Below are 57,671 nucleotides of genomic sequence, written 5' to 3' on the forward strand. Positions count from 1 at the left end.
AATTCATAATTCATAATTCATAATTCATAATTCATAATTCATAATTCATAATTCATAATTCATAATTCATAATTCATAATTCATAATTCATAATTATCAGCATATTCTGGGAAGTTGTTCGCCGGGGAGCATGTTTACGACTCGTTTGCCACCGATTTTGCTGTGGAGGATTACCTGGCCGGGATGGTCGGGTACGATGGTACCGATGCAGGCGGCCAAGCTGGTTTTGGATTGGGTGGAAAGCAAGGTTACCAGGGCGTCTGCAATGTGGGGGGAAACGATGGCGAGGAATACGCCTTCGTTAGCCACATACAAAGGGTCCAGGCCCAGTAGCTCACAGGCACCTTGTACCTGGTCATCTACTGGGATGCTGCTTTCCTGCAGCACTATGCCCATTCTACTGTCTTTCGCTATTTCATTCAGTACGCTGGCCACACCGCCACGGGTGGGGTCGCGCAGCAGGTGGATGTCGTTGCCAAAGGTGTCCAGCAATAAGGCCACTATATCATGGAGGGGTGTAGTATCGCTTACAATTTGTGTTTCAAATTCCAACCCTTCCCGCACACTGAGAATGGCCATGCCATGAGCTGCGATCTGGTGGCTGACGATGATCTTATCGCCTGCTTTGATGTTGCTTAGTTTAATATCCGCCTTTGGATGCAGTGTGCCGATGCCACTGGTGTTAATAAAGAGCTGGTCGCCTTTCCCTTTTTCCACCACCTTCGTATCGCCGGTAATGATGGATACGCCTGCATTGTCTGCGGCTGCTTTAATGCTGCATAATATTTCCCAGAACTGGGTCATGGGCAGGCCTTCTTCTATGATGAAGGATAAGGACAAATATTTTGGTAGGGCCCCGCACATACTTAGGTCGTTTACGGTGCCGTTTACCGCCAGTTCGCCAATGTTGCCACCGGGGAAAAATATGGGATGGATAACGTAGCTGTCGGTGCTGAAGGCCAATTTTCCTTCCAGGGAAAATATTGCGCCGTCGTGCTTTTCGTTTAATAAGGGGTTAGCCAGCAGGTTAAATACCCCGCTTTCTAACAGGCGGTTGGTGAGGGTGCCGCCACTGCCATGCCCTAAGGTAATGATGTCGAAATCCAGTTTCGGCATAGGGCAGGAAAGCTGCATGTTTATTTTTCCGGGTGCAGACATAGTAGATCGTTTCTATTTGTGGGGGCGGTGTTGAAACCCTGGAGGCTCACACCGCTACGCGGTTTTCGGCTTGTGAAAAATGATAATAAGCGGCGCAGGCCCCTTCACTACTTACCATGGGCGCGCCCAGCGGGAAGGTGGGCGTACACTTTTTGCCAAACTGTGGGCATTCATACGGCTTTTTAATGCCACGTAATACCTGGCCTGCTATACACTCCTTACTTTCTGTTACTGGGGGGATGGCGATGTCGAATTTTTTGTTGGCATCATACAGGGCCAGGTCTGCCCGCACTTCCAGGCCGCTGAGGGGAATGTTGCCAATGCCCCGCCACTCCCGGTTGGCTACTTCAAATACCTGTTGCATGACTTGCTGGGCCGCTGTGTTGCCGGTTTCCTGTACAAACCGGCTGTATTGGTTTTCTAATTTGTAGGCACCTCTTTCCAGTTGCCGTACCAGCATCACAATGCCCTGCAACAGATCTACCGGCTCAAAACCGGTAACTACAATGGGCATTTTGTATTTGGCGACGATAGGATAGTATTCTGTTAATCCCATGATGGTGCATACATGTCCTGCACCCAGGAAACCCTGCACAATATTGCTATCATCGCCGGCAATGGCTTCCATGGCAGGGGGCACCAGTACATGGGAAGTAAGGATGGAATAATTCCTCAACCCTTCGCGCTGGGCATGCAGCACAGAAAGCGCATTGGCGGGTGCCGTAGTCTCGAAGCCCACGGCAAAGAACACTACTTCCCGGTCGGGATTTTCTTTGGCCAGCTTCACGGCCTCTAAGGGAGAATATAAAATGCGCACATCGGCCCCTGCTGCCTTAGCTTCCAGCAGGCTATGGGTGCTGCCTGGCACCCGCAGCATGTCGCCAAAGGAACAGAGTATTACCCGTTGGGTAGTGGCCAGGTAGATGGCTTTGTCGATCAGGTGCAAAGGCGTTACACACACCGGGCAACCGGGGCCATGTACCATATTTATTTTGTCGGGCATTAAGGATAATAACCCGTTTTTTACTAAGCTATGCGTTTGCCCACCACAAATTTCCATGATGTTCCAGGGGCGGGTAACGGTTTTTTTTAGCTCTTCTAAATACTGCGCTACGATGTCCGCATCTCTGTACTCACTTAAATATTTCATCTGCTTGCATTTTTTACTTCAGGAAGAAGAAAGCTGTTTTTTTGCTGCATCTACCGGCTACCCACTTATACCTGGGTATGATCAATCAGTTCGTCTATTTCACCAATCTCTTTGAGGTATTCAAAAGACTTGGCCGCTTCTTCAGCGTCTACCAGGCTAATGGCCACGCCCACGTGTACAAGCACATAGTCGCCCTCTTTAGCAGCAGGCAGCATTTCCAAACTGGCCTCTTTGACGACGCCGCCAAAAGACACTTTCGCCATACGCACTTTGCCTTCGTACCGCAGCTCTATGGATTGTATCTTTCCGGGAATTGCTAAACACATTTTTTTTTAATTATGAATTTTTAATTATGAATTATGAATTATGAATTATGAATTATGAATTATGAATTATGAATTATGAATTATGAATTATGAATTATGTTTTTGTTAGGAATGTTTGAATGATGAGTTGACCGAAGGATATGTTTTCGTCGTTGGGCGGTAGTTTTTGGTGGAGGTATAGATGGTATGATGTGTTGTTGTTGTTGTTATTTGTGTAGTAGTAGTTGTTGTTGTTATTTGTGTAGTTGTTGTTGTTGTTTGTGTTATTGTTATTATTATTGATAAAGGTTTTTAGGAGGTCTATTAGTAAGCCGTTTTGGAAGACACCGCCGCTAAGGGCGATGTGGGAGGTGCCGGCTTTTTGGGCGATGGTTTGTATCATGTTGAGGAGGGTGAGGTGAAATTTGAGGGCTATTTTTCCCTTTCCCACAGGGCTTTGCAGGTCTTTTATAATTTGGACTAGCATAGGCGCTACGGAAATGGTGTTGTTTTGCGGATGAATATGGATGGGGTAGTATTCTTGAAAGAAAGGATGCTGCTGCCAGTAGGCTGTTGCTGCTTGTTCTAATTGCAGGGCGGCCTCGCCTTCATAAGTCTGACGGGTGGCCAGACCTAGCAGGGCCGCAACGGCGTCGAACAAGCGACCCATGGATGAATGATGGATGGAAGTAGGGGTATGGGTAGGAGTATAGGTCTGAGTATGGTGTAAGGTCTTTTGGTAATAAGTCCATTCCTGGGCGGTGAATTGTTGTTGCAGGCTGTCTGCTAACAGACCTTTGCAGGACGCCAAAGCAGATAACCTGGGTTCTTTGGCCATCTTGTCGCCCCAGGGGTTAGGTGTGTATGCCAGGTGGGCGGTTCTTTCGATGTGGTGGTGGTGATAGGTGAAGAATTCACCTCCCCATATCTGGCCATCATCGCCCAAACCACTGCCATCCCAGATAACACCCAATATTTTTTCCTGGCTGTCCAGTAAATTATTTTCTGCCAGTACAGCGGCAAAATGCGCCTGGTGGTGCTGTACACTGTGCAGGGAGGCCTGGTAGGTCATGGCTTGCTGTTTAGCATACCCGGTGCTGAAGTAGGCCGGGTGATGATCATGCACATAGCTGCCAGGCTTTGCTTGGAGCAGGTGTAATATTTTGCTGGCTACTGCCTGATAGGTTTGCTGGGTGTCATATTCATCGGTGTTGCCCAGGTATTGACTCACGTATATGCCGCCCTGGTGCGCCACGGCTACGCTGCTTTTCAGGAGTGCTCCGGTGGCAAATACAGTTGGCTGCGTAGCATAATCCGGAAAGTGTACCGGCGATAGTCCCCGCCCGCTGCGCAAGATAATGCGGGTTTGCGTAATGGTGGAGAACTGTATCACGCTATCGTCTTGCGGCATCCATATATCGCGGTTGTGCAGCAAGAGCAGGTCTGCCAGGGCAGGCAGTTCCTGTAACGCTTTTTCGTTGTCATATATCAGGCTGTCGCCGCTGATGTTGGCACTGGTGGCCACCACGGGGGCGTCGAAGCTCGTGAGTATTAATTCCAGTAAAGGCGCATAGGGCAGCATCACGCCCACCCTTTGCAGGGCAGGGGCTACTTCCTGCCATGCCAGACTGCTAGCAGTGTTTTTCCTGCGCAGTAATACGATGGGTGCAGCAGCACTTTGCAGGGCATCCTGCTCTTTCGGACTTATTTCGTACTCCTGCACTACCTGTTGTATGGATGGATACATGACGGCAAAGGGTTTGGTAGGCCGGTGTTTTTTTTGCCGTAAGGTTTGGATGCTTTGTTGGTTAGCAGCGTCGCATAGTAGTAAGAAACCGCCGATGCCTTTTACTGCAATAATTTTCCCGGCTTGCAAGGCCCCGGTTACCAACGGGATTATGGCCGCAGTATCGCTGCTAATAACTTGCTGTTGCTGGTCGTATAACTGTAAGGTGATGCCGCAAACAGGGCAGGAGTTGGTTTGTGCATAAAAGCGCACGTCACCTGCATCCTTATATTCCGCCTGGCATTGGGGGCAGGGCGGGAAAGAGTGCATGGCCGTGTTGGCCCGGTCAAAGGGTAATGACTGTAACAGGGAGTAACGCGGACCGCAATCGGTGCAGGTAATGAAAGGATAGTGATAACGGCGGTTGCTCCTATCGTGCATGGCGGCTTTGCATCGCGCACACAGCGCAAAGTCTGGCGCAATAGCGGGCTGCCCCGCAGCGGTGTCTTGGCTGCTGGCTATGATTTCAAAAGCGGTATAAGCGGTGAATGTTTTTTGCCGGATGGTATGGGTTTGTATCCTGGCCTGTGGCGGTGCCTGTTGCAGCAGGTGGTGGTAAAATTGGGCAACCTGCGCGTCACTTCCGTTTATTTCTATCCATACACCGCTATTATCATTCCGCACAAAACCAGTTAATCCCATTGCTTGTGCCACCTTATACACAAAAGGCCGGAATCCCACTCCCTGCACTATTCCCGTAAGGTGAATGGCAACGGTGGATATTAAAGGAGCTTCCTGCTTACTGCGTGTTATGGTTTGCGCTTTTATCATGTGCTTTTAAGTCAGTGTATGGCTGTTGATGGATGCAACCCTTGTTATGGGTAAAAAAGTGTTCGCACGGCTGTTGTAAAACTGCCTGGCCTACGACAGTGCTTTGGCTACGGTATGCTGCTTTTTCTCCCTCACTTTTGCTTTCAGCCATTCACACCATTGGTCAATACCCTCTCCATGGAGGCTGCTAATGGTGATCACCTCCAGGTGGGGGTTAATATCCTTTGCATCCTGTGTTACGGCAGCTACAGAAAAGGGAACGTAAGGCAGCAAGTCTGCTTTGCTTACCAGCATCAACTCACTGGTCAGGAACATGCGGGGATATTTCTTGGGCTTGTCATCGCCCTCCGTGCTGGAAATGATGGTAATGCGGTAGTCTTCTCCCAGGTCAAAGGCCGCCGGGCATACCAGGTTGCCTACGTTTTCGATGAACAGCACGTCTAGCCCCTGGTACGATATATGATCGAGTGCCTGCAAGATCATTTGCGCTTCAATATGGCACATGCCGCCGGTTACGATCTGCAAACAATCTACCCCTGCTTCCCGGATACGGATGGCATCCCGCTCCGTTTCCGGATCACCTACTAACACGGCCATTTTTAAGGTCTCCTTTAACCGCTTGCCAGTTTCCTGCAACAAGGTGGTTTTGCCACTACCCGGCGATGAACAGATATTCACCACCAATATTTCATGCGGCGCCAAACGATCGCGGATAGCTTTCGCCACGAAATCGTTCGCCTTCAATAAATTCAGGGAAAGATGCTCACTCTGCACAGTCCCTACGGGAGCTTGGTTACTTTTGGGCGACATGTTTTTTAATTATGAATTATGAATTATGAATTATGAATTATGAATTTATTTTTATTAGGAATTATTGATGTTAGGTGGCGAATTCTACTTTGCTGATGAGAAGTTCTTCGCCCTGGATGACGTGGCTGCAGGGACGGCCACAGGTTTTGCAGATGAATTTATATTGCTCTACGCTTGATATGGCATCGCAGATGTCGCATTTTATTTGGATGGGTAATACTTCGACGTGCAGGTGGGTGTTGGCGTATTTGGGTTCGTCCTGTTGAACGGCTTCAAATGCGCTCTGCATTAGTAAGGGCTGCACGTTGGATAGTATGCCAACGGTCAGGTAAATACCCCGTATATCATCCATCTTGCCAGGAAATTCATCTTCCAGCGTGTTGAATATGTTTCTTACTAAGGAGATCTCGTGCACGTGTTTTAATTATGAATTATGAATTATGAATTATGAATTATGAATTATGAATTATGAATTATGAATTATGAATTATGAATTATGTTATGTTAGGAATTTTTTTTGTTATGATGGTTTTTTGATGTTTTTTTTGGTGGTGAGGATGATGCTTTTGATGATTTTTATAATTTCTTCGGCGTCGTTTTTGATGGAGGTGTGTTCGTTTTTTTTAAGATATTTAGTGGCATGTAGTAGGTCTAGCCAGTAAATGGTTTCGCTGATTTCTTTTTGGGCAACGCCCAGTTTATGGATGAAGTCCATTTTGCTTTCTGCATGGATGGCCTCCCTTACATTGGCCCCTACAGATGTGCCACATCTCAGTAATTGCTTACTCAACACAAATTCTTTCTTCTCCGTCCCTAAAAATTGATAAAGCTTTACCACCCTTACCGCAAACGAAAAGGTTTTCTCTAAAATAATATTGTCCTTTCTCTCCTCCATCAAAAAATTATTTATAATTCATAATTCATAATTCATAATTCATAATTCATAATTCATAATTCATAATTCATAATTCATAATTCATAATTCATAATTCATAATTAAATTAAGTTGTGAAAGATGAACGGCTGCGGTGCTTTTTAGTTCTTCGCTTACGGGGAGGCCTTTTACTTCCTGGGCTTTTTGTAGCATATCGTTGAAGAGGTCTTCGTCGAAATCTTTTTCACTATTCAGGTGCCAGGCTGCTTCCAGGTAGTTGAGCAGGGTGATGGCGCGTTCTGACGGGTGGATGCCGGCGTGGCGAACGTCCAGGGCCTCCCGGTACCAGGCGAGTGCTTTGTCGAAATTGTCGGTGCGTATGGCTGCCGGGTATTTGGTGTAAGCGTTTCCCTGGTTGTTGCAGATCATGCCATATTCGTAGGGAAAATCTTTTTTAGTGTAATACTGCAAGGCCTCGTTGAATGAAGATACCGATACGGCGGCCCATACGCTTTTCTTTTTCAGTTCGTCGGGTATTTCGGAATAGATAACGCCCAACTGGTGGTGGATATCGGCAAATATGCTGGGGGCCTCGTCCCGGGTGAATACCTTCAGGGCATCCTGGCAGGCTTTCATGGCCTGGCGGTAGAATTGTGGATGGCCGTGCTGTCCCCAGGTGTATAGTAATTTGGCTTGCTGAAACTGTGCCTGTGCCATGAGTACGGGAAGTTCTTCCTGGTTAAATATATTGATAGCCCGTTGAATATAACCCAGGGCTTCGGAATAGCTGTTGCTGATCGTGGCGATATAGGAAGCGTCTGTAAGTACGAAAGCAGCATCTACCTGGCGGTGATGAGCTTCGTAATATTGCAGGCATTCCCACAGGTCGTTTTTCAGGGCGGTGAGCAGGGCGTCATCGTAGGGAGAGGTCAGTTGCTTCATCTCGCTATGGCAGGCCAGGTACTTCATGGCGATGGCTGCTTCCGGTGAAAGCGCTGTATTGCCTACAAAAGGTGCCAGCACCTGCGATGCCTGGGAAAACAAAAGGTTGTCGTTCAGAAAGGTCGCATATTGTTTGGCGGTGCAGGCCAGCCGGTCAGACAGTACCGTACTTTGGATGGCTTTTTCATAGGCCTTGCGGATGGTATCGAAGGGTGCGTCGGGGCTTACGTAATGCAGGGCCAGGGCAGCGTTGTGCAGGGCCGTATGAGCATCGTTTCCGGCACCGGCAATGTGCAATACATCTTCTTCCGGGATAGCCATGCCGTTTTGCAGGGCATAGCCCAGCTCCACGATGGGCAGCCACTGTGGGTAGCCGGAAAAGTAGAAAGCAGATTTTTCGAAATTGCCGAGTTGGAAGAAAATTAAACCAAGTAAAGTTTTATTGTTAAAAGGCAACTGCGGTGGAAATAACACCGGTAATTTGTCGGGATGCCATTGTGGTGCCGTGAAAATATGTTGGTCTTCCACCACGATGTTTGCCGTGCTAGCTTCCGTTGTCTGAAGATGTACTAATTCTTCCAAACGGTATTCCTGGGTGATGATTTGATGGATCGCTTCCTTATTTCCGGGGGTTGTATAAAGCCCAATTCTTTCCATATCATTCAAAATAAATGTTCAGAATATGCATTGCTTCGTCGGCAAAATAGGTGAGTGGCCGGTTTGTTTCGGCGATGGCATGGTCAATAATAAATTCGCGGATATTCACAGCTTTGTCGCCGAGCAGGTTTTTGTCTTTTAATATTTCACGCTTCGCTTTGTGGAATGATTTGAACATGTCGTCAGAATCTTTTGCCATTACCAGCGTGCCATTTTGCTCGTAATAAATCATCTGTACATAGGATTCGTTATTAAATAATCCTAAAGCAATTTCCTTATCAATAACAATGTGTGAGTTAAGTAGTTTGACCACGATCTTTTAGTATATATGATAGGTTATACCAGGCAAACAGGCAGGATCGCTATAAAATTAATAGGTAACGATGCCTAATTCTTCCTGCATGATCAGTTGCACTACTTTATCGCCCGCTTCCTTTACGGTGTCGCTGAGTGTTATTTCGAGTTTTGTATCATCTACTGCGATCAAATATACCTGTATATCATCTGGGTATTCTTGTTGCAGGAGTTTTTTAGCATAGCTCAATGCCTGGTCCCATTTAAGGCTATGCAGAAATACCATCGGATCGTCTATAATTGCGGCTTCCAGCTCCGCAGCGGGTACTTTAAATAGCGTGCCCGCTGGTTCGCCGGTATTTACTACCGCATCTATGAGAATAATTCGCTGATGTCCTTTTAGCTTAAACAACACTTCAAAGGCGCCCGTTCCCATATCAAACACACTGATGTGGGAATGGTCTTTTAATTGGCGTTGCAGTTGTTCCACCACATAGATCCCCACTCCATCATCACTCCGGCAAGGATTTCCAAACCCCATCACCGCCACCCGCTTCTCTACAAGAACCTCATTCATCATGATTAATTATCTACAGTTTAAACTTTGCCAACTCCTTTCCTGATTTCTCATCATGTGCATGCACGGTGCATACCAGGCAGCTATCGAATGAGCGGGCTACCATGCCTACTTCTACCGGGTCGTTGCTGTCTTCGATTTCGGTGCCTTCCAGGGCTGCCTCGATGGGGCCAGACTGGCCGGAATCGTCGTTGGGGCCTACATTCCAGGTAGTGGGGGCAATAACCTGGTAATTCTTTATGACACCGTCTTTAATTTCAATCCAGTGGGCCAATGCGCCACGGGCGGCTTCGGTAGCACCAAACCCAATGCCGTCTTTTTCTTCTGGTTTGATATAAAATTCATCATCCAGGCGTATCTGTCCCAGCCATTCGTGGATATAATTAAATAAGCGGGGTGCTTCGTGTACCCGTGCCAGTGTGCGGGTAAATACGCTGGGCCCAAACTTTTGCATGATGTCGCCAAACAGTGGGTCGTGAATCTGGTGATCCAGGTTGGCCGGATTGGCGGCCATGATCATCCTGGCCAGCGGCCCTGCTTCTGCGGAGTGCCCTTGGTAACGGGGTGCTTTAGACCAGCTATATTTATCGTCGAAATTGGTATGTGCCAGGTTTTGCGATGGAACCGGCGTAGGCAAAGGTTCCTTCCAGGGGTGAGCCGCGGCGGTATCTTCAAACCAGGTATGTTTCACATGTTCCATAATATCGAGGTGATTGAACGCGTGATACAGCTTACCGTCGAAGAAGCCACTGGGGCTTATCAGGGCTTGATTTCTGCCATCTACCGTAGGGTGATTGTAGCGGTCTTTATGCAGGTAAGTTCCATAGGCAATATACTTACCGCAGCCCTGGCCAAATTTATCCAACCCAAATTCCAGGCTGGCGCGGATAAACAATCCCAGGTCGCTATTGAACTGCGATTCATTTTCATTTACCCAGGCCATCAGATCGTCCCAGGATTTTATTTGCTGATAGCGTTCAATGGAGCAACCCAGCCAGGTAGTTTCCAGCCAGTCGTTGCGGAATTGGTTCATAATGGCGTAGGCGCGGGTAATGTCTTTCAGGGTAGGGGCGCTCATCACACCGCCGGGTACCATATAGCTGCTGTGGGGCCATTGTCCGCCGAAGAGCGCATATACTTCCACTGGTCTGCCGCTGGCGGTAACGCCCGATTGGAAGGAGGTACCTACATAAGCGGCAAAGCGGCGTACCACTTCATCGTATAATTTCTTGTTGGCAAATTTCTTATTGGCCATATCCGTAGCGAAGATGGCGTAAAACCAGCGGGGAATACTTTGTATGGTTTCACAAGCCTGGCCCAGTGCCCGGAGCAGCAGGGCGTTGGGGGGGAGGGTGGTACCCCAGGCGGTGTCCAGCGCTGAAGAGGCGCAATACAGGTGGGAGCCTCCGCAGATGCCGCAGATGCGGGGCGTTACGATCAGCCCTGCCTGTGGGTCTTTGCCCTGCATGATGCGTTCAAAACCACGGAACATAGATGCCTGGGTATGTGCCCGGGTTACTACGCCGTTTTCCATATATACCTTCACGTCCAGGTCTCCTTCCACACGACCTACCGGCGAAATATTCAGTTCTTTTATTGTAGCCATTACATTATTTTTTTGTTGGAGAGTAATTATTTGCTTGCTTCCGTCACTGCGGTATTTTTAGGCCATGCCTTTTCCATACCAGCCTTAATAAAATAACCCAGGGTAGATTCCCCGGCGGGTGCTTCCTTGGGAATGAATCCCAGGTATTTCATGGTTTTAAATACGCTTCCTTTTTTCAGATCATGGTGGGGGAAACCGGGTTCTGTGCAGCCCAGGCAGGGATGGTTTACCCTGGTTTTGCTGGAGGTTCTGTTCCACAATATCCGGTTGCAACTAGCTCTCGTCATTGGTCCACGGCAGCCTACTTCGTAGAATAGGCAACCGCCACGTTTTCCGAACCCACCATTTACCTTCTGGGCGAAGTTGGTAACGTTAGGACAGCCCGTTTGCACGAAGTCGGTAAAGAATGTTTTAGGCCGGTGAAATTCATCGATCAGCACATCGCCAATCCTGCCAGTAGCTACGGCCACCAGTATCTGCGATATCCAGTCGGGATGCGCAGGGCAGCCAGGGATATTGATCACCGGCAAGCCGCCTTTGGATACATAAGTAGGACCCAGGAAACCGCCTTTCTGTTTTTTATGAAACTGCATGCCGGTACTTTCGCTGGGGTTGGGCGCTACTGCCGGAATGCCGCCATAGGTAGCGCAATCGCCGATGGCTACTACGTAACCGGCTACGGCAGCCAGTTCTCTTACCCAGTCTTTCATCGGGCGTTCGCAGAAGTAGTTCATGGTGCCCGTTTTATTCGGGCCTTCAATAATAGAACCCTCATACACGAGAATGTCCATCTGTACTTTACCATTTACAATGTCGTGCAGCAGTTGCTCTACCTGTGTACCGATTTCCAGGCCAATGGAGGGATGCCATAAAATGTTAATGCCGAAGTCCACAATCAGTTCTACGACTGTGGGTTCTTCGGCATTGAGGAACGACATGGTATTGCCGCTACAGGCACCACCTTGCAACCATAATACATTTGCCATAAACAGTTTATTTAGTTGAGTAAGGATAAATCAAAAACGTGGGTCATACGAATGTAAAAAACAATTTCGGGAATTAGAAATTTTTTTCTAAAAACTAGAAACTGTTTACTAGTTGGGATTAGGGAACTGGTATCAGGTTTTTTTATCCTGCTGGTGATAAAGACTATATAAGTATAAAAGGCGCGGGAGTTAATGAGGTAATTGTTCACTCCTAAAACTGCGAAAGTTTATCTTATTTTTCCGCATTCAGTTTCTAAGGGCCTGATATTTACATAGGAAGACGTGGCTGTGCTTTTATGGCCCGTCTTTATTTTAACACTGGCATAATCAGGTTGGTAAATTCTTCTATTCCCTTCGGTGTGAAGTAAGGGAACAATAAAGCCCATAAGGCCTTTTTAAATAAATTTTCCTGTACCGGCAGGCCTTGCAGCAGTTGCTGCGGTATCCAGAAATTGATGGATAGGAATAAAGATTGCGCCAGTATTTCATGTTCTTTAGGATATGACTCTGGCTTTATAATATTTCGCTGTAAGTTATATTTTATTCTCTTTTTCAGTTGAAGTAAAATCTTCTTATTGAGCAGGGCCCATTCTTTCTTAATATCCGGATAGGTACGTTCTATTTCCCAGATGTTATTGATATAGAAAATATTTTCATTCAAAAAGGAAAACAGGTCGGAGAATTGCTTGTCGAAGTCAGACAGGTCGGGGTATACCAAATAGGTGGATAGTATTTCGGACAGTCCATTTAGCAGGCAATCATATACGGCTACTACAATGGCTTCTTTGTTTTTATAATGGTAGGCCAGGTTGCCTACGCTGATACCCACTTCGTCTGCGATATGTTGCAACCGTACGTTGGCAATACCGTATTCGAAGAACAGCCGCTCGGACGTTTTGATGATTTTCAGTTTAGTTGGCGTCATCTCAGCTAAGGTTAATATTGATCGATTGCGCGTTTAAGTACATGGTACCCCTTTGATCTTTGGCGGCCAGTCTTCGCATGTAGTGGGCGGTGAGCGCTGCTTTTTTGAGGCTGGAAAAATTGGTGATGCTCCGTTTTATCAATTTGAGTGGTTGCAGGTGATGTGCAAACACCAGAAATATGTTCCAGGCGCCATGTCGCCGCTCTATATTTTCAATCACTACCGTGTCCTGCAACCAGAAGTCATCCAGTATAAAATCGGCGTCTTCTGCCGTACCAGGCTTGTTGGTGGCATACGTCTCCTCTATGAAATCGAGCATAGATGCATACATTTTTTCGTCTATGGAAATACGCTTGTTCACGGGAGTGATTAGAAATTATTTTCTAAAGATAGGATTAAATTGTATGCGCGGGAAATATATAAAACGGGAAATGAAGAAGGGAGATGGTATGGTAGCGTCCGTGTTTTTTATTGAAATAAGGTGTAGACGTAATTGTTACGTACTGATGTGTTATGCTACGCGTAGTGCTGTTTAAATTTTAACACCATACCATGCCTACTTAGCAAGCTTTCCTAAAAAATCATTTAAGTCTGTTATATACGTATCATAATACTGTTCAATGATTTGTTTTACCCCCGGATTAATCAGTTTTCCTTTAGGATCGTAGATGCTTTCCGGGTAGGCTATGCCATAGTGGATGACGGCAGTATGGTAGCCGGAAAGAATTTTATTGGATCGCAGTTCGCCGCCATCTTCGGGTTGTACAAATTTATATTCATTAAATGGCGCATTGCCTATGGAAGCCACATCATCCTGGCGGGTGATCCGCAGGTCTACTTTATACAGCGAGGAGAAAAGGGTGCTACCTTTTCCAAACCGTAATTGTATTTTACCGTCTTCCGGCATGGCATATACATACGTCAGGGCAGCCAGGTAGGCCATGCACTTGCTAGAATCGCATACGATGGAAAAATCACGGTAGGTGATGAGGTCTTCGTTGGAGTACTTAGGCTTCAGGATAAGCTGTGGTCTTTGTTGCAGATAGGCAAATATGTTGCGCGTCAGTTCCTGCTTGCTTTTGCCCGGAAAGTTGAGTACCACTGTTTTTTGTCCGGTAAGGGGTACTAACGATGCAACAAAGCGGGGGCCATAAGTGTAGGTAGAAGGGGCTACAATTATTTGAACGTATTTGCTTTGCGCGTGTACCTGTAGCGAAATAAAAAGCAGCCAAACGAATACCCATCCTGTTTTCATCCTGTTCATATCAATGTGATCTATAATTGTTTTCAAATTTTACTTCGGTAATAATGCCTTTTTCGTCGGCAAAAAAAGAAACGCGCTCATCGTACTGCGATTGCCAGCGGGTATCTACCGATGCCTCTCCGCCTACCACTTGTCCAAACCCGTTATACACGGTGTAGCCAGGCTTATAACTGCCTCCGCTGTTGGTGCTGGTGTTTTCATATAGGGCAATTTGTCCGTTACCGCCGTCTGTTACCACCCTGGAAGGGGCGCCCCAGGACGCAATTAAATCTTTGAGGGAATGCCCCACCCAGGAGCTTCTGTTAAAGGCGGGCCGTTTGCTTTCGGCATATGCAGCGTCAGTCGTTAATCTTCTTTTGATGGCGTCTTGCAATTCCTGTGCTTCTTTGGCTTGTTTCTTTAACTCTTTTTTGTTTTGCGCATGTACCTGGCTACCCATTACACATAACAACGCACAGAGAAGGGTAGTAATGCTACTTACTTTTTGATACATCTGGTTAAAATTAATATGCTACAATAATATAGGCCCTTGGGACTAATATTTCATCGCGGAAAGATACGAATTGAGCTGATAAATGGTAGGGATTCCTTTGAATAGCTGGTTTATTAGCATTTTGAAGGGCTACCTTTGTTTCTTTTATTACGCAGGGTGCTACCCCATCTATGCCCACAAAACGTACGCCTAGCAAACAAACAGCCCCCTGGCAGGATAACCAGGGGGCTGTTTCAATAATATACACTGCGATGCCTTACCACTTATCCGTTCTGAATGGCGAGGCGGGCAATCCTTCTTTATTAAACAAATTAGCATCCGGCACATCGTCTTTCCACGCATACCTTACGGCCACCGGGTGCAGTACCTGTGCGCTGGAAACGATCACCGTGTTGCCTTTGATCACTGCCTGTGCCGGCACAAACTGGTGATCTGCTCCGGCCACTACAAACTCTTGCAAGGTACCGGTTCCTTTGGCGATTAATCCGCTGCCGGTATTGGCAAAGGTAAGCACCGCATACGGCCCTGTTATTTTCAGGGAAGTATAGGTAGGCCCGGTGTACACGCCGTTTTTATGATAAGCCACTTTGAGTGCAGACAATGCCAGTCGATAACCCACGTCCTGTTTGTTTTTCGGATGAATGTCGTGCGATGCGCCCAGGTCGGTGATCACGGCTTCGCCTGTTTGGGGAAGAGAACTTGCGTTGTGTTGCGCCTCCCTCAAATAGGGCCATATATTGTTGCCGGATGATTGGAAGCTGGTGAGCTGCGCCCAGCAGAAAGGGAAGGTATCCTTCCATTGCTTACGCCAGTCGTTGATCATCATGGGGAATAGCTGTGCGTATGCGCGGGCATCTTTCAGGGTATTGGCATTTTGCTCGCCCTGGTACCAGATAGCGCCTTTGATCGTAAGGGGGATAATAGGCGCCAGCATGGCATTGTAAAGCTGGGAAGGAAAGGCGTTCGGGCCTGTATCGTGCAGGTTATATTGGGTGCTGAGTACGGACGGTTTGGCCAGCCATGCGCCCGCCAGTGGCAGGTTACTACTGCCGGCCAGTTGCAGATTTACCTCGTTGGCCTTGCTTTCAAAACCCGCGCCACCGCCGGTATTCACCACCTTCACTACAAGGGTGTTGATACCTTCATGCAGTAGGTGGGCTGGCAGTATATAACTTCTCGGTGTGTACCAATTGTTCATAGCGCCTACCTGTTGGCCATTCACGTAGGTAACATCATTGTCGTCAATAACGCCCAGTTGCAAAGTGGCGGCGCTTTGTGCCTGTGCGGAAGTGAGTAAGATGGTTTTGCGATACCACACGATGCCTGGTACTGCGCCCCATTTAGTTTGCGACCAGTCGTTGGGTACCGGTGTGTTGTCCCAGGAGGTGGTATCGGTGGCCGGGTTATACCATTGCTGCTGCTCACCGGGGTCGTTGTGGATAGCAGCATCATATTGCTGCCTGGCCTGCGCCCAGCTGGCCACCATGCTGGCCGAGTCGTAAGGGTTGAGGTCTTTGTATTCGGGCAGTGTTTTGGCTACGTCCCAACTCATCCATTCCTGTATTTGGGTGCCGCCCCAGTTAGAACTGATTAACCCGATCGGTACGTGCAGATCCTGGTTTAATTTCCTGCCAAAGAAATAGGCTATAGCAGAAAAAGGGGCGATGTTATCCGGGTTACAGGCCAGCCATTGCCCGCCTTTAATATCTTTGGCCGGCAAATAATGCATGTCTTTTTCTACGGTAAATAAGCGGATGTCCGGATGATTGGCCTGGGCAATTTCCTGTTCCGCATTCACCACCTTGCTCCAGCCGGAAATGGGGAACTCCATGTTCGACTGTCCGCCGCAGATCCATACATCACCCAGCAGGATGTTTTTATATACCAGTGAATCGTGGGCTGCGATGACATCCAGCTCGTAGGGGCCACCGGCTGGCATGGGTTTCAGTGTAACGGCCCATTCGCCATTGGCATTGGCGTGGGTGGTGGCAGCCTGGTGGTTAAAATGCACTTGCACGGTATGGCCGGCGCTGGCCCATCCCCATATCTTTAAAGGCTTATCCCTTTGCAGCACCATGCCGCTCCCGAATATTTTAGGCAGGGTTACCTGCGCCTGCAAGCTGTGTGCTGCTGCCAGCAGGGTGAGGGCCAGTAAGCCATTGCATTTCCTGTTCATCTGTGTGTTGTTTAAGGGCGTCCTGCAAACGCGGTGGTTTCTGGTGTCGCCATGGTCTATGGTTTCCGTGGTTTAAATATACATTGCATGCAACGGTAAGCTGCAAGGTAAAAACTATCCTTTGGAGGCAGTTACTTCTTTTATCACTCCATTCACTTTTACTTTCACCCTGGCGGGGGTGGTGGAGTGGATTTTATACGAGGTGATCTTCCCCTCTTTCCAGGAAAAGTCTACCAGGAAATTACCCCTTGCCTTTAAGCCTTTTACCTGGCCGGCTGCTTTCCACGCGTCCGGGATGGCGGGCAGCAGGTGAATATACCCGGCGTGACTTTGCAGCAGCATTTCTGCAATGCCGGCCTCCCCGCCAAAGTTGGCATCTATCTGGAAAGGGGGCCCTGCGGAAAACAGGTTAGGGTAAATGCCCCCGCCTGCGCCGTAGTTGATGTCGGTGCCAAATGTAGGGCGCATCAGGTTCACGAATAATTTATAAGCCCGGTTGCCATCATACAGGCGGCTCCACCACAGCATCTTATACGCGATAGACCAGCTAGGGCCATCATCGCCGCGGTCGTTCAGCGTTTTTTTGCTGGCGGCGGCCAGTGCGGGCGTACTGTCTGGCGTAATAAGATTGGCCGGAAACAGTCCGTATAAATGCGATACATGGCGATGGTGAACATCCGTTTGCCGGTAGTCTTCCAGCCACTCCATCAGGCTCCCATCTGCGGCTACCCGGCCTGCGGGCGGTAGTTGGGTAAGCTGGTAGTGCAGGGTATCCTGCAAGGCTTTATCCAGGTGCAGTACCTCCGCTGCGGTGATCACGTTTTGAAACAGTTCACGGATAATCTGGTTATCGATGGTAGGGCCTAAGCAAATGCTGGCCGTTTTTCCATTGGGGAGGTAGAAGCTGTTTTCCGGCGAAGAGGAAGGCGAGGTGACCAGCCATTGGGTCTTTGGATCGCGGACCAATATACTTTTATAAAACAACGCCGACCCTTTTAATACGGGGTAAATGCTGTGCAAATAAGCCGTATCGCGGGTAAAGTCATAATGCTGCCACAGGTTATCGCATAGCCAGCCGGAACCAGATTTGGCGGCTCCCCAGGAGGCGCTTTCTCCCGGCTCGGTGTACTGCCATACGTTGGTGATGACGTGGGCTACCCAGCCAGCTGCATTATAGTAAGCCTTGGCGGTTGTTTCGCCATGCGGCACCATTTTTTGTACCAGGTCTGCCAGCGGCAGGTTTAGTTCCGGTAAGTTGCTCACCTCTACTGGCCAGTGGTTCATTTCTACATTCACATCCAGGTGATAGTCGCCGTTCCAGGGCGTATGCACTTGCTGCGCCCATAGTCCCTGCAAATTCGGGGGCAGTAAACCTACCCGCGTGCTGCTGATAGACAGGTAGCGGCCAAACTGGAAGAACAACACCGGCAGGCCATTGTCTGCCCCCGGGTCTTTTTGAAAGGCTTGCAACCGGGCATCGGTGGGCAGGCTATCTTTTGCAGGGGTGCCCAGGGATAGCTGTACACGATGGAACAGTTGCCGGTAGGCTAGTACGTGTAATTGTTTTTCCTGTGCGTAGGGCAGGCGAAGGGCGGTAGCCAGCAGGGCGGCTGTTTGCTGTTCATAAGCTGTATTGCGGAAGTCGGTGCCGGCAGATATATACAGTATCAGTTCCGTAGCGTTGGTCACCACCAGGCTATGGGCGGTGGTGGTTTGTGTGCCGTCTTTCAAGGCGGCTTTTACCTGGGCTACATACTGCATGCCTTTTCCATCCTTGCCATTGTCCAGTTGACCAGATAATTGCAGCGTGTTATCTTTCACCATTGTGGTACCGTTTTCTGCACGATCCAGGGAAATAGTACAATTCACCTGGTGGGGCTTATCTGCTGTAATGCGTATGATCGCTACATCGGTGTGGAAAGAGGTAAAGTATTCTTTCTTAAAGTGTACGCCATTCACCTCGTAGGTTACCACAGCAAGGGCGCTATCCAGTGATAAAGTGCGGGTATAGTTTTTATACGCTGCGTTGCCGGCATAGGAAAATGCCAGCCCCAGGTTGCCCAGTGTTTGAAAGCAGCCCCACTGCGGACCGCCAGAGCCGGGGCCTTTACAGATAAAGTTTTGATCTACCAGTTGCTGGGCCGAATCGTTTTTTCCTTCAAACAAAAATTGCCGGATGGCGGGCAAACTTTTATAAGCGTCATAATTATTAGCATCCTGCGGGGAGCCAGACCATAACGTGATGTCGTTTAATACAATGTTTTCTCTTGCCACCCCGCCGTCTGGTGTCATACCCAGCCTTCCGTTGCCCAGGGGTACCGCGCCTTCCCATTGGGAGGCTGGCTGCTGGTACCATAGGCGCAGGGGCCGTTGTTGTGCAGCAGCGATCGCGGGCGGCACAAGCAATAAAAAAACTACTAGCCGTTTCAAATTGGTTTCCATTCCGTATAGATTATATGACTGCTTAAATTACTGTTTTTTATACCACAGGGTGAGTTGGCTCATGTTAATTGCATTGGCTCCATTTACATCTTTAAGCACCCGTATGATCACATAGCGTACCTGGGGTGGATGGGCTGCGAAGGTAAACTTCTTCGGGGCCACACCATCGTCTGTTCTTACCGCTTCGGTAAGCAGGGTCCAGCCTTTGGCGGTGATCATGCTTTTCCAGTTAGGGTCATTACTGGGCAGGGAAGGCGTAGCGCCGGTAGTATCTGCAATACCCCATATTTCAAAGTCGCCGGGGTTATTGCAGCAATCTCGCCCGATTTCTTCCATCACGGCTATGTTATCGTACACCGCGCCCATATCAAAACTCAGGCTCCTGGGCATGGTGCCGGCGCTGCCGCCGGGATCGTCGCTATGAAAAATATTAGGGTAGCTGCGCACGGTGGCATTGCCATCCCACAACCTGCCCTTGTAGGTATCGGATTCGTAAATGCCTACATCAAATGGAAAGTTTACTTCCGCAAATTTAGCCTTGTCGCATTCCACCAGTTGATAAATGGTGGGGAAGGTGTCTGCTTTTGCCGTGAAGAAAGTATCGATCGCTCTTTTTTGCGGGATATAGGACGACTGGTAGCGTACCGGCGTGCCAAACTGATAATCCACCAGTTGCAGGGAGCTACTGTCTGGCGGTACATTTTTAGTCACCACAGTGCCGGTGAGATTGGTGTAGGTTACCACCGTATTTACATTGCTGGTATCGGGGGTAGAGAACTTAATCTGCACGGAGCTTGGATCGTCGCTTACGATAAATGGCGTGTCGGCATTCACCGGGCGGTTAAAGAGGTTGGCATGATATATATCGCCATACACCCGGGCGTTATCTACTTCTTTCGTCACCGACTTATTGCCGGCATCATCATAGGCATTGATGAAGAAAGTATAGTTGTATTCCTGTAGCTTGTCGATCGTGCATTTCACGGTATCGGTAGGGGTGTGTGATTGGGCGGCCACCACCAGCGAATCGGCATAGTTATTCCAGTACACGGTGTAGTGGGTAATGCTTGGATCGGGGTTGGGTGCCCATTCCAGTTGCAGCCTGTAGTTGCCTGGCAACACTGTTACATCGTTCAGTGCACCGGGGTAGGTGATTTCCTGCCCGTCTAAAAACTTACGGAAGTCGGTGGGCTTCTTCTCGCAAGACACCAGCACAGCCCCGCAAAGCAGGATATATTTTACATTATTTTTCATGTTCGTTTTTTTAGCAACAATAAATTATTACAGGCCGGTCATTGAGGGTTGCCGTATACCGACATCTCCATGATACCAAAATAATTATCCGTACCGCCCATGGTATGGAAGCACTCCAGGCGGAGGTAGCGCACCTTGGGTAGATCTATAGAAAGATCGAAGTTGAAACCTGCGTTCCAGGTATCGATATCCTCGTTTGTGAGCGGGTTGTGGGCAGGTTTGGGCGGGGCGTTGAACTTGCCCATATTAATCCACCCACCTGGTGTTTTAGCGCCTACTGCCGGCAGTTGGGTAGAGTCGGCCGGCATCACCTCATCCTGCGGGGTATCTTCCCGGCCCCACAATACCCAGGTTTCCGGGGCGCCAGAGTTCCAGACAAATTCGTTGCTGCCCCCTGTTCTGAACCAGCACATATACCGGCTTAAGCGGGCCGACTGTCCCATATCGAAGGTGGCCCATGCCGGCCAGATAAAAGGTTTGGTGGGAGAGGCCAGAATAGGCTGCTCGGTGTTGTAACCTGGCTCGCTGGATGTGTTGTTCCACATATTGCTCAGGTTATAATACCCGTTCTGGTAGTTAGGTACATCTGTAGGTAATACATAGGGCTGGAACAATTGTTTATTCATCAGCGTTTCAAAAATGGGATGAACGGTGGTATACATCGTATCCGAAACATTGCCCCACTGATCGGTTACATAAAAAGCAAAAGGTTTGGGTAAGGTATCGTAGCCTCTTAACGTATAGTTGATAGCATCTGTAGTGGTATAGTGCTGGTCCTGTATCTTCAGCCGTGTACTGTTGCTGTCGGGCAGCAGGCTTACGATACCGATGGGATCCTGTGTTTTATTGAGGGCATGGATATTTACGCCGCCAAACGCGTTTTGTGCAACCAGCGAGGCGTACACGAGCTGATAGGGCGGGGTGGCAGGGTGTACCACTACCACTACGGAATCGGATTTAATATTGGCGCGGGACACGGTGTACAATACCACCTTATAATCTTTGCTTGCTGCAAAGCCGCTCACCGTAATACTGTCGGAGTAATAAGATGATTTCGTTTGCCGGGTGGCCTTGTCGCTGATAGCATAATTGGCTTGCACGTATAAAATATTGGCAGAGTTGGGAAGCGTATAGGTAATGTAAGCGCCCCCGTTAAAATTCACCACCTTCACGGCCGTTACAACGCCCGGCTTCGTTTTGTCGTTCGATACTACGCTATTATAGCCGTCTATTTTCTTGCAGGAAGTGTAGGCTAATGCTGCTATGAGGAAAAACAGCAGGCAGCCATGTGGTATATATTTCAGGAAGTTCATGTGATGATAATTGAAAGTGCGAAAGAGGGATTGTTATAACCGTATACCTGCTACCAGTAAGGTGTTTGTACCAGGTTAGGGTTGTACAGCATATCTGCCTTCTGGATGGGGAAGAGGTAATCTCTTAATCCAAACTGGGGCTGATAGACGGTTTGCAGGTTATAATACTGGCCCGTAGTTTTCGTTTCGTTCATGACGTTCCATCCCAGGAAGGGATTCACCAGTACGTTTTGCAGTTCCTTCCATCTTCTCAGGTCCCAGCCGGCCTGTCCTTCAAAGGCCAGTTCTATCCTTCTTTCCTGGTGTATGATTTGGCGGAGGCCGTCCTGGGTGCCGGGCTTATTAGGTGTCCTGGAATACTGCGCCCAGGCGGCTTGTATGCCGGGCAGGCCTGCCCGGGCCCTTACCTGGTCTACCCAGGTATACACGGCCGCACTGGGCCCGTTGGCTTCATTGAGGCATTCGGCATATAATAACCACAGGGCGGGCAGCCGCATAAAGGGCCAGGAGTAATTAAACGTTTGGAAGCTGTTATTGGCGGAAGCGGTTTGGTAAGGCACCAGCTTGCGCGCCCAGTAGCCTGTGGCGTTGTAGGCAATAGGGTCTAGCGGGGCAGCGGGGCCGTTCACGGCATTGATCACGTCGGGATTATTATCGTCTGTATTGCTGGATCCAAACCAGGTGCTGCCATCAAAAGCAATGTCTGCATAATAGCGGGCTTCCCGGTTCAGGTTGCCTTTATTAGTGCTGTAGCCCTTTCGCACATAATGCCCGTTGGCATCATCGCCCTGTACTACTTTGTAGCGGTTGGGGTAGTCCCAGGTTTTATCTTCATTAATAGGTACGCCATTGTTGGTATAAAACAGCTCACTTTCCCCGATGGGTACGGAAAAGTTAGAGAAGAAATTATACACCGTGGTGGCCAGTGCATTGACGCGGGGAGAGGCCTGGATCTGGTAGCCAAAATAAGGGTTCAGGGTCCACAGTTGTTCTGTATTCCAACTGGACGTTACGGCACCTTGTAGCGTGAGCAGCAGCTTGGTGGAATCGGTCATGTGTGCGATGCCGCTTTGTGCTACAAACTGGTACAGGGCTGCGCCGGAGGCGTTGGCAGCATCTATGGCAGCCTTGCAGGCATCGGCGGCCTTTTGCCACTTGGCCTTATCGGGGGCGGCGGAAAATAATTTGGTGCCGTCTATATTGGCAAAGCTGCTGTAATCCGGGTTGCCGTTGAACAGGGGGCTGGCTTCGGTGGCTAATACTTCTGCTTTTACGGCCAGAGCAATGGTGGCGGTAATGCGGCCATCTTCCGTAATCACATTCTGGATGGAAGGAGGCAGGTCGGGTAAGGCTTCATCGATGAGGTGTACCACATAATTAAAGCAGGAATCTACCGGCAATTGTTTTTGCCGCACCTGGTCGGTGGTGGCATTTACCGGCAGGGCCACATCGGCAATGGGAATGGGGCCATACATACGGATCAGCCAGTAGTGATAATACGCTTTGAGAAATTTGGCCTCCGCTATCCAGCGTTTTCTTTCGGTAACGGTTACGTCGGGCGGGGTATTTACATTGTCTAAAAAGGTGTTGCAAAACCGGATGGATTGCCACAGGTTTAAGCCCTGGTTATAAGCATCCCAGAAATTAAACAACGGATTCTGCACGTTCTGAAACCCGCGCAGCAGGTTAAAGCCTGCATCCTGCCCGGAGCCTTTAAGGCTTTGATTGCTGGGCAGGTCGGTAGGGATGATCACCTCGCCGGAAGTAGTAAAGCCGGCATTGCGGCATACGTCAGACAGGCGTTGCAGGTTAGCGTAACAGTTGCCCAGCAGGTAGGCCTGGGCCTCGTTTTCGTTGGCGAAAGAACTGTTCAGCGTAGCCACGTCATCTGGGATAACGTCCAGGTATTTTTTACATGCTAACATGGAAAAAGTAAGGCATGGCAGTAAGAAAAATTTTATCAAAGTCCTCATGATCGTGGATTAAGATGATTACAAGTTGATGTTTAAGCCAATGTTAAATACGCGCTGGATAGGATAAGCAAAGCCCTGGCCCGCCATCTCCGGATCCCATAATTTAAAATGGCTAAAGGTTAGCAGGTTCAATCCATTTACATAAATACGCGCATTATCCATGAAGGCTTTTTTAGTGAGCCTTTTGGGAAATGTGTAACCAATTTCTGCCGACTTCAATCGCATGAAGCTACCATCGCGCATCCACCAGGTGCTGGTTTGTTCGTTGTTCGGCACATCCACGGGGGAGTAGCGGGGGTATAGCGCATATAAGTTTTGGTTTTCTTGCGACCAGTGATTGTCGGCATATGCTTGTAGTAACTGGGCGTTATTAACAAAGGGCGCGGTACCAAACTGGCCATAGGTGAAATCTACCGATGAAGAGGGGTTGATAAAGAACGATTCCCTGGCCAGGCCCTGGAAGAAAGCACTGAGGTCAAAGTTTTTATAGGAGAGAGAAAACCCTGCGCCATAAATGATCTGCGGCGTTTGCGGTAGTCCGATAGGTACCTGGTCGTCGCCATCTATCACCCCATCGTGGTTCACGTCGCGGTACTTAATATCGCCGCCCTGGGGTGGGTTGCCGCCAAATAATTGGGAAGGCGAGTTATTGGCTTCTTTATCATCTACAAACAGTCTTTCCGCGATATAGCCGAATGGCTGGCTAATGGGCTGGCCGGTTCTGAACTCGTAAGGATATTTATATTCCGGCTCTTCAGTATAAACGGTTTTATTGGCGGTAACGGTAAGGTTACCCATTAACTGTAAGGAAAGGTCGTTGTTAATGCTGTGATTGTACGTAGCGTTCAGGTCCAGGCCGCGTGCGGAAGCAATGCCTAAATTGGCTTGCAGGTTGCCCGCGGCGGTGTTTTCAATACCCACGGTAACGGGTATATATCCACGGGTCACTAAAATATCGTGGCGGTACTCATGGTATATTTCTGCAGTGATGTTGAGGTGTTTTAAAATGGTGGCTTCCACCGCCAGATTGGCCTTCCTGGATCGCTCCCAGGTAACGTCCGGGTTGGGGTACGACTGTATGGTGGTGCCGTATTGGGTAAAGCCATTGGTGTTGCCAAAAGTGCCTGGCCAGGTACCCCTGCCGGCATCGTCCGGGGTTACGCTGGAGAGGTAAAAGAAGCGCTGGCTGCCAATGTTATCGTTGCCCACCAGTCCATAACTGCCCCGGAGTTTTAAACGGCTTACAATGTCTGCAATACTGCCCTTCCAAAATTTTTCATTGGAGATTACCCATCCTGCGCCAATGGTAGGGAAGAAACCATACCGGTGATCTGCGGCAAAACGTTCAGACCCATTGTACCCAAAATTAAACTCCACAAAATAACGGCTATCATAGGAGTAAGAAGCCCTGCCGGATAGCCCTAAGTTGCGGTAGGGCAAAGAAAGCAGCAGGGAGGGAATATTGGTATTCGGCTCGTATGCATCGCCATACTGGGTTTGCTGGCGGGTAGCAATTAATGTTGCCCCCACATTGTGTTTGCCAAAGGTTTGACCATAGTCTAAGGTGCCTTGCAGGTACAGGTAGGTATACACCGATTTGGTAGAAGGGTCGGAAGAAATACTCAGAAATTCCTGTGCCTGTCCGGGGCTGTTGTTTATCCAGTCTAAAGTATAATTGTTGGTATGCGGATCATAGCTTTGTATCTGGTAATAAAATGGCTTGTAGTTGCGGGTCACTGAAAAATACGCATAACGGTTGGTGCTGAAAATGCCATGAAAGGAGAGCCCTGGCAGGAAATCAAATTGCTGGGTTACCTCAAACTGTGCCGACATTCTCGATTCTGAGAATGTTTTATAGCCATACATCAGGTCTGCATAAGGGTTGTCTAGCAACCCCCCAGTAAGGCTGGTATTATTGCCAAACAAAATATGGTGGGTCAGCATATTGGCGCTGTCTGGTGCAAAATAGGGGGCAAAGGCTACCGGGTTAGCGTGTAAGGCTTTTACATACAGGTCGGTAGAAAAGCCGTCGTTGCTGCTGGTAATAGGGCCGGTATATTCATTGAAATTGCCCCACAGGCGCACCTCTGCTTGCGTATTCTTGGTCAGGTTCAGGTTAATGTTGGCCCGTAGCTGATAATTCTCGTACTTCATCCCGCTGTTGAAATTATTCACGGGATTATTTTGTAAAATACCATTGTCCCGTGAATAAGAACCGGCCATATAATAGCGGGCAAACTGGCTTCCGCCGCTGGCGCTGAAGTTGGCCCGGGTGGTGGTGGTCTGATCTTTAAACAACGTCTTCATCCAGTTTACCGCCGGGTAAATGTAAGGACTGCTACCCGGTGCATGCTGCAACGTTTGTTGGGTGTTATAAATATCGTTGGGTGTATAGGGGGGCGTTTGGGAAGGAGTGCGGGTGGTCACGGCCTCGTTATATCCCTTCATATACGCAATCGGGTCGGCCAGTTTTATTTGTTTTGTAGGCTGGGAGATGGCGGTTTCCAGCCTCACATTTATCTTGGCCTTGCCAATTTTACCATCCTTCGTCGTAATAAGTATCACCCCGTTAGCGCCCCTGGCACCATACAGGGCGGCAGCGCTGGCGTCTTTTAAAATGGAAAAGCTGGCAATATCATCCACTTGCAGGCGGGCCAGGTCATTGGCTCCCAGTTCTATATTATCTACCAGGATGAGGGGGCTGGCGCTGTATCCCAGCGTGGTAACCCCGCGTATAAAGAAGTTGGCATTATCCATACCCGGCTGCCCACCTCTTTGAAAAGCAATTAAACCAGCCACCTTTCCGGCCAGCGCGTTGGTAAGGTTACTGGAAGGCACCTTTAGTTCGCCGGGTGTAATACTGGTCACCGACCCTACCACCGCTTCTTTTCTTTCCTTCCTGCCAAAGGCCGTTACCACCACCTCCGAAATGGCCGCAGTAGCAGGTATTAGCCGGATGTTCAGTACACGGGTTTTTTCATTAATGCTAATGTTTTGCTCCGCAAATCCCACAAAGGAGAAATGAATAATAGCACCGGGCGCTGCTTCCAGCACAAACTTTCCATGACTGTCGGTATAAGTACCCGCATTTTTTTTTGAAATGTTGATAACACTTACACCATTCAACACATTGCCCGAAGTGTCTGTCACGGTGCCGGTTACAGTCATGTTGTTTTGCCCGGCTGCCGGCTGCCAGAAGCCGCTAAAGAAAATTAACAGGAGAAACAATACAGTTCGGCGCCCGGCTATAGTAATAGCGGCCGCACGTTTTAAGTAAACGTGGATCATATGCATAAACGTGGGATTATTCTAATATATACAGCTAGAAAACGTTGAAAAAGGTTTTGGCGAATGCATAAATGGTATATCACTTTAAATTGCCTGCTGGCCGGTGGAATATTTCTTACGTGGAAATCATCCGGTAGGTAGATGATTGATCTATTCTATCCTATACCACAAGTATAGAGAAATTTTTGTTCCTGCCAAATTTTTGAGTGGCGGAATCAGGAGCCTTGTTCATTTAATATTACGAGTGGTTCATTTAGTATCAGCGGGATGTATTGATATGGCCTGTAATGCCATACCTGGGCGGCTTTCCGGGTGTAGGGGGTGGTGGCTTCTTTGTGTATTACTTACGCAATAATGCCGGCTATTGATGAAAATTAGCCGGCAGGCCATCCATGCCTTGCTTGCGAAGCCTGACCCGGGATGGTGAAAGGGTTTCCAATAGTGGGATACCTGACCTTCGTATAGCCATTGGGGTTACCGAATAAAAGTAGCCGCCCATGGATTTCTTATTGTGGAAACAGGTTGTACATTTATCCTGGCAGGCCATCAACGCCTGCCATTGCCCATGGTGCATGCAGCCTTTTATGCCAGTCATGGCAAGGGAGGGAACAACATCCGCCGTGGGCATGGATAGTACCCACGGGCTGTTCAGTACCTTTGGAAATATTTTGTTGCACATTATTAACGTGAACCATGACTTATTTCAAATGATCAATCTACTGGCCTGCCCTGTTGGCGGCTTTCTTTTGCTTATCCTGGGCCAAGCCCCCGGCAGATCCCCGCCACATACCGAAAATTGTGAATATTGTAAATTTTATACGCCTGCTAGAACCCCGCGATCCGGCGTTCACCCAGGAGGTGTTATACCAAACGGTGGTAGAACAGGTGAAGATGATGAAACAATATTACCTGAACGGGAGAAGATTGCAGACAGACTGGAAACCCTGGAACAGTTGGGCCAGTGGTTCTCCCGCCATTATAAGTTGACGCCGGCTACCTCCTTTGCGGTAATGATGTTGCAGTTTGAGAGCAAGCAGTGAATGTGGCAAAGGGGGGCATTGCGCTGGTACGCTTTTGCCTGGGGTGAATAGACCTTGATGCTGGGGTGTGGTACGCTTTATCCAGGGTTATTACTAGGCGTTGCCTGGGGTGAATTGACCTTGATGCTGGGGGATATCCGGACGAAAGGTACCGGAAAAACAATGGCGTTTTCACCCTGATACGCTTTAAGGTTTCATTTATTGTGGAAGGGCATCAATCGCTGTTTTTCCGGCATGCGCCGGGAGGTGCTCCGCTGCCGCGGGGGCCTACTTTTTTGCTGGTGCAAAAAAGTAGCAAAAAAGCACCTGGCGGCGACGGAAAATGGCTGAAATTTACTGCGTTGCGCTACGGCAAACGAGCTTACTATTAAGCGGTGGGATTTCTATTGGGCGATTGTGCATGTAAGCTTTTGTACTAGCTTCCGCCCGTTTGCCGCTGAACGCTCCACTGCGTAAATTTCTTGACGCCATTTTCCTAAGGCCGCAAATGCTTTGCATACCATCTGCTTCCATCTTGTTAACTGCATAGTCTTCGCATACCATCATCCGCTCTCCTGCTAGGTCTGAAATCAGCCATGGTAGCTCCGCTGCATTTGTCCCCTTTTGAAGGGGGCAGGGGGATGACCTCGCGTATATCATCTGCGTGTATCATCCGGGTATATCATCTACGTAATTCATCTACGTATATCATCTGCGTGTATCAACTGCCTCTCCTAATTTGGGAGCTTCTTTTTTGGGCTGCAGGATAGCGTAGCAAATGATCGTGAAAAAAAATTATGAGGGCATGAAAACTAATGACCAGCATAAAAAGTATCTAAAATGGACAACTATTTTTATATAGCTATAGGTTTGTCCGCTTTATTGTGGCATTAGCATGTAATCAATCACAAAAGATGGTAGCGGATGATGTGCGTGGATGATATATGCGAAGGTCATCCCTTTTACCTCCTTCAAAGGTGGGTAAATGCAGCGGAGCCACCATGGCGGATTTTAAGGTATTGAAGGGATGGGAGCGGATAGTATGCGAAGACCTTGCAGTTAGTAAGATGGAAGCAGATGGTATGCAAAGCATTTGCGGCCTTAGGAAAATGGCGTCAAGAAATTTACGCAGTGGAGCGTTCAGCGGCAAACGGGCGGAAGCTAGTACAAAAGCTTACACACACAATTGCCCAATAGAAATCCCACCGCTTAATAGTAAGCTCGTTTGCCGTAGCGCAACGCAGTAAATTTTAGCCATTTTCCGCCGCCGCCAGGTGCTTTTTGTTTCTTTTTGCACCAGCAAAAAGAAAGCCCCCGCGGCAGCGGAGCGCACTGCGAAGATCTTTGAGAAGGGAGGCAAAAGGGTAATTAAAACTTAATCAGCAGTTGCTCCGAGATGAGTTGTCCATCTTTGTAATACTCAAAATACCAGTTCCCATTCTTCTTCAGTACAATGCCATTCGCCACCCCATTGTTGGCAATATAATCATCTGGCAGGGAAGTGCGGAACAGGGTGAGTACTATTTTAGGAGCCGTGTCAATGAGTTGATACCCGGTAGGGGTGGCCTGGGCATACAGGGTGCCACTGGCATCGCGGGTCTGTGCTACTACGGGTGTCGCGGCAGGCGTAGCCACCGGAACAGCAGGAGCAGCAGCGGCAGGGGTGGCTACCGCCGTGGCGGTTGTGGCAACATTGGCGGTACTATCATATGCATAAGGTACAGCGTCCAGCGAGGTGAAGGCATCTCTTAACGCCAGGTTATAAGCAGGCATAAATTCCTTTTCCCTGCTTTTGCCTTCCTTGCTTTTAAACAGGATATTGCCCCTGCAATCTTTTAAAAACAGGGTGAGGTTGGTCACAAACATGCTTTTTCGCTGCGTTACATCGGCGGTTAAGACATTGCAACGGTTGCCAGCCAGTTCTTTCGGCACAAGGGCATTATCGAAATACACGGTAAACCCTTTTTGTTCCAACAGTGTTTTGGCCAGGGAGTTCAATCCATACTGGTCTTCTTCGTGGGCAAAGCCAAATTTTTCCGGCAGCAGAACGTACTTGAAATTATTAATGGTTTGTTGGCCATAGCCGGCAAGTGAAAGGAACAGTAAAAATATAAATGCGGATCGCCTCATATAACTTAGGTATTCTGATGACTACGAATATAGATAAAATGCTGCTTTTTACAGCGGTTAACCCTGCACTATCTGCCGGTGCAGCTTAGCCTGGCGTATTTTTGGAACAACGATAGCGCGGGCGGATATATTTTGTATCCGAAAGATAAGTACATTTAACAATAAGCAACAAAATTTGCAGCTATGATTTTAGTAACAGGCGCCTCCGGACATTTTGGTAAAACAGTAATAGACCACCTTTTAAAAACGATGCCGGCAAATGAGGTAGTGGCCTATGTAAGGGATGAAAAGAAAGCAACGGCGCTAACCGCCCAGGGCGTACAACTCCGCATAGGAAGTTATGACGAGGTTGCCGCTATCGAAAAGGCGGTGCAGGGCATTGATAAAATCCTGCTGGTATCAGGCCTGGATATGCACCGGTTTGAACAACATGCCCGTATCATTACCGCTGCCCGGCAAGCGGGTGTGCAGCAGGTAATTTATACCAGCGCCGCACTAAACGATTTTCCGACAACAGCCAATAAACTGCTGATGGAAAGTCATTTTCAAACGGAAGATTTTTTAAAGCAAAGTGGGTTGGCGTATACCCTGCTGCGCAATTCACTTTATACGGAAGTGATTCCTGGATTTGTAGGCGATAGGGTGTTGGAAACCGGGATATTTTACCCGGCGGGTGATGGAAAAACTTCTTTCGCTTCGCGCAATGATATGGCGGAAGCAGCGGCCCGTGTATTGCTAGGCACAGGGCATGAACAGCAAACGTACCACATTACCGGCGCAACGGCCTATTCCTTTGGCGACATTGCGCAGGCCTTGTCAGAGCTGTCGGGCAAAGCAGTTACCTACCAAAATATAGACCCTGCAACTTTTGAAAGCCACCTGCAACAAGCCGGCGTACCGGAAATAGGGGTGCAGATTACCGCCGGTTTTGCCGCCGATATCCGGGCGGGCCAGTTTAGTGTGGTGAGCCCAGACCTGGAAAAATTATTGGGCAGAAAACCAGCTACCCTTAAAGAAGGATTGAAGGCGGTGTACAAATTGTAAGACCAGCACTGGTAATGGGGCAGGCCTTTCCGGGAAAACCTCACTGCGTTGCAATGCTTAAAAAAGATTAAAGGGTCCGCGATGGCGGACCTTTTTATATGGATGGGCTGTTGGCTTTTATTTCCGGCAAAAACGCTGTAGGATAGCGGTAACATTTTCACCTATGCCGTTATAATTACACAAGCCGCTGCGAACAATGCTGTGCATGCAACGAAGTAATTATTACATTTATCTTCTAAATGGAATAATTTGACGGGGAATCAACCAACTTCTGAAGCTGCCTTACTGGTCTTGTTAGCGAAGGGCGATGAAGCGGCATTCAATGCCTTGTATTTCGCTTATTCGCAGGCGGTTTACAAGGCTGCCATGGCCTATTTGCGCGATGAGGAAGCAGCCAGGGAGGTGGTGCAGGAAGTATTTATAAAATTATGGGAACAGAAAGAAGGGGCGGCCCATTTACAAAAGTTACAGGACTATTTATTCATCATCGCCCGCAATATCATATTCAACCAATTCAAAAAACGGGCTAATCAACTGCTAGCCCTCAAAGAATATCTCCCAGCTAATGCCCTGCAGGTGAACAATGCAGATCATCCCCTGCAGGAAAAAATGTATGATGAATTATTACGGTCTGCCATTGATAAACTGCCACCTGAAAGAAAAAAAATATACCTGCTGGCCAAAGAACAGGGCTACAGCTATGAGGCCATTGCCGGGCTGCTCGGTATTTCCCCGTTTACCGTAAAAAATCAAATGGCCCAGGCCCTTCGTTTTATCCGCCTTTATATCAACCGGCACTTATATGCCGCTGTAGCCATGCCTTTTGTATTGTACCCATTATTTTCCTGATTTTTTTTGGCGCCGGATAGTCCGGCCTATCTGCTCAGTTGTCTTTACCTAAATACCACCCGGATGAATAGCGCCACGCTCAAAGATTTGCTGGATAAATACAAGCGCCACGCCCTCTCTCCACAGGAAGAGGCGGCGTTCATGGAGGCGGTGTCGGCAGCCGGGCAGGAGGACGTAGTGTTAGCGGATATTATCCAGGAATTGCAACAGTCTACCCTCCACGAAGGAATGACAACGGGCGTACAGCTCCAGGTGTTGCAGCAAATACAGGCCCGCATTGGCCGGAAGCCGGTGGCGCGCAGGGTAGGCCTGCGGCGGCTGTTGCCCTATGCAGCGGCGGTGCTGGTATTGGTGGCAGCAGGTGGGTATTGGTTACATATGGGCAAGAAAAAGGAGGCAACGACACCAGTAGCTACCGTGGTGTTGCCAGGTAGTAATAAAGCCATACTTACTACGTCTACCGGCGAGCAAATTTTACTGGGGGCTGGGCACCATGCAGATATTCCTTTGCAGGGCGGTGTGTCGGTACAACAAGTAGGGGATGAACAATTGGCCTACCAGGAAACTCCGGTCTCTGCACGCCTGGTGACCAATACCCTTGCTACTCCCTTGGGCGGCCAGTTCCAGGTGGTGCTGGCAGATGGTACTAAAGTGTGGCTAAACGCTGGTAGTACCCTTACTTATCCGGCGGCATTCACCGCCACAGAAAGGCGGGTAACGCTGGAGGGGGAGGCGTATTTTGAAGTGGCAGCACACGCTGCACAGCCTTTTAAGGTGGTGGTCAAGGGAATGGAAGTGCAGGTGCTAGGTACCCATTTTAACATCATGGCGTATGAAGATGAACCCTCCACCAGCGCCACGCTACTGGAAGGCGCCGTAAAAGTTATACACGATGGTGCCAGTGAAATATTAAAGCCAGGAACCCAGGCCAGTTTGTTGAAAACCGGCCACCAGATTAGGGTTGCAGCGGTAGATACAGCCATGGCGGTGGCCTGGAAAAATGGTAACCTGCAATTACAGGATGCAGACATTGGCACCATTATGCGCCAGGTGGCCCGCTGGTACAATGTACAGGTGCAGTATGAGCAGGCTATATCCGACCGGCATTTTTCGCTAGACATCAGCCGGGATATTAGTCTGAATGATCTGCTGGTGGTACTCGCTGCTACAGGGGTACATTGTAGGCTGGAAGATAAGGTAGTGACCGTATTAAAGTAACGGACACATAGGAAGTAGGCATACTGAATAACTAAGATTAAGCATGGATTACAACAAAGAAAAACCGGAAATGCACGAACATCCCCGGTCGTTTGGGTAATTCATGTAGTCGCTGAACACACATATTATCACCCAAAATCAAATGTATGATTTTTACTGCTTGGCGCCAAACAGGTACGGGCCCGTCATGTTCCTACTATGCCTTTCCGCGCATAGTACCGTTCTTCTCCCGGAAGATACGTTTTCCTCCCCTCAGCAAATTAAGGCTGCGCAGGGAGCTTATCACCCCGCTTTTATGGATACTGTTATTGCTGTTTGCACCTGCTGCCATAGCGCAGCAGGTAACAATGAATGCCAAAGACATGCCGGTTAGCAAAGTGCTGAAGGATATAAAGCGTCAAACCGGCATGTCATTACTGCTGGATGAGCAGTTGTTAAAACAAACGCACCCGGTGAGCGTGCATGTTACGAATATGGAAGTGAATGCGTTCCTGCAACTATGCCTGCGTGATCAGCCGTTAACGTTCGAGATTATAAAGCATGTGATTATTATCAAGGCAAAAGGGGATACCGTTACGAAGGCTGCGGCTTCTGGCGATATCAGGGGCCAGGTCACTGATGCTTCTAATGTGCCGCTCATTGGCGCCAGTGTGCGTATAAGCGGCACCTCCAGGGGAGCCAGCACCGATGAAAACGGCCGTTTTGTATTAAAGGGTGCAGGCCAAGACGTTATCCTGGAAATATCTTTCCTGGGATACCAGCCGCAAACGGTGCATGTAAGCGGAAATAAAGGAGAAGAGGTGCAGGTAGGATTGGCCGTTTCCAATAATAAGCTGGATGAAACTATTGTGATCGGTTATGGATCTACCTTGCAACGGTATAATACAGGTTCCATTTCAAAGATCTCTTCCAAAGACATTGAGAAGCAGCCTGTAGGCAATGTGTTGCAGGCGCTGCAAGGCCTGGTGCCAGGGTTAAATATTGTGCAAAACACCTCCTTTTCTAACGGGCGTTTCAGTATAGACATCCGTGGAAAAAAGGACTTGTTTAGCGCAGGAAGTCCTAACAATCCTTTGTTTATTATAGACGGGGTACCCATCCCTACCAGCAATGGAGATATTAATAATGTGGGCCTTAACCAAAATGGATTTTCTGGTAATAATTCTGGCCAGAACCCGCTGTATAGTTTAAACCCGGCTGATATAGAAAGCGTGGAGGTGCTGCGCGATGCCGATGCCACCGCTATTTACGGATCGCGGGGCGCCAATGGGGTGATCCTGATCAATACCAAAAAAGGGAAGGCCGGGAGAAATGCCCTGGACGTAAATATTTACACCGGTATAACGGCTAAGCCTAAACGTACTAGCATGCTCAATACGCAGCAATATTTGCAAATGCGGCGGGAGGCCTTTACCAATAGTGGGGAAACCCCCGATACTTATAATGCCTACGACCTGCTGAGCTGGGACACTACGCGCTATACGGATTGGCAGCGCAAGCTGGGAGCCAGTGCGCTAATGTATGACGGGGAACTGGCCTATTCCGGGGGAAATGAATACACCAGCTTTCGCATGAGCGGAGGAATGCACCGCGAGAATACTCCGGTGCCAAAGGGCTTTCCAGACAATTTCCGCGACCAGCGTATTTCTTCTCAATTAAGTGTGAACCACCGGTCTAAGGATAACCGGTTTAATCTGTCGGTGATGGTGAACTATGCGGCCACCAGCAGCCGGGTGCCGGGCGGAAGTTTTTATTTATTCGACCTTCCTCCCAATGCCCCTGCCCTGCTGGATAGCAGCGGAAAACTGAACTTCAAGGATTGGGGATATAATATGCCTTTTGAAGTGACCAACTTGTTTCAATCATATAAGGCCAGTACCAATAATATTGTTACCAATTTATCCCTTAGCTATATTGTAGCCAGTGGGCTTACCTTGTCTGTCAGCGGCGGTTATACCAATACCGCTATGAAGCAGTTCCAGGGTGTGCCGGCAGCTATCCAGGGCCCCGACCCTTCGGCTAATTCCGGGTATGCGCAATTTGGTACCAACAACATTGTGAGTTGGATAGCCGAACCCAAAGCGACCTATGTAAAACAAATGGGGGAAGGACGGCTGGAGGCCATGGTGGGTGCTACACTTACGGAATCAATTACAGATGGTACCAACATTTCTGGCTACGGCTTTTTGAGCGATGCACTCCTGGAGAATGTAGGTAGCGCCGGCTCTTTATATACTACGAGCAATTATGCCCAATACCGTTTCCAGGGTTATTTTGGACGTATTAATTATCAGTATAAGGGTAAGTACATTGCAAATATTTCCGGCAGAAGGGATGGCTCGTCCCGGTTCAAGGCCAATGACCAGATGGGCAACTTTGGCGCCGTTGGCGTGGCATGGTTGTTCTCCGAAGAGCGGTTTATGAAAGATCATCTTTCTTTCCTCAGTTTCGGTAAGCTACGCGGCAGCCTTGGCACTACCGGCAGCCCTGCGGCCAATGATTACCGCTACCTGGAAGGATGGCGTTCCCAATCGTCTACTTACGATGGTACACCCATCATTTCCTATACACAGCCCTACAATCCTGGCTTTAAATGGCAGGTGAATAAAAAGCTGGAAGCAGCAGTGGAACTTGGCTTCCTCAAAGACCGGCTTTCCGTTTCCGCCGCCTGGTACCAGGAGAGAAGTGATGATCAACTGGTTACTGCGCCAGTACCCGGTTACCTGGGATTGATAGCAGGGGGTGTGGTGGAGAATATCCCGGCTAAAGTGCAAAACAGGGGATGGGAGTTTACGGTAAACTCCACGAACATAGAAAGTAAAAACTTCCATTGGACTACTAATTTTAATATCAGCATTAACCGGAATAAACTACTGGCATTTCCTAACCTGAGCCTGTCTTCCTATGCAGATAGCTATGTAGTAGGTATGCCCACTACCATACAGTTGGTGTATCACTACCAGGGCGTAGACCCGGCCACGGGTCTCTACCAGTTTGAAGATCTTCACAAAGACGGCATATATGACGACCGCGATAAAATACCCATGGATCTTACCCCTGCTTTTCAAGGCGGAATGCTAAATACGTTGACATACAAAAACTGGTCGCTGAGTTTTCTACTGGATTATAAAAAACAAAAAGGCCCTTACAGCCTTACCAACGGAACACCTGGCACCCTTCGCAACCAGCCGGTTACCGTGCTGGCCCGCTGGCAAAAGGAAGGCGACATGACCCCTGTTAGAAAGTATATGACAAGTGACGGCGATGATGGCTATTTGTATAGTGCCTCCGATGCCAATATTGTAGATGCTTCTTACCTGCGCTTACAAAATCTTTCGTTGTCTTACAACCTGCCGGAAAAGTGGATGCATTCGGCTAAAATCAGCACCTGCCGCATTTATGTGCAGGGGCAAAATCTGCTGGTGATCAGTCCTTATAAAGGCAGAGACCCGGTAAGCCCGGAACTAACAGGATACGATTATCCTCCGCTGGCCACTTTTACGGCAGGTATTCAACTTACGCTTTAAAAAATCATGACTATGCGATCATCGTTTAGCGGTAATAAGATCTGGGCTTGCGCTTTGCTTTTAACAGCCATGAGCGCCTGCAAAAAATTTACTGAAATAGGGCCTCCCAGGGATTTCCTGTCGTCCGAAGAAGCTTTTGCTACAGATGTTAGTGCAAATGCTACTATAGCCAATATTTATAATACACTTACCAATGGCGCGCTGGTAAATCAGGATGCTACGTTGTCACTGGCCCTGTCTGCCGACGAACTAACGGCGGTAAATCCTTCCCAAAGTCAGCTTCAATTGGAACAAAATAACCTGACGATTGATAACGATAACACTGCCGCATTGTGGAATGCTGCCTATCAGGTAATTTCCCAAGCCAACGTAGCTATCCAGGGGGTTACTGGCGCTACCGGCATTACACCGGAAAAGAAAAAACAATTTATAGGAGAGGCCAGGTTCCTGCGGGCTTTTAGTTATACCTACCTGGTGAATTTGTATGGGGCATTGCCCCTGGTGTTAGATGCTAACTGGCAGGATCACCAGCGGATAGCGCGAACGCCTGCTGATAAAGTGTATCAACAAATTATCCTGGACCTGAAAAGTGCGCAGGACTCCTTACCAGATAGTTATAGCTCCGGCACTTACATCCGGGCCACCCGCTGGGCCGCTACGGCCCTGCTGGCGCGTATTTACCTGTATGATCAGCAATGGGCAGCTGCGGAGGCTCAAGCCACCGATGTGCTGGAAAATGCGGGGATATATACGGGTAGTTTGCCCGCACCGGAAGATGTATTCCTGGCCGGGAGTGAAGAAGCCATCTGGCAGTTACAGCCAGCCTCTTACCTCAGCAATCCTATAGAATCGAATTTGATCGCCGCCTATGGCGCTGTTAATTATGCGTTGACAGACAACCTGGCCAATGCCTTTGAGCAGGGCGACCTGCGCAAAGATGCCTGGGTAACGGAAACGGTTTCGGATGATGGCAGTAGCATCTTGTATCCCGCAAAATATAAGGGTGATCCCTATGACCAATCATCTTCAGAATATTATATGATGCTGCGGGTAGGCGAACAGTTGCTCATCCGCGCGGAAGCGCGCACCATGCTGGGAAATACCGCCGCAGCCATTGCGGATGTGAATGTGATCCGGCAACGTGCAGGCCTGGACGACCTGCCTGCTACGCTGGATAAAGCGGGCTGCCTGGCTGCCATAGCGCAGGAGCGCAGGATAGAATTGCTGGCAGAATGGGGGCAGCGTTGGTTAGATCTGAAGCGCTGGCCTGCCCTTTCCGGCGCTACCAACGCTGTAAGAGCAGACGAAGTACTGTCGCTGATAAAGGGTGCTAACTGGCAGTCTACCGACGTACTATACCCCGTGCCTGCGGCAGATCTGAAACTGAATCCAAGCTTATATCCTAACAATCCGGGTTATTAATAACCCGCCATATTACACGGCATAGCCCGCACGGCGGGCCATGCTTTTTAAATCTATTTATGAAAAAGAGATTGCTGCTGATTGCTTTTGTTTTTTTACTGCTTCACCTGTACACAGGCGCCAGTGCGCAGGGTTATTATGCTGGCTGGGATCCGGCAGCCATTGGAAAGAAAGCGACACCTTTTACATTTACCACCCCCAATGGCAGTAAATTAACCAGTGCCAGCCTGGCCGGAAAAGTAGTGGTGCTAGACTTTTGGGCCAGCCAGTGTAAGACCTGCGACACCTTGACCCATGCTGTAGATAGTGCAATAGCTGCCTACAACAACAAAAATGTATGGATGATGGGCGTTGCTAACCAGGAAGCGATGCCGCAAAATAACCTGGTAGCCTACTGGAAAGGGCACGGATACCAATGCCCCGTGTTTATAGACACCCATGCGTATGGTAAGGCCATAAAGGCGGTAACGCCGCTGGTAGTGGTGATAGACCAGCAAGGCGTTGTGCAGGGGCGATGGCAGGGTCTTACCGCCAATAGGGCGGCGGAAGTGAAAACCCTGGTGTGGGAGTTAATAGAAAAGCCGGAAGTTTCGCTACAGGCAGTGGTGGACGCCAATCGCAATAAGGCCTATAACGAGGCCATTTTCTTATATGACAGCCTGATAAAAAGAGAACCAGCATCGGCAGGGGAGCTGGCCCAGGAAAAATTCCGCGCGTTGCTGCATGTTAGCGAAGCAGCTGCCATAACCTTTGCCCATACCCAGTTGTCGCAAACACAGGATTCCATTGGAACCCTCAGTTTTATAGCCGACCTGGTCTCCCAAACCGATGGACTTTCGGCCAGCGTGTACGCGGATGGAGCAGCCGCTTTTGAAATGCTGGCGGAGAAAGACCCTGCACTAAACAATGACCTGATAGTGTGTGACCTGAGAGGGCGTTGCTATTTTAAAAGCGGTAATGTGGAAAAGGCATTGTCTAATGCCACCCACTCCCTGAAAATTGCGACAGACACGCAGGCGCCCCAAGCCACTGTGGAATATCTGGAGGACGTACTAGCCAACTACAATGCCGCACAGGGTAAACCAGCTAATACGGAAAAACTATGAGAGCATTCGCTTATATCTTCGCTTTGTTTCTGCCCGTTGCTGGCTTTTCCCAACAGGCTTCGACGGGTTTTACTTTAACCGGCAAGCTGGTAAACGTATCCCTTCCTGTGCGTGCCATTTACCTGCATAGCATGGAAGACCCCTCTCAGGAATTTAAAGTGCCGGTGGTGGAGAATACCTATGTGATCAAAGGCCGGATAAATGGCCCTACGCAGTATAACATTGTGCCTATCTACGCGCCGGAGGTAGACCGCAGCCAGGTAGCGCCTGCCGTTTCCTTTATTTATTTACAGCAGGGCCATATCCAGGCCACCCATACTGGCAGCTTTGAAAACATAACCCTGCACGGCAGCCCGGTACAGGATGCCTATGAAGCGCTGGAGCGACAAGCAGCCGGGAAGGACGACGATGCGGTGGCTGCGCTGAATGGTGAGGTTTTTAAAGCCCATCCTGCCGGCCCTTACGCCGTATATGCGTTAAATGCATACGCGGAAAACCACCAACCCCTTTCCTGGCCACATGTGCAGGACGAGGCAGCCCTGCCATTTGGTGTTACCAGTATGTTTCTGGCTTATAACGGGCATATGAACCTGGTTAAAGCCAGGGAAGGATTTGCCTTGCTGCCCCCTGCGCTTCAGCAGTCGGATGCAGGGAAAAAACTGTCTACCGATATAGCATGGGCCTTGCTGGATGAATGGGGTAATCCTTATCGAAACCGGATGGATAGTCTTGCCGCACTGTATCTACAGGCAACAGGCCATATAAAAGATTCCATAGACCTTCAAATGAAGGCGCTGACGACCGCCATGGGCGATTCGGTGTATGCACCTTATGTGCGCAAATATCCAGCATCGCCCATTGCACTGGCGGTACTGCGGCTCTATGCTGGCGATAATATTACGGCACCCGCTAAGGCCATGCAATTATTCCGGCAATTGTCGCCCCAAATAAGGCAGCAACCCGAAGGCGTGGCTTACCAACACCGGCTGTTGCAGGCGCTGAGAAATGTAAACCAGGAAGCCCCCGACTTTGCCCAGCCAGACACCAGTGGATATAATATCCGGCTTAAAAACCTGCGGGGCAGGTATGTGTTGGTAGATTTCTGGGCAAGCTGGTGCAAACCCTGCCGGGCAGAAAATCCTCATCTGATCACCGCCTATGAACGGTATAAAGACAAGGGATTTACCATCCTGAGTATATCCCTGGATACCGATCGTGGGAAATGGGTGCAGGCCATCCGGAAAGACCAGTTGCCTTGGCTGCATGCATCCGACCTCCGGTCGCCCAATGCGGCGGCGAAACGGTATGATATCTTGGGCATTCCGGCTAACTTGCTGATAGACCCTGCTGGCAGGATTATTGGCAAAAATTTATCCGGTGCAGCACTGCTGTATAAATTGACGGAAGTATTCCAGGGGACGTAAACGTTTCATACCTGGTGAAAATAAAATAAACAGTAAGCGCCCGTTGAAGGTGGTGGCCCGTTATTAAACTAGCCGTGTAACTGGAACCGGCGTTTTATTGTAGTAGCAGATCCTGTCAGGAAGTAGGAGAAAAAGCTGCCCGCCGGTGCGGGCGAATGTGCGCCACCCAAGCTACTGTAATATGCTTTACTCCATAGTAGGGAGCCATTGGCACTGGCAGAATGCTGGTGGGGCCGCTCCCCTAAGTAGGCCACCTGGAAACACCGGCACTTCTATGCCCCCTGCCGGGAAAAGTGCGGGCCACTCCTGGCGCATATGCTAAAGGGATAACGGGTAAATCGCAGCATTTCCGATAAATTTGCATCCAGAAACCAGTGGTTATGGGAATTATTGTTCAGCAAACTTATACGCGTCAGCAAGAGATCGTAAATGGATTGATACACGCCGGGGCTGTGATCTTTGGGGTAATTGCCCTCCCCGTACTTACCAGCATTGCCGCCACCCATGGCAATACTCCGGGTATTGTAGGCGCGGGCATTTATGGGTTTACTTTTATATTATGTTTTGTGAATTCCACGGTGTACCACCTGTCGCTGGAGCCGGCGGTGAAGAAGCTGTTCCTGGTGTGTGACCATATCAGCATTTATTTCCTCATTGCAGGCACCTATACGCCCTTTATTTTGGTGTACCTGTTTAATCCGTTCGGCATTACCTTGCTCTGCATACTATGGGGGCTTACCCTGGTAGGCTTATTTTTTAAAATACGCTTTACCGGCAAGTATGAAATTGTATCGGTGATCATTTACCTGGCCATGGGCTGGATTATGGTAGTAGGGGGGCGGCGCTTTTTTGAAAGTATGCCCCTGTCTGTGATCGTGATGGTGATCACCGGAGGGGTATTGTATTCTGCGGGCGTGTTTTTTTATGTGTGGGATAAATACAAATACACCCATGCGGTATGGCACCTGCTGGTGTTGGTAGCGGCGATCTGCCATTATGTGGCGGTGCTGCTGGCCATGTAAGCATTGGCCCCGGGTTGTTGCCCGGGGCCAATGTTACGGTATACTTATATGCTTTCTCCTTTCTTAATTTTTTGCAACATCAGCGTCATGCTGTAGCGGTGCATATCGTCCGACAGGGCGATGGCTTTTTCCATTTCCGTGATGGCTTTGTCTTGCTGTCCCAGGCGGTAGTGCAGGCAGGCCGTTGTTTGCAGGTAATTGGCCGTAGCGGCCGGGGGCTGCTGTTGTGCCAGGGCGTGCTGGTTCCATTGCAGTGCCAGCAGGAAGGTGCTGCTATCTTTTCCATAATAAGCCAGGCGGTTGGCAAGTTCGTCCCACTTTGCAGCCGGTATGCCGGGGCCAAAGGTTTTTGCATAATCTTTGGCGGCCTGTATGTAACCGGCGCTGTCTTTGCGCGCCAGGTTAAACTCCATGCGGCGGTCGGCCACGGCGATGCGGATGGGGGTATCCAGCAGCGGGTACTTTCCCGCTATATGGTTGGCCATCGCTTGCCAGTCTGGGTTAGGGCCGGCTAGTGGCGTTTTGCCCTGAAGCTCTTCGCGGCGTATCACCCCCATCAGTAGCGAAAGGGCGGCGCCGGGTGCATGCATCACGGTATCTATTGCCGCATCATGGTGCATGAAAAAGGTAAATGCCTGGCTTTTGCTGCTCCGGACAAATTTGGCCATCAGTTGGAGGCGGTCTTTATATAACCAACTATTGGCAGGTTGGGTATTAAAATAAGCATTGAAAAGCGCCGTGCCATTTTTCGTATCGTTGGCGTCGTAGGCCGCCATGCAGGTCCTTAGCAGGAAGGTAGTGTCGCGCCGGCCCTGGTTAAATTGTGCTAGCTGGTTATAATACTGCCGGCTGGTATCCAGTGCGGCCTCAGACACCGTAATAAACTCCTTGGCGCTGCCGTAGGCACCCACAACGCGGTGTACGAGCTGCCCATTTTCATCGAAAAACAGGAAGGTGGGAAATACGCGGATGCCATATAGTTTGTTCATTTGCTGGGCCACCGGGTACCAGGCTTTCACCTGGTCGTTGTCTCGCTGTGTGGTATCGCATTGCAGCGATACGTTGATGAAGTGCTGGTTAAAAAATGCGCCTGCTTCCGGCGTGGGAAATACGCTGTTGCGCATCATGCGGCAGGGGCCGCACCAGGTGGCGAAGCAGTCCATAAAAATGTATTTATGTTCTGCTTTTGCTTTGGCCTTAACCTGCTCCCAGGAAAGGGTGTGTTCAAAATATACGGCGCTGTCCTGTGCCTGTGCCAGGCCCGTTATCAGGCATAAGAAAAAAACAAGAAGGGTATTTTTCATCATTATGATTTTGTTTTGGTAAGCCCGGCATTGATCCGGAAAAGCATTTCCTGCAAATGTCCGCGGCTGGCGGCATCCGTATAGGCTGGCAAAGCCGCGGTAATGCGGTGTTGCAGGTTTACTACGTGTGCATAGGCCACGGAGGAGGCCTCGTAGCTGTTTGGCTGGGTGGCGCATTCGGTGAGCAGGGTGAGGTAGTTTTTTTGCAGCCTTCTGCGGTAAATGTCGATCGGCTGGTGTGTGGCCAGTTCACGCCAGATGCCGGTTTCCAGGTCGGTCATCAGTTCGCCTGCGGTATAGCCGGTGGGGCCGCTAATGCTTTCTTGTTTTTGCAGGTTGCCGGTGCTCATAAAAATATAGGTGAGGATAGTAGATTGCAGCGTGCCCATGAGGCGCAGGGGATTATCGCCGGTACGGTTTATCACCTCTTGCGGGAATAGCCATTGCGGGGTGGTGAACAGGTTTTGTTGCAGGAAGTTTACCGCCGCTTTTTGCCGGGCAGCCGGTACGAGGCTGCACACGGGGGCATCGTCTTCTACCACCCTTGGCGTAACATAAGTACCGCCAATGATGTGGGTAACGTGCAGCATATAATTGTAGTACTGCCCATCGGGCAAGCCTTGCGACGTTGTGCCCAGTATGCCATGGTAAATGCTGGTCAGGTTGTCAAAATTTTCATTGGGTTCCCGTGTCCACGCCAGCAGGTGGGGGATCACCACGTGTTGCAGGTTGCGGATGCCGTAGGATGAGGCTTTCACACCGTCGTCACCCAGGTCTTCGGGTTGGGAACGTGGGTCCTGTGCCTGCGGCCTTTCGCCATCGCCCCACCAGCGGCGGTTATCTTTCAGTTGTTCTCTGGTCCATGTATTGAGAAATGTTTTTTCTGCTGCCGGAGTTTTAAAGTCGGGAAACAGGCGGTAGCCCCATTCAATGGCCCAGTAATCGTAATCACCTATACGGGGCAACATGCCTTTAATGCCTACGCTATCTGCTGGCTGTGCCACGTAATTAAAGCGGGCGTAATCCATGATAGAAGGCGTGTGGCCATGGGCTTCCACCCACTTTTTATTGCGTAGGTTTTCTACCGGCACGGTGGAGCTGGCGCCCAGGTTATGCCGGAGGCCCAGCAAATGTCCTACTTCGTGGGAGGAGATCACGCGCACCAGCTCCCCGGTAAGGGTATCGTTAAACGTCATATGCCGCGCTGCGGTGTCGCTGGGGCTGGCCTGTATGAAATAGTAATCATGTATCATCTTCATGATGTTATGATACCAATTGATATGACTTTGTATAATCTCGCCACTGCGGGGATCGTGAATGTGAGGGCCCAGCGCATTGGCGGTGGTAGAGGCTTTGTAAACAATGGCTGCACGGCAGGAGGCCAGGCTCCAGGTACTGTCTTCTGCATGGGTGGGTGCGCGTTTGGCCATGATGGCGTTTTTAAAGCCTGCTTTCTCCAGCGTAGGTTCCCAATCGTTTACCCCCTGCATAAGATAAGGGATCAATTTCTCCGGCGTGTTGGGGTCTATGTATACAACGATTGGTTCCTTGGGTATTACCAGTTCTCCCCGTTTATATTTCTCCCGGTCTTCGTCTTTAGGTTCCAGTCGCCAGCGGGCAATGAAACGCAAGGTCTCTACGCTTTTATCTTCAAACGTGGTTTGCCCGGAGGTGGTGAAATAACCTACCCGCTCATCTGCCAGCCTTCCCTGCATGGGGATTTTAGAGAGCAGGATGAGGGAAGTACTCACCTCGCTTACGCCGCGAAATACATTGCGGGGGGCAATGATCTCAATACTGTTGCCATGTACAGCTATGTTGTTAATAGCCGTAGCAGCGCCGCTTACCAGCCCGGTACCGCTTTTCAACAGGTCGGTAACATCGATAATACTGCCGGTGTTATGATCTACCCGGTCCATGATATCGAAACTGGTTACTACCAGTGGAATATTGGAACTGGCCACGGCAGCGTAAAGCGGGGAGGATGGGTCGTTTTGAATGGTGTACGAAATGGTATCCATCCCTATCTTTTTATCGCTGGTTCTTTCAAAGCGGACCACCTTTCCTTCGCCGCCCATGTTGCCGTCTAGCTGGTCGTCGGCATAATTGCCGGCGCCTGCATGGGCGTTTAATAAACGGCTCACCACCAGGATGTCACGGCCTAGCAGCGAATCGGGGATGTGGAAGAAATACCGCCCGCCTTCCTGGTGTACATCAAAATATCCCTGGCGTGTCCAGGCGGGGAGGCTGGGGGTAGCCGGCTTGGTCGTGGTATGCAGGCTGTCGGGCAGGGCCTTTTTAATAGCCTGTTGTGCGTGTAGTAGGGCCGGGAATGTACATAACATTCCGGCAAAGCGCATGGTCTTTTTCATCTGGATTTTATAGCAGGATTAAATTATTTTTTGTACGACAGGCTGATGATCTTATCAAACCCTTCATAGCGGGTGGTCTGTGTATCGTCTATCTCGCCGGTGCTGGTGAAGGCGAAGCTGTACACAAATCCCTGGCTACCATTGTAGGTAGCTACCTCCATGCCGGTGGTGCCATTGGCCATCATGGCGGTAATGGTTTCGCCAGCGGCAAAGGTGTATACCGGTGCGGCACTGTTAGCTTGTATATCATAGAGGTACAGGAAATTAGCAGCGCCATAATAGAGCTGGTACCGGATGGTGGAAAATACAAACGCCTGGCTGGAAGCTACGCCGGGGCTATTATGCATAACGGTGCGTTTCAAAGGAGTGCCCTGGGAGTAGCTATACAGGATGCAGCTATCCATGTCCGGTACCTTAAACACGCCATACTGATAATACTTATAATAGCCTATACCCAGTGCCAGTGGCTGTTCCGGCACATTACTAGGGTCGAAGGAATACCATGTCTGCGGTGTAAATTTGTTGAGCAGCCTGGTTTTATACACTTCTTTGAGAAAGCGGTGATGCAGCACGTCGAAGTATAAAGTGGTAGAGTTGCTGGTATTAGCATTCATAGGCGCTAGCTGGTAGTCGCTACTATCTGCCATCGTATAGGCGTTGTCGAAAGTATTTTCCTTACTCATCACCCGCCGGTATAAATGCCCGTTGTTGATGGTAGTCATCTCTGCATTGAGATCCAATCCCAGGAAGGAAGGGGCTACCGGCTGCGGAGCGTTCATGAAAAGCTGGGTATAATCTACGTCTGCCTTCATAGACTTTACATCCAATACATACCCACCGTTGGCAAAAAGGGCTGCGGTGAAGGAAGATTTATGCACCGTGCCGTTGCTGCTCTGGAAGGCAGGGATGTCTAAGTTGTAAACACCGGTGGCGCTGGCGGGCATTGGATTGCCGGGATTGGCGTGGGAGTAGGTGTGATGGTACACTTTATTTTGCACCGTATTGATAAAACTAATATCGTCCTGGGCGCCGGATTGCTCCAGGGCCAGCCAGCCGGTTTGATAGTTGGTGGTTACGGCCATCCGGATGATTTTAGTATAGGTGATATCGGTAGCGCTGTTATGTACCCGGTAAAATAACGCGTAGTAATCGCTTTGCGAAGGCACCGTGATCGGCATGTTCAAATTGCGGGTGGTCGATAGCAACTGATAGGTGGAGTCCAGGTTGCTGGTGCCTACCAGCACACTCCATTCAAACGAGAGGGGGCTTTCATCGTCCGAAAACTGCTGGTGTAGAATGGGCGTAATGTGCAACGTGTCGCCATAAGTAGTGGTGATTGTATCGCTCGTTTCAATGGCAATATCGTTGATGTTGTGGTAAGTATAATTCCCCTTGTCTTTATAACAAGCGGATAAGCCCAGCAGGAGCATGACGGCCAGCAGTAAGTGTAATGATTTCATGGCAGCTTGCATTTAATTAAGATTTACCGTTTTCCCGTTTTCGTCCCGGAGTGGATTGCCGGGATGTGCCAGGTTGTATTGCGTTAGCGCGTTACTTACCTTCAGGTAGTCTGTATAACCATTGGTAATATCATCTGGATTGTCGGTTACGCCCAGGTACTTGCCCAGGGTGGTGGTGATAAAGTCATACTTCACCATGCTCCATTTTCCCATATAAATAGCCACATTCGACCAGTAGGAGGGTTGTATTGGCTTGGTAGTGGCTTCCAGGTGGAAGGTGTTGCTGTAATAATATTGCCCGGACAAAACCGAATCCAATGCGGTAGCCGGGAAGTCTGCATTGGGCTTAAATTGCAACGTAATATGCAGTGTGCTATCTGTGAGCGCGTTTTTGAACAGTACAATGCCCAGGGTAGCGGTGAGCGAATCTGCAGGCATTATATAGGGCAGTAGCTGGTAGTGGGTGCCAGCTATGCCATCACCGCCAGTTACTTCCAGGTCTATAGTGCGATCATGATCACTGGCGGCCCCCATTACCCTTACAATAGGAAACCAAAAGGTGTCTTGAGTTTTTTGCGGGCTAAAATAAAAAGAATACTGCCCGGTAAAAACGTTGGCAATGGCAGTGCTGTCGGTACCGCCGGCAATTTGGTTGGTGAAAGTGCTGTAAAAAAACACACCCGGCTCGTAGGATGGCGGTGGCATTTTTTCCTTATTGCATGCCAGCAGCAGCGGCAGCAGGTATAAAATATATAGTCGTTTCATGCAGATTGTTTTTGCGGAAAATATTAGCGGCCACCAACGCTGATCTCGTCTGCCGGTAGTGGAAATACGTACATGGCGCGGGAAGTAGGTAGCTGGGCAGTCTGGTTATTGTCTACGATATAAGATTCGTTGCGGCGTTTGTAATAATAAAAGAGCTGGCCTTCGGCTATAAATTCTTTCTGGTATTCTTTAAAGATCTCTTGCTGAAAGTCGGCAGCGGTAAGGCCGTCAGGCAGTGCTTTGATGGCACGCGCCGTGCGTACGGTATTGAGATAACCAAGCGCTGCAACGGGATCGGTACTGCATTCTGCGGCGATATAATACATTTCCGGCAGGCGGATAAGGGGTACCAGCTTTTGCTCCTTGGCATAGGTTTGCGTGTATTTGCTAATATACCAATAAGCGCTTCCACTGGTATAGTAGGGCGACCAGCCATACAGGTAGCGAATGTCTGTGGCGCCACCAGACGAAGTTTCATACAGCAGTTCCACATAGCCGCCATTGTCGTCCGGAGCGTGCTGATTAGTGAGCTGTGAAGGCACGCTATTGTTAAAGCCACTAAAGGAAAAATGGTGTAGCACCATGTCCTGGATATTGTCTTTGTATAAAGAAAATATTTGCTCTACGGAATAAGAATAGTCTGCCTTGGCCCCTTGTTGGCTGATCTGCATTTCGGTGGCAGTAACGAAGCGCAGGCGCCCGCTGTTGATCACATTGAGCGCATGCTGCAAAGCTTGGTCCTTGTCGCCCCGGTACAGGTATACCCTGGCCAGGGTGGCCTCTACCGCCAGTTTGTTGAAGTGACATTTGCGGTTATTTATCCAGCTATTGTCTACCGACTGGGTTTGCAAGTCATCGTCCTGGAGCAACTGTTCCGCCTGTAGCAGGTCTTTGATCACGCTATCTGTTACGGCGGCTACGGTGTATAAGGGGGTTACGATCTTGCCAGAAAATTTGGTTACATAAGGAATTGATTTGGTATGCGGCTCGGTAAGATATGATGGTCCAAACATGCGTAGCAGGTCAAAGTGCATAAAGGCCCGCAGCCCCAGCGCTTCCCCTTTCATCAGTTTATAATTATTGTCGTTAAATACGGCCTGCTGCGCATCAATATTGGCCAGGATGTTATTATCGTTGGCAATCGCATAATACATCGTATCCCATACATTTTTTATAATTGCCTGCGGGGTGGCATCCAGGTAATACGTGTTACTGCCATAGTCCAGGTTATACTCGTAGTTAGTATATTTAGAGGATTTAATATCATAACAGTGGGCCAGTACGTCCAGGAAGCTCATACTCAGTTTGTCGCCATAGAGCGCATTGCCGGCCATGGTGTAGTATACGCCGCTCATGGCGTCCATAAAACCCTGTTCGTTACTGAACATATCGGTCTGCACTACATCGGTCTTAGAACCCACGTCCAGCCATTTCTTACAGCCGCCCACCGTGAAGGCCACGATGAAGCTGCACAACAGCAGTGTAAATCTTTTCATACATCAATTCGTTTTGGTTGACAAGAATGCCGGCGCTTACTGGAAACGCAGGGTGATATTTAAAGTGAATTCCCGGTTAAAGGGATAAGCGGTGCCTCTTTCCCGGCCTATGTTGTAGAAGGTGAATAGATTATTCATGGTGAAGCGCACATCCAGCATGTCTGATTTAATCACGTCTTTGGCTTTGTTATTCAATTTATTGACGGCCAGGTTGGTGTACTTGGTAATGTATTTGGCCAGTAGTTTTCCGGGGTCCAGGGATATACCTGTTAGCTCCACAGAATTTTTCCTGCGTACAAAGCGGGAAGTAGCCACGGTACTGGTATTTATTTTGGGGTATCCCTCCACATCTACCAGGCCTTTATAATTGGCTACATCACCCGGTTTCTGCCAGCGGTCGTTCATCGCCCTGCGGTCTATGTTGTCGGTGGTTACGGCGTTTTCCAGTTTGTCGGCCAGGGTGTTATTGTATTCATATCCTCCCAGGGTAATGTTCAGGCCAAAGTCTAAGCGCAGCCATTTCCATTGAAAGTGGTTGTTGAAAGTAGTGTTAAACTTGGGTTGCATATCCCCAATGGCTACTTCATCGTTCTTGTTCCACACGTAAGTTTGTTTACCATCTTTGGTCAGAAATATTTCATTCCCGGTGCTAGGATCTATGCCACGGGAGCGTACGGCATACAGAGTGCTTACGCTTTGGCCTTCTTTGTATTGCAATACTGGCTTGCTGTAGCCGCTGTCTGTTTGCTCTTTAAGGGCCGTATTATTTTGTTCTTTTAGTACATCGGTAATCTTTAACAGTTTGTTCTGGTTGCGCAGCCAACTGGTGGTTATACTCCAATAAAGTTGTTGTTGCGGTTTTTTAAGCAGGAATGCAGTAACGCTTATTTCATACCCCTTGTTCTCACTTTTGCCAAGGTTGTTATAGAAGCTGTTAAACCCGGTGGAAGGGGCAGAGGGGTTGGTCATAATAAGGTCGTCGGTCGTTTCTACATAATAGTTCATCGATACGTTGAGGCGTTCTTTAAACAGGGCAATGTCTGCACCGCCATTAAATTTGCGCGTGCGCTGCCAGGTAAGGTCCGGGTTGCCCATGGCCAGTACATTGGCGGGCACATAGTCCAGGTAACGGCCGGTGATGTCGTAACGGTAGGTGGTAATGCCGGCATAGCTTGGGAAATTCACGGAGCCGGTGTATCCATAAGAAGCGCGCACTTTTAACCGGTTTATTTCCTGGGGCAGGTGCATGAATCTTTCTTTGTGCACATTCCAGCCCAGGCCCACAGCCCAAACGTTGCCATACCGCTTATCTGCTCCATACAGTGACGAGCCGCTGCGGTTAAAGCTGGCATCCATCAGATAACGGTTGTCGTAGGCATAGCTGGCATTGGCAATGTAACTGAGGTTGCGCTGTTTGTCAAAACTGCCCTGGGGCTTCTGATCTTTGTAAGAAAGGCCGAAGAGCAGGTCGCTCAGCCGCTCGCTGGGAAAGCCGGTTACATTGATCGCTACGCTGCGGCTGGTGTTTTCCTGCATTTCTAAGCCAGCGGTAGCGTACAGGGTGTGCCGGCCCATTACCTTGCCATAGTTCATGTTCAGTCGGCCCTGGTAATTTGTTCCACTGCCATTTGCATTTCTAAAGTATCCACGTTTAGAGAAATCGTCTACCGTAAAAAAATCGGTGGCACTACCCGGCAAAAATTGATCGGAGTTGGTCGTGGTGCTGGTGTAAGCGAAAGTGCCATTTATTTTAAAGCTATTGGTAAAGTTATATTCCGCCCAGAAGTTCTGCCCTATGTTCAGGGCACGCCGGCTGTCGATCGTATGGAGGGTGGTGTTATATAGTGGGTTCGTCACCTTTGGTTCATAGTCATTGGGTAGGCTGGTGCTTATACCATCTACTTCGCCCAGCGGGTATATATCCAGGTATTTGGTGATGCGCCCATGTTGGTCACGCGGCATCCAGTAAGGATTAAATCGGGCATACTGGCTCATATCACCATAGGGCGAGTTGTTGCTGCGGGTGCTGTAAATATTAAACTGGGTCTGTAACTGGAACTTGCGGTCTACATAACGCAGGGCCACGTTGCCGCTCAGATTATTGCGGTTAGAACCTTTCATGACCCCGCCGTCGTGTGCATAGGAGAGCGTGGTTTGATACACGATCTTACCCACACCGGTACTCAGGGAAAGGGAATGGGCGTTGTTGAACTGCGTTTGCAGCGGCTGGGAAAGCCAGTAGGTATTTACCCCCCGCTGTACGTTATGCGCCACCAGGTTATGTACCTGGTCTAAGCGCCGCTGGTCGGTATAATTGCGGCTTTTATATACGCCGGCCATTTCTTCAAACGCTAGTTTTTGCCGGGCGTTGGTAAGGTTGTAGGTGCTTAGGTCGGGAATATTGGTGGTGAGGCTGGTGGTGTATATGAAGTGCGACTCCCCGGGTTTGGGTTGTATGGTTTCTACCACCAGCACCCCGTTGGCCGACTTGGCTCCGTAGATGGCCGTGGCGGCGGCGTCCTTCAGGATGGTGATCCTGGCAATACGGTTGATGTCCAGGTCGTACAGCCTTTCTATTGGCACTTCAAAGCCATCCATGATAATCAACGGTGGATTGCTGATATAACCATATTCGCTTTTAAGGTCGGTTTGCATAATGCTGTTGGTACCACGTAGCTGCACGCGTGGCACTACGTTGGGGTTAGAGCCATTCACATTGTCCTGCGGCATCTGGAAAGAAGCGTCCAGTGCTTTGAGGGCGGTGAATACGCTGGTAGGGCTTATCTCGCGTAGCTGCTCGCCGGTGAAGCTGGTGGCTGCACCGGTGAAGTTTTCTTTAGGGCGGGAGAAGATGCCGTTTACCACCACATCCTGCATGTTATTGGTGGCTTTGCGCAGGGTAATTTTCATCACCATCGTTTCGGGTTTCACTTCCACCTGGGTGGTAAATTTTTCGTAACCCACGCTGCTGGCCGTGAGGGTGAGCCTGCCCGGTGCCAGGCCTATAAAGGAAAAGCTACCTTTGCTATCTGCCGCCATGCCGGCTTTGCGGTTGTTAGCCTCCAGTACAACGGTGGCGCCGGGAATGGGCTGGCCCTCATCGTCCAGCACCGAACCCGTAATGCCCGGTATCGTGGTAGCGGCTGGCGTGGCCCCATTGGTCGCGCGTGCCGGCTCTTTTTTCTCTTTCTCTTTTTTTACTACGATGTACTTTTCCTTGATCACAAAGTCCAGCGGCTGATCTTTGAAAATGGCGGTAAGGGCCTCTTCCAGCGATGCATGGATGATGTCTACATTCACTGGTACGGCCCTGGACATATCATTTTTAGTATACAGCACCCGCAAACCGCTTTGCTCACCCACGGTGTTGATGGCCGCTTCCAGCGTACTGTTTTTCAGATGCAGGGTAATGGTATTGCCTGGTTTCTGGGCATAGCTCCGGAGCATACTGCACAACAATAGTAGCAGCATAGCAGTCCTGCGAGCTTTGATGTGTTGAAATACATACATACAAAGTCAGCATTTTAATTTTTTAAATAAGAGCGTGTTAGGCCTCGTGCAAGGCGTGGCAGGTCTGGTCCGGGAAAACGCGTTTTTCCCGGCACGCCGTGCTATACATTGGTTGATAAACTATTGTAATTGGAAAAATTTAAGTAAGATGTTGGTTGATTTTTGATAAAACGTTTTCATATGATACACTTGGCAAAAAATAACTGTTCCTCATTGAGCGGCTGCTTTACCGTGCTACTGTAATTACTTTTCCCTGCATACTAAAATGTACATGTTCAGTAGCTTCCAGCAGTTCCAGTACTTGCGATATTGGTACATCGCGGGGAATGGTGGCTACAAATTCCTCCTCAATCTTGTCTTTGAAAACTACGTCCACATTATACCACCGGGCTATCTGCCGCATAATAGGTTCCAGGCGCTCTCCGTTGTAGCTAAATAGTCCATCCTTCCAGGCCAGTGCGCTCTGCACATCTGCGTGCTGCACTAATGTTACGGCACCGGCGTGCAAAATGGATTGCTGGCCGGGGTGCAGCAGTAGTGTATTGTTAGCAGTACTTACTTTTACGGCACCTTCCGTAAGCGTGGTTTTGGCGCTGGCCTCATCCTCATAGGCATTCACATTAAAGTGCGTACCCAGTACGGCTATTTCCATGTTATGCGCCGTTACGGTAAATGGTGCGCCGGCTTGTGGGGCTATTTCAAAATATGCCTCCCCGGTAATTTCTACGGATCGCTGGCCGTGAAAGGCCACGGGGTAGCGGATGGAGGAGGCGGCGTTGAGCCATACCCTGGAGCCATCGGGCAGTACTAACTGGTACTGGCGGGCGCGGGGCGTGGTTACGATGTTATAAGCGGTAGCCGTAGCCGGTCCTTCCGGTTTATAAATAAGTTGCCCGTTTTGATGCATTAACTGGGTATTGCCTTGCCGGGCCAGCGGGCCATTGGCCGCGCTGTCCAGCACAATTTGTTGCCCATTGGCCAGGGTTAGCACCGCGCCATTGTGGCCGGGGGGCAGGTTTGGCCGTTGGGCCACCACGGCCTGCCGGGTGGGCAGCAGCCATTGCTTGGCCGCATAGCCGGCCAGCAGCAATCCTGCCACCACTGCCGCTGCAGCCATCCACGACCGGCGTTGTTTTACCACCAGCGGCGGCGTAAGCAGGGGCTCCAGTTGGGCATAGAGGGCCTCCTTGTGAATGGTGGCCGGCATGTCCTGGGCCGTAGTGGCGGCCCATACCTGTTTTATGGCTTGCTGTAGTTCCGCATCATGCTCCCCTGCTTCCATAATAGACAGCAGTTGCAGCCATTCTGCCGGCGTACATTCATGACGGGCATAACGCTGTACTAACTGTTCGATCTCGCTTTTTTCCATGGTGGTTTTAAAAAAAGTAAACAGGACATCAGGTAGACGTTGCACTAAGCGCATCGTACTGCCATTCTTAAAAAAAATTACAACAGGTTATACTTAATGCGGATGCCGCAGCACAAACAGAAGCAACAACACCTCCGGGCCGGTGTGAGGTCCCATAAAACGGTAGAGGTGGCGCAATGTTTCCGACAGGTGATTCTTTACCGTACTCTTGGCCAGGCCCATTTCTGCTGCAATCTCGTCGTGGCTCAGCCCCTGTTGCTTGCTCAGGCGAAACACCTGCTGCTTTTGGGGCGATAACTCGGCTAGGGCTATATTTATTAAATGCTGTAATTCTTTAAGGTGCAGGGGGGCTTCCGGCTTGTCGGAGAGGGTCTCCTGCCGGGCAATGTGTTCGCGCAAACGGGTTTCCCGGTTCAGGGTACGCAGGTAATCCATGACACGGTTATGCGCCATGGAGAAAATATAACTTTCCAGGTTCAGCACCTGCGCCAGGCCCTCCCGGCGCAGCCATACTTTAAGAAATACTTCCTGTACAATGTCTTCTGTAACGGATTCCAGTTTGCAAAGCTTAAAAACAAAAGCGGCGAGGCGGTCGAAGTAAATATCATATAAGGCCTTGAATGCCGCGGTGTCTCCGGCGCTAAGCCGTTGCCCGATCGCTTGTTCATCATTCATGGCGCATGACAAGTTGGTTGATAATGTCCGAAAAGTACGAAATGCTTTTAAAATTGAAATGGTGCGCAGGAAATTTAATGCGATTAAGGGGCTGAACCACTGATTATTGCCCGCAGGAGGTCAGGTGTAAGAAAACAATACTCGCCCGGAAAATGTAATATAAACAGGCCAACTACCTTGCCCGCTTATTTTTGTTTGGAGGAATATCGTAAAATGTATCTGCCCTGCTTTATCTTAGCACCCACGGACTCCACGCACCGACATGGAAATTAAAATAGGTTTTATGAAAAAAATATGCTTCCTGCTTTTGCTTTTAACGGCTTTCTCCGCCCAGGCACAACAAACATTTTCCACGCAAAAAAATATTCGTTACTATCCCGATGCGCTGTACCGTAATGATCCCTACCGGGAGGAACGCTGCACGCTGGATATATACCATCCCGATTCGGCCAAGAATACTCCTGTTATCATTTGGTTTCACGGCGGGAGCATGACCGGCGGACATAAGGAAATTCCCGACGCCCTGCTCGGCAAAGGATATACCATTGTGGGCGTAGGCTACCGGCTTTCTCCCCACGTGAAAGCACCCACCTATATTGAAGATGCGGCTGCGGCCATTGCCTGGGTGTTCAAGCATATCCGTGAATATGGCGGTAATCCCGACCTGATCTTCCTTTCCGGCCACTCCGCTGGCGGCTACCTGGATCTGATGGTGGGGCTGGACAAACACTACCTGGCCAAATATGATATTGATGCTAACCGGGTAGCTGGCCTCATTCCTTTTAGCCCACAGGCCATTACCCATTTCACCGTGCGCGCGGAGCGGGGCATCCGGGATACACAGCCCATTATCGATAGCCTGGCCCCACTTTTCCACGTGCGTGGCGATTTGCCACCCTTGCTGCTCATTACCGGCGACCGCGAAATGGAGATGCTGGGCCGATATGAAGAAAATGCCTACCTGCTGCGCATGATGAAGCTAAATGGTAGCAAAACGTCGCGGCTATACGAATTGCAGGGTTTTGACCACGGCGGCATGGCAACGCCAGCTTTCCCCCTGTTGCTACGCGAAGTAGCGGCCATCACTAAAAAAAGATCCTTGTAGCAAATGTGCTCATGGCTCAATAACCTGTTGTATTTTTGACGAAAACACTACGATCATGGATCACAATCTTATTACTACCAGCATTGAATTACAAGGTTACCGCGTTACCCAGCAACACGGCGTGGTACGAGGCATCACCGTACGCTCCCGCAGTGTATTGGGCAATATGGCCGGCGGCTTCCAGTCTATTTTCGGAGGCAAACTTTCGATTTATGTGCAGCTATGCGAAAAGGCCAGGGCAGAAGCTTTTGAACTAATGGTACGTCACGCCGAAGAGCAGGGGGCTAATGCCATCATCAACATGCGCTACGATGCCAATGAAGTGATGAACGGCATTACTGAAGTACTGGCCTATGGCACGGCAGTAACCGTTTCCCGCATATAACATTTTTCGCCACTGCTATGGCAAGCGGCCCTTCCTAAGGGCCGCCGTTTTTATACCGGCAACACCACTTCCTGTTAATATCCCATAAAAAATGCCAGCATGCTAAATTATTAGGTGCCGGAACAATTTTTATTTGTAACACCAATCCCCTAAAACGCACAAATGCCGGCCAAGTTAAAGACATGTTTTTTCATAGGGCTATTCCTGCCGCAGTTCCTTTTCGCTCAAAGCGATTCGCTCACCCTGCACCTCTGGCCGCAGGGAGCGCCTGGTTTTGAAGCCCGTGCCAACGAGCCGGAGAAAGGAGATGTATACATTAGCAATATTCACAATCCTTCCATCACCGTGTATTTTCCGCCAAAGGAAAAGGCCAACGGCGCTGCCGTGGTGATCTGCCCGGGCGGCGGCCACCATATGCTGGTCATCAATTCGGAAGGGAGAGATCCTGCGCGGTATTTTAATAACCTGGGTGTTACGGCCATCGTGCTAAAATACCGGCTGGCCCGCGATACCAATTCGCCCTACCAGATAGCCGTACACGCCAAACAGGACGCCCTCCGCGCCATGCGACTGGTGCGCAGTAAGGCAGCGCAATGGCATATTGATCCCAACCGTATTGGGCTCATGGGTTTCTCTGCCGGTGGGGAAGTAACCAATATGGCGGCATTTCAGGATTATCAAAGCCAGCCTGCTGCTACCGACCCGGTAGACAGGCTTCCGGCCAAACCAGCCTTTATTATTTTGGTGTATCCAGGCCCTTTAGGAGTACCTGATAGCATTCCGCCAGATGCGCCCCCGGCCTTCCTGGTGGCGGCCAATGAAGATGTTTGCTGCTCACCGCCCATCATACAATTGCTGCTGGCCTATCGCAAAGCCGGCGTGCCGGTGGAGGCCCACGTATATGCAAAAGGCAACCATGCCTTTAACATGGGCTACCATGCCGTGTTCCAGTCTATAAGGGCATGGCCGCAACGGCTTACCGACTGGTTAACAGACTATCACTTTTTTACTTCCGCTCCCAGTATAAAGTAGGTGCAACGCCAAGTTATAAATAGGAAAGGGGCATAGGCCCTGTATGCTGCAAGACAAGCGTATGGCGGTGTTATAACATTATAGCTGTAAGGGTATTATTACGCCGTATTTTTTACGGTGAGCATTTCCTCCAAAAGCAAAACGATCTTTTTGCGGGCAGGGCCTTGTATAGGTAAACCTTGCCGGGCCATGTGCTGCAATTTCAACAAGGCTTTAAATTCCGGCAGGTTACCGAAATGCTGCGGTAACAACTCCGGAAGAAACAACACCACAATGGATTTCCCCACTTTGTTTTCCGGGCAATGCAGGTATTTGTCTTCATGGCGAAGGTATGGGGCAGGTTAACCCCAAAAATATACACATCGCCCGCCTTAAAGCTACTTACGAAATCGC

Annotated in this window: 44 protein-coding genes (1 of these 44 running past the window's edge); 12 read left to right on the forward strand and 32 right to left on the reverse strand. The window is 49.4% G+C overall.

Going from position 1 to position 57,671, the window contains the following annotated elements; translation table 11 throughout:
- Positions 1-96: 96 nt before the first annotated feature.
- The 22 genes from hypE to GA0116948_RS17220 all read right to left on the reverse strand — a co-directional run bounded on the left by hypE (position 97) and on the right by GA0116948_RS17220 (position 27,044).
- Positions 97-1,158 (reverse strand): hydrogenase expression/formation protein HypE, encoded by a 1,062-nt coding sequence (hypE, locus tag GA0116948_RS17115; RefSeq protein ID WP_240619096.1) that lies wholly within the window; start codon positions 1,156-1,158, stop codon positions 97-99.
- 46 nt (positions 1,159-1,204) lie between these two features.
- Positions 1,205-2,308 (reverse strand): hydrogenase formation protein HypD, encoded by a 1,104-nt coding sequence (hypD, locus tag GA0116948_RS17120; RefSeq protein ID WP_089714459.1) that lies wholly within the window; start codon positions 2,306-2,308, stop codon positions 1,205-1,207.
- A gap of 65 nt (positions 2,309-2,373) precedes the next feature.
- Positions 2,374-2,634 carry a HypC/HybG/HupF family hydrogenase formation chaperone gene (locus GA0116948_RS17125; RefSeq protein ID WP_089714461.1) on the reverse strand — a complete coding sequence of 87 codons (261 nt, stop codon included), beginning with the start codon at positions 2,632-2,634 and terminating at the stop codon, positions 2,374-2,376.
- 94 nt (positions 2,635-2,728) lie between these two features.
- The gene (gene hypF / locus GA0116948_RS17130; RefSeq protein WP_089714463.1) at positions 2,729-5,170 is read right to left on the reverse strand and encodes a carbamoyltransferase HypF; all 2,442 of its coding nucleotides are present in this window, start codon (positions 5,168-5,170) and stop codon (positions 2,729-2,731) included.
- Positions 5,171-5,260: 90 nt separating this feature from the next.
- Positions 5,261-5,980: a hydrogenase nickel incorporation protein HypB gene (gene hypB / locus GA0116948_RS17135; RefSeq protein WP_089714464.1), complete on the reverse strand. Its 720-nt coding sequence runs from the start codon at positions 5,978-5,980 to the stop codon at positions 5,261-5,263.
- A 70-nt stretch (positions 5,981-6,050) separates the two neighbouring features.
- Positions 6,051-6,395, reverse strand: coding sequence for a hydrogenase maturation nickel metallochaperone HypA/HybF (locus GA0116948_RS17140; RefSeq protein ID WP_089714466.1), 345 nt, complete (start codon positions 6,393-6,395; stop codon positions 6,051-6,053).
- Between the two features lie 105 nt (positions 6,396-6,500).
- Positions 6,501-6,875, reverse strand: coding sequence for a four helix bundle protein (locus GA0116948_RS17145; protein ID WP_089714468.1), 375 nt, complete (start codon positions 6,873-6,875; stop codon positions 6,501-6,503).
- A gap of 81 nt (positions 6,876-6,956) precedes the next feature.
- A complete protein-coding gene (locus tag GA0116948_RS17150; RefSeq protein ID WP_089714470.1) occupies positions 6,957-8,453 on the reverse strand; it encodes a tetratricopeptide repeat protein in 1,497 nt (498 codons plus the stop codon).
- Position 8,454: 1 nt separating this feature from the next.
- Entirely contained in the window at positions 8,455-8,766 is a 312-nt protein-coding gene (locus GA0116948_RS17155) for a hypothetical protein (RefSeq protein ID WP_123891656.1), read from the reverse strand.
- A 57-nt stretch (positions 8,767-8,823) separates the two neighbouring features.
- A complete protein-coding gene (locus GA0116948_RS17160) occupies positions 8,824-9,327 on the reverse strand; it encodes a hydrogenase maturation protease (protein WP_205686002.1) in 504 nt (167 codons plus the stop codon).
- Between the two features lie 10 nt (positions 9,328-9,337).
- Positions 9,338-10,930 carry a nickel-dependent hydrogenase large subunit gene (locus GA0116948_RS17165; protein ID WP_089714476.1) on the reverse strand — a complete coding sequence of 531 codons (1,593 nt, stop codon included), beginning with the start codon at positions 10,928-10,930 and terminating at the stop codon, positions 9,338-9,340.
- A gap of 26 nt (positions 10,931-10,956) precedes the next feature.
- Positions 10,957-11,916: an NADH-quinone oxidoreductase subunit B family protein gene (locus tag GA0116948_RS17170; protein WP_089714478.1), complete on the reverse strand. Its 960-nt coding sequence runs from the start codon at positions 11,914-11,916 to the stop codon at positions 10,957-10,959.
- Between the two features lie 307 nt (positions 11,917-12,223).
- Complete coding sequence (locus GA0116948_RS17175; protein ID WP_089714480.1) at positions 12,224-12,841, reverse strand: TetR/AcrR family transcriptional regulator; 618 nt, start codon at positions 12,839-12,841, stop codon at positions 12,224-12,226.
- Position 12,842: 1 nt separating this feature from the next.
- Positions 12,843-13,202, reverse strand: coding sequence for a hypothetical protein (locus GA0116948_RS17180; protein ID WP_089714482.1), 360 nt, complete (start codon positions 13,200-13,202; stop codon positions 12,843-12,845).
- 195 nt (positions 13,203-13,397) lie between these two features.
- Positions 13,398-14,105, reverse strand: coding sequence for a hypothetical protein (locus GA0116948_RS17185; RefSeq protein ID WP_089714484.1), 708 nt, complete (start codon positions 14,103-14,105; stop codon positions 13,398-13,400).
- Position 14,106: 1 nt separating this feature from the next.
- A complete protein-coding gene (locus GA0116948_RS17190) occupies positions 14,107-14,598 on the reverse strand; it encodes a hypothetical protein (RefSeq protein ID WP_123891654.1) in 492 nt (163 codons plus the stop codon).
- 256 nt (positions 14,599-14,854) lie between these two features.
- The gene (locus tag GA0116948_RS17195; RefSeq protein WP_089714488.1) at positions 14,855-16,774 is read right to left on the reverse strand and encodes a sialate O-acetylesterase; all 1,920 of its coding nucleotides are present in this window, start codon (positions 16,772-16,774) and stop codon (positions 14,855-14,857) included.
- A gap of 114 nt (positions 16,775-16,888) precedes the next feature.
- Complete coding sequence (locus GA0116948_RS17200) at positions 16,889-19,216, reverse strand: glycoside hydrolase family 95 protein (RefSeq protein WP_089714490.1); 2,328 nt, start codon at positions 19,214-19,216, stop codon at positions 16,889-16,891.
- 27 nt (positions 19,217-19,243) lie between these two features.
- The gene (locus tag GA0116948_RS17205; protein ID WP_089714492.1) at positions 19,244-20,470 is read right to left on the reverse strand and encodes a DUF4998 domain-containing protein; all 1,227 of its coding nucleotides are present in this window, start codon (positions 20,468-20,470) and stop codon (positions 19,244-19,246) included.
- Positions 20,471-20,508: 38 nt separating this feature from the next.
- Positions 20,509-21,783: a DUF4959 domain-containing protein gene (locus GA0116948_RS17210; RefSeq protein ID WP_089714493.1), complete on the reverse strand. Its 1,275-nt coding sequence runs from the start codon at positions 21,781-21,783 to the stop codon at positions 20,509-20,511.
- A 50-nt stretch (positions 21,784-21,833) separates the two neighbouring features.
- Positions 21,834-23,708, reverse strand: coding sequence for a RagB/SusD family nutrient uptake outer membrane protein (locus GA0116948_RS17215; protein ID WP_240619095.1), 1,875 nt, complete (start codon positions 23,706-23,708; stop codon positions 21,834-21,836).
- Between the two features lie 66 nt (positions 23,709-23,774).
- A complete protein-coding gene (locus GA0116948_RS17220; RefSeq protein WP_240619094.1) occupies positions 23,775-27,044 on the reverse strand; it encodes a SusC/RagA family TonB-linked outer membrane protein in 3,270 nt (1,089 codons plus the stop codon).
- Positions 27,045-27,842: 798 nt separating this feature from the next.
- Here GA0116948_RS17220 and GA0116948_RS17230 point away from each other — a divergent pair.
- The gene (locus GA0116948_RS17230) at positions 27,843-28,031 is read left to right on the forward strand and encodes a hypothetical protein (RefSeq protein ID WP_165798290.1); all 189 of its coding nucleotides are present in this window, start codon (positions 27,843-27,845) and stop codon (positions 28,029-28,031) included.
- A 1,400-nt stretch (positions 28,032-29,431) separates the two neighbouring features.
- Here the strand turns inward: GA0116948_RS17230 and GA0116948_RS17240 are convergent.
- Positions 29,432-30,193 (reverse strand): hypothetical protein, encoded by a 762-nt coding sequence (locus GA0116948_RS17240; RefSeq protein WP_089714504.1) that lies wholly within the window; start codon positions 30,191-30,193, stop codon positions 29,432-29,434.
- A 183-nt stretch (positions 30,194-30,376) separates the two neighbouring features.
- On the opposite strand from GA0116948_RS17240, the gene GA0116948_RS17245 reads away from it, so the two are divergent.
- From GA0116948_RS17245 to trhA, 8 genes are all read left to right on the forward strand, one after another.
- A complete protein-coding gene (locus GA0116948_RS17245) occupies positions 30,377-31,237 on the forward strand; it encodes an SDR family oxidoreductase (RefSeq protein ID WP_089714505.1) in 861 nt (286 codons plus the stop codon).
- A gap of 249 nt (positions 31,238-31,486) precedes the next feature.
- Positions 31,487-32,086, forward strand: a complete 600-nt coding sequence (locus GA0116948_RS17250; protein WP_089714507.1) for an RNA polymerase sigma factor — start codon at positions 31,487-31,489, stop codon at positions 32,084-32,086.
- Between the two features lie 63 nt (positions 32,087-32,149).
- Positions 32,150-33,304 (forward strand): FecR family protein, encoded by a 1,155-nt coding sequence (locus tag GA0116948_RS17255; protein ID WP_089714509.1) that lies wholly within the window; start codon positions 32,150-32,152, stop codon positions 33,302-33,304.
- 146 nt (positions 33,305-33,450) lie between these two features.
- Complete coding sequence (locus GA0116948_RS17260) at positions 33,451-36,831, forward strand: SusC/RagA family TonB-linked outer membrane protein (RefSeq protein ID WP_089714511.1); 3,381 nt, start codon at positions 33,451-33,453, stop codon at positions 36,829-36,831.
- Between the two features lie 12 nt (positions 36,832-36,843).
- Entirely contained in the window at positions 36,844-38,253 is a 1,410-nt protein-coding gene (locus tag GA0116948_RS17265; RefSeq protein ID WP_165798297.1) for a RagB/SusD family nutrient uptake outer membrane protein, read from the forward strand.
- Positions 38,254-38,312: 59 nt separating this feature from the next.
- Positions 38,313-39,359, forward strand: a complete 1,047-nt coding sequence (locus tag GA0116948_RS17270) for a TlpA family protein disulfide reductase (RefSeq protein ID WP_089714515.1) — start codon at positions 38,313-38,315, stop codon at positions 39,357-39,359.
- Positions 39,356-40,783, forward strand: a complete 1,428-nt coding sequence (locus GA0116948_RS17275; RefSeq protein ID WP_089714516.1) for a TlpA disulfide reductase family protein — start codon at positions 39,356-39,358, stop codon at positions 40,781-40,783. The genes GA0116948_RS17270 and GA0116948_RS17275 overlap by 4 nt, the downstream gene beginning before the upstream one ends.
- A 380-nt stretch (positions 40,784-41,163) precedes the next feature.
- Complete coding sequence (gene trhA, locus GA0116948_RS17285) at positions 41,164-41,805, forward strand: PAQR family membrane homeostasis protein TrhA (RefSeq protein ID WP_089714518.1); 642 nt, start codon at positions 41,164-41,166, stop codon at positions 41,803-41,805.
- Positions 41,806-41,849: 44 nt separating this feature from the next.
- Here the strand turns inward: trhA and GA0116948_RS17290 are convergent, their stop codons facing one another.
- The 8 genes from GA0116948_RS17290 to GA0116948_RS17325 all read right to left on the reverse strand — a co-directional run bounded on the left by GA0116948_RS17290 (position 41,850) and on the right by GA0116948_RS17325 (position 54,756).
- On the reverse strand, positions 41,850-43,112 hold the full coding sequence (locus GA0116948_RS17290) for a thioredoxin family protein (protein WP_165798296.1): 1,263 nt from the start codon (positions 43,110-43,112) through the stop codon (positions 41,850-41,852).
- Positions 43,112-45,481, reverse strand: a complete 2,370-nt coding sequence (locus GA0116948_RS17295) for a zinc-dependent metalloprotease (protein ID WP_089714522.1) — start codon at positions 45,479-45,481, stop codon at positions 43,112-43,114. Before GA0116948_RS17295 ends, GA0116948_RS17290 begins: the two co-directional genes overlap by 1 nt.
- 23 nt (positions 45,482-45,504) lie before the next feature.
- Entirely contained in the window at positions 45,505-46,941 is a 1,437-nt protein-coding gene (locus GA0116948_RS17300) for a PKD-like family lipoprotein (RefSeq protein WP_165798295.1), read from the reverse strand.
- Positions 46,942-46,953: 12 nt separating this feature from the next.
- Positions 46,954-47,706, reverse strand: a complete 753-nt coding sequence (locus GA0116948_RS17305) for a DUF4843 domain-containing protein (RefSeq protein WP_089714526.1) — start codon at positions 47,704-47,706, stop codon at positions 46,954-46,956.
- A gap of 23 nt (positions 47,707-47,729) precedes the next feature.
- Entirely contained in the window at positions 47,730-49,202 is a 1,473-nt protein-coding gene (locus GA0116948_RS17310; RefSeq protein ID WP_089714528.1) for a RagB/SusD family nutrient uptake outer membrane protein, read from the reverse strand.
- A 36-nt stretch (positions 49,203-49,238) separates the two neighbouring features.
- Entirely contained in the window at positions 49,239-52,712 is a 3,474-nt protein-coding gene (locus GA0116948_RS17315; RefSeq protein ID WP_089714530.1) for a SusC/RagA family TonB-linked outer membrane protein, read from the reverse strand.
- A 226-nt stretch (positions 52,713-52,938) separates the two neighbouring features.
- Positions 52,939-54,081 (reverse strand): FecR family protein, encoded by a 1,143-nt coding sequence (locus GA0116948_RS17320; protein WP_165798294.1) that lies wholly within the window; start codon positions 54,079-54,081, stop codon positions 52,939-52,941.
- A gap of 93 nt (positions 54,082-54,174) precedes the next feature.
- On the reverse strand, positions 54,175-54,756 hold the full coding sequence (locus tag GA0116948_RS17325; protein WP_089714534.1) for an RNA polymerase sigma-70 factor: 582 nt from the start codon (positions 54,754-54,756) through the stop codon (positions 54,175-54,177).
- Between the two features lie 283 nt (positions 54,757-55,039).
- Between GA0116948_RS17325 and GA0116948_RS17330 the strand changes: the two genes are divergently transcribed.
- From GA0116948_RS17330 to GA0116948_RS17340, 3 genes are all read left to right on the forward strand, one after another.
- The gene (locus GA0116948_RS17330) at positions 55,040-55,861 is read left to right on the forward strand and encodes an alpha/beta hydrolase (RefSeq protein ID WP_089714680.1); all 822 of its coding nucleotides are present in this window, start codon (positions 55,040-55,042) and stop codon (positions 55,859-55,861) included.
- 55 nt (positions 55,862-55,916) lie between these two features.
- Positions 55,917-56,246 carry a YbjQ family protein gene (locus GA0116948_RS17335; RefSeq protein ID WP_089714536.1) on the forward strand — a complete coding sequence of 110 codons (330 nt, stop codon included), beginning with the start codon at positions 55,917-55,919 and terminating at the stop codon, positions 56,244-56,246.
- A 162-nt stretch (positions 56,247-56,408) separates the two neighbouring features.
- Complete coding sequence (locus tag GA0116948_RS17340) at positions 56,409-57,278, forward strand: alpha/beta hydrolase (protein WP_089714538.1); 870 nt, start codon at positions 56,409-56,411, stop codon at positions 57,276-57,278.
- Positions 57,279-57,480: 202 nt separating this feature from the next.
- On the opposite strand, the gene GA0116948_RS17345 is transcribed toward GA0116948_RS17340, so the two are convergent.
- On the reverse strand, positions 57,481-57,671 hold the 3' portion of the coding sequence (locus GA0116948_RS17345) for a cupin domain-containing protein (protein ID WP_089714540.1). 151 nt of this gene lie beyond the right edge of the window; only the last 191 of its 342 coding nucleotides appear in the window; its start codon lies off the right edge, out of view — the gene reads right to left on this strand; the stop codon is at positions 57,481-57,483.

Source organism: Chitinophaga costaii, assembly GCF_900094705.1.
In the GTDB taxonomy this organism is placed as follows: Bacteria; Bacteroidota; Bacteroidia; order Chitinophagales; family Chitinophagaceae; genus Chitinophaga; species Chitinophaga costaii.

Excerpts from the sequence above, each read along its gene's own strand:
- hypE (WP_240619096.1), bottom strand. The coding sequence starts at position 1,158 with ATGTCTGCACCCGGAAAAATAAACATGCAGCTTTCCTGCCCTATGCCG.
- hypD (WP_089714459.1), bottom strand. The coding sequence starts at position 2,308 with ATGAAATATTTAAGTGAGTACAGAGATGCGGACATCGTAGCGCAGTAT.
- GA0116948_RS17125 (WP_089714461.1), bottom strand. The coding sequence starts at position 2,634 with ATGTGTTTAGCAATTCCCGGAAAGATACAATCCATAGAGCTGCGGTAC.
- hypF (WP_089714463.1), bottom strand. The coding sequence starts at position 5,170 with ATGATAAAAGCGCAAACCATAACACGCAGTAAGCAGGAAGCTCCTTTA.
- hypB (WP_089714464.1), bottom strand. The coding sequence starts at position 5,980 with ATGTCGCCCAAAAGTAACCAAGCTCCCGTAGGGACTGTGCAGAGTGAG.
- GA0116948_RS17145 (WP_089714468.1), bottom strand. The coding sequence starts at position 6,875 with ATGGAGGAGAGAAAGGACAATATTATTTTAGAGAAAACCTTTTCGTTT.
- GA0116948_RS17150 (WP_089714470.1), bottom strand. The coding sequence starts at position 8,453 with ATGGAAAGAATTGGGCTTTATACAACCCCCGGAAATAAGGAAGCGATC.
- GA0116948_RS17160 (WP_205686002.1), bottom strand. The coding sequence starts at position 9,327 with ATGATGAATGAGGTTCTTGTAGAGAAGCGGGTGGCGGTGATGGGGTTT.
- GA0116948_RS17165 (WP_089714476.1), bottom strand. The coding sequence starts at position 10,930 with ATGGCTACAATAAAAGAACTGAATATTTCGCCGGTAGGTCGTGTGGAA.
- GA0116948_RS17170 (WP_089714478.1), bottom strand. The coding sequence starts at position 11,916 with ATGGCAAATGTATTATGGTTGCAAGGTGGTGCCTGTAGCGGCAATACC.
- GA0116948_RS17175 (WP_089714480.1), bottom strand. The coding sequence starts at position 12,841 with ATGACGCCAACTAAACTGAAAATCATCAAAACGTCCGAGCGGCTGTTC.
- GA0116948_RS17185 (WP_089714484.1), bottom strand. The coding sequence starts at position 14,105 with ATGAACAGGATGAAAACAGGATGGGTATTCGTTTGGCTGCTTTTTATT.
- GA0116948_RS17190 (WP_123891654.1), bottom strand. The coding sequence starts at position 14,598 with ATGTATCAAAAAGTAAGTAGCATTACTACCCTTCTCTGTGCGTTGTTA.
- GA0116948_RS17195 (WP_089714488.1), bottom strand. The coding sequence starts at position 16,774 with ATGAACAGGAAATGCAATGGCTTACTGGCCCTCACCCTGCTGGCAGCA.
- GA0116948_RS17200 (WP_089714490.1), bottom strand. The coding sequence starts at position 19,216 with ATGGAAACCAATTTGAAACGGCTAGTAGTTTTTTTATTGCTTGTGCCG.
- GA0116948_RS17205 (WP_089714492.1), bottom strand. The coding sequence starts at position 20,470 with ATGAAAAATAATGTAAAATATATCCTGCTTTGCGGGGCTGTGCTGGTG.
- GA0116948_RS17210 (WP_089714493.1), bottom strand. The coding sequence starts at position 21,783 with ATGAACTTCCTGAAATATATACCACATGGCTGCCTGCTGTTTTTCCTC.
- GA0116948_RS17215 (WP_240619095.1), bottom strand. The coding sequence starts at position 23,708 with ATGTTAGCATGTAAAAAATACCTGGACGTTATCCCAGATGACGTGGCT.
- GA0116948_RS17220 (WP_240619094.1), bottom strand. The coding sequence starts at position 27,044 with ATGATCCACGTTTACTTAAAACGTGCGGCCGCTATTACTATAGCCGGG.
- GA0116948_RS17240 (WP_089714504.1), bottom strand. The coding sequence starts at position 30,193 with ATGAGGCGATCCGCATTTATATTTTTACTGTTCCTTTCACTTGCCGGC.
- GA0116948_RS17245 (WP_089714505.1), top strand. The coding sequence starts at position 30,377 with ATGATTTTAGTAACAGGCGCCTCCGGACATTTTGGTAAAACAGTAATA.
- GA0116948_RS17255 (WP_089714509.1), top strand. The coding sequence starts at position 32,150 with ATGAATAGCGCCACGCTCAAAGATTTGCTGGATAAATACAAGCGCCAC.
- GA0116948_RS17260 (WP_089714511.1), top strand. The coding sequence starts at position 33,451 with ATGATTTTTACTGCTTGGCGCCAAACAGGTACGGGCCCGTCATGTTCC.
- GA0116948_RS17265 (WP_165798297.1), top strand. The coding sequence starts at position 36,844 with ATGCGATCATCGTTTAGCGGTAATAAGATCTGGGCTTGCGCTTTGCTT.
- GA0116948_RS17270 (WP_089714515.1), top strand. The coding sequence starts at position 38,313 with ATGAAAAAGAGATTGCTGCTGATTGCTTTTGTTTTTTTACTGCTTCAC.
- GA0116948_RS17275 (WP_089714516.1), top strand. The coding sequence starts at position 39,356 with ATGAGAGCATTCGCTTATATCTTCGCTTTGTTTCTGCCCGTTGCTGGC.
- trhA (WP_089714518.1), top strand. The coding sequence starts at position 41,164 with ATGGGAATTATTGTTCAGCAAACTTATACGCGTCAGCAAGAGATCGTA.
- GA0116948_RS17290 (WP_165798296.1), bottom strand. The coding sequence starts at position 43,112 with ATGATGAAAAATACCCTTCTTGTTTTTTTCTTATGCCTGATAACGGGC.
- GA0116948_RS17295 (WP_089714522.1), bottom strand. The coding sequence starts at position 45,481 with ATGAAAAAGACCATGCGCTTTGCCGGAATGTTATGTACATTCCCGGCC.
- GA0116948_RS17300 (WP_165798295.1), bottom strand. The coding sequence starts at position 46,941 with ATGAAATCATTACACTTACTGCTGGCCGTCATGCTCCTGCTGGGCTTA.
- GA0116948_RS17305 (WP_089714526.1), bottom strand. The coding sequence starts at position 47,706 with ATGAAACGACTATATATTTTATACCTGCTGCCGCTGCTGCTGGCATGC.
- GA0116948_RS17310 (WP_089714528.1), bottom strand. The coding sequence starts at position 49,202 with ATGAAAAGATTTACACTGCTGTTGTGCAGCTTCATCGTGGCCTTCACG.
- GA0116948_RS17315 (WP_089714530.1), bottom strand. The coding sequence starts at position 52,712 with ATGTATGTATTTCAACACATCAAAGCTCGCAGGACTGCTATGCTGCTA.
- GA0116948_RS17320 (WP_165798294.1), bottom strand. The coding sequence starts at position 54,081 with ATGGAAAAAAGCGAGATCGAACAGTTAGTACAGCGTTATGCCCGTCAT.
- GA0116948_RS17325 (WP_089714534.1), bottom strand. The coding sequence starts at position 54,756 with ATGAATGATGAACAAGCGATCGGGCAACGGCTTAGCGCCGGAGACACC.
- GA0116948_RS17330 (WP_089714680.1), top strand. The coding sequence starts at position 55,040 with ATGAAAAAAATATGCTTCCTGCTTTTGCTTTTAACGGCTTTCTCCGCC.
- GA0116948_RS17335 (WP_089714536.1), top strand. The coding sequence starts at position 55,917 with ATGGATCACAATCTTATTACTACCAGCATTGAATTACAAGGTTACCGC.
- GA0116948_RS17340 (WP_089714538.1), top strand. The coding sequence starts at position 56,409 with ATGCCGGCCAAGTTAAAGACATGTTTTTTCATAGGGCTATTCCTGCCG.